The 56,284-nt window shown below is 43.1% G+C and carries 63 protein-coding genes and 2 pseudogenes; 25 read left to right on the top strand and 40 right to left on the bottom strand.

Annotated elements, in window-relative coordinates:
• Positions 1–90 precede the first annotated feature (90 nt).
• The 4 genes from BM122_RS02815 to coxB are packed head-to-tail and all read right to left on the bottom strand — an operon-like array spanning position 91 to position 4,537.
• Positions 91–897 carry a cytochrome c oxidase assembly protein gene (locus tag BM122_RS02815; protein WP_074903463.1) on the bottom strand — a complete coding sequence of 269 codons (807 nt, stop codon included), beginning with the start codon at positions 895–897 and terminating at the stop codon, positions 91–93.
• Positions 888–1,238, bottom strand: coding sequence for a hypothetical protein (locus BM122_RS02810; protein WP_074903461.1), 351 nt, complete (start codon positions 1,236–1,238; stop codon positions 888–890). The genes BM122_RS02815 and BM122_RS02810 overlap by 10 nt, the downstream gene beginning before the upstream one ends.
• 1 nt (position 1,239) lies before the next feature.
• Positions 1,240–3,756: a cytochrome c oxidase subunit I gene (gene ctaD, locus BM122_RS02805; protein ID WP_074903459.1), complete on the bottom strand. Its 2,517-nt coding sequence runs from the start codon at positions 3,754–3,756 to the stop codon at positions 1,240–1,242.
• A complete protein-coding gene (coxB, locus tag BM122_RS02800; protein ID WP_218151969.1) occupies positions 3,749–4,537 on the bottom strand; it encodes a cytochrome c oxidase subunit II in 789 nt (262 codons plus the stop codon). The genes ctaD and coxB overlap by 8 nt, the downstream gene beginning before the upstream one ends.
• Here coxB and BM122_RS02795 point away from each other — a divergent pair.
• Positions 4,493–4,945: a DUF2231 domain-containing protein gene (locus BM122_RS02795; protein WP_074903457.1), complete on the top strand. Its 453-nt coding sequence runs from the start codon at positions 4,493–4,495 to the stop codon at positions 4,943–4,945. The two genes, coxB and BM122_RS02795, sit on opposite strands and share 45 nt — an antisense overlap.
• Positions 4,946–4,990: 45 nt before the next feature.
• On the opposite strand, the gene BM122_RS02790 is transcribed toward BM122_RS02795, so the two are convergent.
• Entirely contained in the window at positions 4,991–5,404 is a 414-nt protein-coding gene (locus tag BM122_RS02790; RefSeq protein WP_074903455.1) for a CopD family protein, read from the bottom strand.
• A 658-nt stretch (positions 5,405–6,062) separates the two neighbouring features.
• Between BM122_RS02790 and BM122_RS22140 the strand changes: the two genes are divergently transcribed.
• From BM122_RS22140 to BM122_RS02770, 5 genes are all read left to right on the top strand, one after another.
• The gene (locus BM122_RS22140; protein ID WP_143083290.1) at positions 6,063–6,302 is read left to right on the top strand and encodes a hypothetical protein; all 240 of its coding nucleotides are present in this window, start codon (positions 6,063–6,065) and stop codon (positions 6,300–6,302) included.
• Between the two features lie 373 nt (positions 6,303–6,675).
• Positions 6,676–7,641: a TIGR03885 family FMN-dependent LLM class oxidoreductase gene (locus BM122_RS02785; RefSeq protein WP_074903454.1), complete on the top strand. Its 966-nt coding sequence runs from the start codon at positions 6,676–6,678 to the stop codon at positions 7,639–7,641.
• A 63-nt stretch (positions 7,642–7,704) separates the two neighbouring features.
• Complete coding sequence (locus tag BM122_RS02780; RefSeq protein WP_074903452.1) at positions 7,705–8,895, top strand: D-arabinono-1,4-lactone oxidase; 1,191 nt, start codon at positions 7,705–7,707, stop codon at positions 8,893–8,895.
• Complete coding sequence (locus BM122_RS02775) at positions 8,895–9,272, top strand: sensory rhodopsin transducer (protein ID WP_074903450.1); 378 nt, start codon at positions 8,895–8,897, stop codon at positions 9,270–9,272. Before BM122_RS02780 ends, BM122_RS02775 begins: the two co-directional genes overlap by 1 nt.
• 5 nt (positions 9,273–9,277) lie before the next feature.
• Positions 9,278–9,748 carry a DUF2721 domain-containing protein gene (locus BM122_RS02770; RefSeq protein WP_052752268.1) on the top strand — a complete coding sequence of 157 codons (471 nt, stop codon included), beginning with the start codon at positions 9,278–9,280 and terminating at the stop codon, positions 9,746–9,748.
• Between the two features lie 208 nt (positions 9,749–9,956).
• Here BM122_RS02770 and BM122_RS02765 read toward each other — a convergent pair whose 3' ends face one another.
• Positions 9,957–10,337 (bottom strand): sensory rhodopsin transducer, encoded by a 381-nt coding sequence (locus tag BM122_RS02765; RefSeq protein ID WP_074903448.1) that lies wholly within the window; start codon positions 10,335–10,337, stop codon positions 9,957–9,959.
• Between the two features lie 279 nt (positions 10,338–10,616).
• Here BM122_RS02765 and BM122_RS02760 point away from each other — a divergent pair, with 279 nt between their 5' ends.
• Positions 10,617–10,892, top strand: a complete 276-nt coding sequence (locus BM122_RS02760; protein WP_074903446.1) for a hypothetical protein — start codon at positions 10,617–10,619, stop codon at positions 10,890–10,892.
• 71 nt (positions 10,893–10,963) lie between these two features.
• Here the strand turns inward: BM122_RS02760 and eutC are convergent, their stop codons facing one another.
• Both eutC and BM122_RS02750 read right to left on the bottom strand, forming a co-directional pair.
• Positions 10,964–11,767: an ethanolamine ammonia-lyase subunit EutC gene (gene eutC / locus BM122_RS02755; protein ID WP_074903445.1), complete on the bottom strand. Its 804-nt coding sequence runs from the start codon at positions 11,765–11,767 to the stop codon at positions 10,964–10,966.
• Positions 11,754–13,223 carry an ethanolamine ammonia-lyase subunit EutB gene (locus BM122_RS02750; RefSeq protein ID WP_305728203.1) on the bottom strand — a complete coding sequence of 490 codons (1,470 nt, stop codon included), beginning with the start codon at positions 13,221–13,223 and terminating at the stop codon, positions 11,754–11,756. The genes eutC and BM122_RS02750 overlap by 14 nt, the downstream gene beginning before the upstream one ends.
• Positions 13,224–13,429: 206 nt before the next feature.
• Between BM122_RS02750 and BM122_RS02745 the strand changes: the two genes are divergently transcribed.
• On the top strand, positions 13,430–14,026 hold the full coding sequence (locus BM122_RS02745) for an HNH endonuclease family protein (RefSeq protein ID WP_074903443.1): 597 nt from the start codon (positions 13,430–13,432) through the stop codon (positions 14,024–14,026).
• 21 nt (positions 14,027–14,047) lie between these two features.
• Here BM122_RS02745 and BM122_RS02740 read toward each other — a convergent pair whose 3' ends face one another.
• Positions 14,048–14,302 (bottom strand): SPFH domain-containing protein, encoded by a 255-nt coding sequence (locus tag BM122_RS02740; protein WP_074903441.1) that lies wholly within the window; start codon positions 14,300–14,302, stop codon positions 14,048–14,050.
• A gap of 785 nt (positions 14,303–15,087) precedes the next feature.
• Here BM122_RS02740 and BM122_RS02735 point away from each other — a divergent pair.
• From BM122_RS02735 to BM122_RS25805, 4 genes are all read left to right on the top strand, one after another.
• Entirely contained in the window at positions 15,088–15,471 is a 384-nt protein-coding gene (locus BM122_RS02735; RefSeq protein WP_074903439.1) for a hypothetical protein, read from the top strand.
• A 2-nt stretch (positions 15,472–15,473) separates the two neighbouring features.
• Positions 15,474–15,731 (top strand): DUF5985 family protein, encoded by a 258-nt coding sequence (locus BM122_RS02730; RefSeq protein WP_074903437.1) that lies wholly within the window; start codon positions 15,474–15,476, stop codon positions 15,729–15,731.
• Positions 15,732–15,741: 10 nt separating this feature from the next.
• Complete coding sequence (locus tag BM122_RS02725) at positions 15,742–16,014, top strand: DUF5985 family protein (RefSeq protein WP_074903435.1); 273 nt, start codon at positions 15,742–15,744, stop codon at positions 16,012–16,014.
• Between the two features lie 86 nt (positions 16,015–16,100).
• Entirely contained in the window at positions 16,101–16,319 is a 219-nt protein-coding gene (locus tag BM122_RS25805; RefSeq protein WP_074903433.1) for a hypothetical protein, read from the top strand.
• A 77-nt stretch (positions 16,320–16,396) separates the two neighbouring features.
• Here the strand turns inward: BM122_RS25805 and hflC are convergent, their stop codons facing one another.
• The 3 genes from hflC to BM122_RS02705 form a co-directional block, all read right to left on the bottom strand.
• The gene (gene hflC / locus BM122_RS02715; RefSeq protein WP_074903432.1) at positions 16,397–17,362 is read right to left on the bottom strand and encodes a protease modulator HflC; all 966 of its coding nucleotides are present in this window, start codon (positions 17,360–17,362) and stop codon (positions 16,397–16,399) included.
• Complete coding sequence (hflK, locus tag BM122_RS02710) at positions 17,359–18,330, bottom strand: FtsH protease activity modulator HflK (protein WP_074903430.1); 972 nt, start codon at positions 18,328–18,330, stop codon at positions 17,359–17,361. The genes hflC and hflK overlap by 4 nt, the downstream gene beginning before the upstream one ends.
• A gap of 215 nt (positions 18,331–18,545) precedes the next feature.
• Complete coding sequence (locus BM122_RS02705) at positions 18,546–19,100, bottom strand: acyloxyacyl hydrolase (protein ID WP_074903428.1); 555 nt, start codon at positions 19,098–19,100, stop codon at positions 18,546–18,548.
• A 920-nt stretch (positions 19,101–20,020) separates the two neighbouring features.
• Between BM122_RS02705 and BM122_RS02700 the strand changes: the two genes are divergently transcribed.
• The 3 genes from BM122_RS02700 to BM122_RS02690 all read left to right on the top strand — a co-directional run bounded on the left by BM122_RS02700 (position 20,021) and on the right by BM122_RS02690 (position 22,418).
• Positions 20,021–20,413 (top strand): carboxymuconolactone decarboxylase family protein, encoded by a 393-nt coding sequence (locus BM122_RS02700; protein ID WP_074903426.1) that lies wholly within the window; start codon positions 20,021–20,023, stop codon positions 20,411–20,413.
• Between the two features lie 290 nt (positions 20,414–20,703).
• Positions 20,704–21,093, top strand: a complete 390-nt coding sequence (locus tag BM122_RS23085) for a hypothetical protein (RefSeq protein ID WP_177198028.1) — start codon at positions 20,704–20,706, stop codon at positions 21,091–21,093.
• A 1,070-nt stretch (positions 21,094–22,163) separates the two neighbouring features.
• On the top strand, positions 22,164–22,418 hold the full coding sequence (locus tag BM122_RS02690; RefSeq protein WP_046850705.1) for a hypothetical protein: 255 nt from the start codon (positions 22,164–22,166) through the stop codon (positions 22,416–22,418).
• Between the two features lie 86 nt (positions 22,419–22,504).
• Here the strand turns inward: BM122_RS02690 and BM122_RS02685 are convergent, their stop codons facing one another.
• Together BM122_RS02685 and BM122_RS24750 are read right to left on the bottom strand one after the other, a co-directional pair.
• On the bottom strand, positions 22,505–23,134 hold the full coding sequence (locus BM122_RS02685; protein ID WP_256211850.1) for a restriction endonuclease: 630 nt from the start codon (positions 23,132–23,134) through the stop codon (positions 22,505–22,507).
• A 54-nt stretch (positions 23,135–23,188) separates the two neighbouring features.
• Positions 23,189–23,377, bottom strand: coding sequence for a hypothetical protein (locus BM122_RS24750; RefSeq protein WP_256211849.1), 189 nt, complete (start codon positions 23,375–23,377; stop codon positions 23,189–23,191).
• Between the two features lie 483 nt (positions 23,378–23,860).
• On the opposite strand from BM122_RS24750, the gene BM122_RS02680 reads away from it, so the two are divergent.
• Positions 23,861–24,892: an HNH endonuclease gene (locus BM122_RS02680; protein ID WP_074903424.1), complete on the top strand. Its 1,032-nt coding sequence runs from the start codon at positions 23,861–23,863 to the stop codon at positions 24,890–24,892.
• Here the strand turns inward: BM122_RS02680 and BM122_RS02675 are convergent.
• From BM122_RS02675 to dbpA, 3 genes are all read right to left on the bottom strand, one after another.
• Positions 24,864–25,469: a class I SAM-dependent methyltransferase gene (locus tag BM122_RS02675; protein WP_074903422.1), complete on the bottom strand. Its 606-nt coding sequence runs from the start codon at positions 25,467–25,469 to the stop codon at positions 24,864–24,866. The two genes, BM122_RS02680 and BM122_RS02675, sit on opposite strands and share 29 nt — an antisense overlap.
• A gap of 317 nt (positions 25,470–25,786) precedes the next feature.
• Positions 25,787–25,900 carry a type II toxin-antitoxin system RelE/ParE family toxin gene (locus BM122_RS25800; protein WP_371264885.1) on the bottom strand — a complete coding sequence of 38 codons (114 nt, stop codon included), beginning with the start codon at positions 25,898–25,900 and terminating at the stop codon, positions 25,787–25,789.
• Positions 25,901–26,205: 305 nt separating this feature from the next.
• Positions 26,206–27,627, bottom strand: coding sequence for an ATP-dependent RNA helicase DbpA (dbpA, locus tag BM122_RS02670; protein ID WP_074903420.1), 1,422 nt, complete (start codon positions 27,625–27,627; stop codon positions 26,206–26,208).
• Positions 27,628–27,773: 146 nt separating this feature from the next.
• On the opposite strand from dbpA, the gene BM122_RS23080 reads away from it, so the two are divergent.
• Positions 27,774–27,950: a hypothetical protein gene (locus BM122_RS23080; RefSeq protein ID WP_177198027.1), complete on the top strand. Its 177-nt coding sequence runs from the start codon at positions 27,774–27,776 to the stop codon at positions 27,948–27,950.
• Positions 27,951–27,999: 49 nt separating this feature from the next.
• Here the strand turns inward: BM122_RS23080 and BM122_RS02665 are convergent, their stop codons facing one another.
• The 4 genes and pseudogenes from BM122_RS02665 to BM122_RS02650 all read right to left on the bottom strand — a co-directional run bounded on the left by BM122_RS02665 (position 28,000) and on the right by BM122_RS02650 (position 30,136).
• Positions 28,000–28,458 carry an RES family NAD+ phosphorylase gene (locus BM122_RS02665; protein ID WP_074903418.1) on the bottom strand — a complete coding sequence of 153 codons (459 nt, stop codon included), beginning with the start codon at positions 28,456–28,458 and terminating at the stop codon, positions 28,000–28,002.
• Positions 28,458–28,943, bottom strand: a complete 486-nt coding sequence (locus BM122_RS02660) for an antitoxin Xre/MbcA/ParS toxin-binding domain-containing protein (protein WP_083398308.1) — start codon at positions 28,941–28,943, stop codon at positions 28,458–28,460. Before BM122_RS02660 ends, BM122_RS02665 begins: the two co-directional genes overlap by 1 nt.
• A gap of 64 nt (positions 28,944–29,007) precedes the next feature.
• A pseudogene (locus BM122_RS02655) lies at positions 29,008–29,217 on the bottom strand (Wadjet anti-phage system protein JetD domain-containing protein); the annotation flags it as partial.
• 127 nt (positions 29,218–29,344) lie between these two features.
• On the bottom strand, positions 29,345–30,136 hold the full coding sequence (locus tag BM122_RS02650; protein WP_074903416.1) for a hypothetical protein: 792 nt from the start codon (positions 30,134–30,136) through the stop codon (positions 29,345–29,347).
• A gap of 230 nt (positions 30,137–30,366) precedes the next feature.
• On the opposite strand from BM122_RS02650, the gene BM122_RS02645 reads away from it, so the two are divergent.
• The 3 genes from BM122_RS02645 to BM122_RS02635 all read left to right on the top strand — a co-directional run bounded on the left by BM122_RS02645 (position 30,367) and on the right by BM122_RS02635 (position 32,771).
• Entirely contained in the window at positions 30,367–30,546 is a 180-nt protein-coding gene (locus BM122_RS02645; protein ID WP_074903414.1) for a hypothetical protein, read from the top strand.
• A 93-nt stretch (positions 30,547–30,639) separates the two neighbouring features.
• Entirely contained in the window at positions 30,640–31,137 is a 498-nt protein-coding gene (locus BM122_RS02640; protein ID WP_074903412.1) for a ribonuclease HI, read from the top strand.
• A gap of 152 nt (positions 31,138–31,289) precedes the next feature.
• Positions 31,290–32,771, top strand: a complete 1,482-nt coding sequence (locus tag BM122_RS02635) for a protein adenylyltransferase SelO (RefSeq protein WP_074903411.1) — start codon at positions 31,290–31,292, stop codon at positions 32,769–32,771.
• A 55-nt stretch (positions 32,772–32,826) separates the two neighbouring features.
• Here BM122_RS02635 and ppnP read toward each other — a convergent pair whose 3' ends face one another.
• The 7 genes from ppnP to BM122_RS02600 all read right to left on the bottom strand — a co-directional run bounded on the left by ppnP (position 32,827) and on the right by BM122_RS02600 (position 38,000).
• Positions 32,827–33,138, bottom strand: a complete 312-nt coding sequence (gene ppnP, locus BM122_RS02630; protein WP_074903409.1) for a pyrimidine/purine nucleoside phosphorylase — start codon at positions 33,136–33,138, stop codon at positions 32,827–32,829.
• A 40-nt stretch (positions 33,139–33,178) separates the two neighbouring features.
• Positions 33,179–33,757 (bottom strand): tRNA 5-(aminomethyl)-2-thiouridylate-methyltransferase MnmM, encoded by a 579-nt coding sequence (locus BM122_RS02625; protein WP_074903407.1) that lies wholly within the window; start codon positions 33,755–33,757, stop codon positions 33,179–33,181.
• The gene (locus tag BM122_RS02620) at positions 33,732–34,790 is read right to left on the bottom strand and encodes an NAD(P)/FAD-dependent oxidoreductase (RefSeq protein WP_074903405.1); all 1,059 of its coding nucleotides are present in this window, start codon (positions 34,788–34,790) and stop codon (positions 33,732–33,734) included. The genes BM122_RS02625 and BM122_RS02620 overlap by 26 nt, the downstream gene beginning before the upstream one ends.
• Positions 34,780–35,136: a HopJ type III effector protein gene (locus tag BM122_RS02615; protein ID WP_074903403.1), complete on the bottom strand. Its 357-nt coding sequence runs from the start codon at positions 35,134–35,136 to the stop codon at positions 34,780–34,782. Before BM122_RS02615 ends, BM122_RS02620 begins: the two co-directional genes overlap by 11 nt.
• Positions 35,137–35,207: 71 nt before the next feature.
• A complete protein-coding gene (locus BM122_RS02610; protein ID WP_074903401.1) occupies positions 35,208–35,639 on the bottom strand; it encodes a glycine zipper family protein in 432 nt (143 codons plus the stop codon).
• 508 nt (positions 35,640–36,147) lie between these two features.
• Entirely contained in the window at positions 36,148–36,558 is a 411-nt protein-coding gene (locus BM122_RS02605) for a universal stress protein (RefSeq protein WP_074903399.1), read from the bottom strand.
• Between the two features lie 116 nt (positions 36,559–36,674).
• Entirely contained in the window at positions 36,675–38,000 is a 1,326-nt protein-coding gene (locus tag BM122_RS02600) for a SulP family inorganic anion transporter (protein WP_074903397.1), read from the bottom strand.
• A 486-nt stretch (positions 38,001–38,486) separates the two neighbouring features.
• Here BM122_RS02600 and BM122_RS02595 point away from each other — a divergent pair, with 486 nt between their 5' ends.
• Entirely contained in the window at positions 38,487–39,218 is a 732-nt protein-coding gene (locus BM122_RS02595) for a hypothetical protein (RefSeq protein ID WP_074903395.1), read from the top strand.
• Positions 39,219–39,389: 171 nt separating this feature from the next.
• Here the strand turns inward: BM122_RS02595 and BM122_RS02590 are convergent, their stop codons facing one another.
• The 5 genes from BM122_RS02590 to BM122_RS02570 all read right to left on the bottom strand — a co-directional run bounded on the left by BM122_RS02590 (position 39,390) and on the right by BM122_RS02570 (position 46,449).
• Complete coding sequence (locus BM122_RS02590; protein ID WP_074903393.1) at positions 39,390–39,761, bottom strand: universal stress protein; 372 nt, start codon at positions 39,759–39,761, stop codon at positions 39,390–39,392.
• Between the two features lie 4 nt (positions 39,762–39,765).
• Positions 39,766–40,176, bottom strand: coding sequence for a universal stress protein (locus BM122_RS02585; RefSeq protein ID WP_074903391.1), 411 nt, complete (start codon positions 40,174–40,176; stop codon positions 39,766–39,768).
• 126 nt (positions 40,177–40,302) lie between these two features.
• The gene (locus tag BM122_RS02580) at positions 40,303–41,646 is read right to left on the bottom strand and encodes a SulP family inorganic anion transporter (RefSeq protein WP_074903390.1); all 1,344 of its coding nucleotides are present in this window, start codon (positions 41,644–41,646) and stop codon (positions 40,303–40,305) included.
• 2,029 nt (positions 41,647–43,675) lie between these two features.
• Positions 43,676–44,350, bottom strand: a complete 675-nt coding sequence (locus BM122_RS02575; protein WP_074903389.1) for a response regulator — start codon at positions 44,348–44,350, stop codon at positions 43,676–43,678.
• Positions 44,351–44,361: 11 nt separating this feature from the next.
• Positions 44,362–46,449, bottom strand: a complete 2,088-nt coding sequence (locus BM122_RS02570; protein WP_256211848.1) for a sensor histidine kinase — start codon at positions 46,447–46,449, stop codon at positions 44,362–44,364.
• Positions 46,450–46,755: 306 nt separating this feature from the next.
• On the opposite strand from BM122_RS02570, the gene BM122_RS02565 reads away from it, so the two are divergent.
• The gene (locus tag BM122_RS02565; RefSeq protein ID WP_074903387.1) at positions 46,756–47,382 is read left to right on the top strand and encodes a hypothetical protein; all 627 of its coding nucleotides are present in this window, start codon (positions 46,756–46,758) and stop codon (positions 47,380–47,382) included.
• Between the two features lie 339 nt (positions 47,383–47,721).
• On the opposite strand, the gene BM122_RS02560 is transcribed toward BM122_RS02565, so the two are convergent.
• Positions 47,722–47,916, bottom strand: coding sequence for a hypothetical protein (locus tag BM122_RS02560; RefSeq protein ID WP_074903386.1), 195 nt, complete (start codon positions 47,914–47,916; stop codon positions 47,722–47,724).
• Positions 47,917–47,930: 14 nt separating this feature from the next.
• Positions 47,931–48,353 carry a transposase gene (locus BM122_RS02555; protein WP_074903385.1) on the bottom strand — a complete coding sequence of 141 codons (423 nt, stop codon included), beginning with the start codon at positions 48,351–48,353 and terminating at the stop codon, positions 47,931–47,933.
• A 1,065-nt stretch (positions 48,354–49,418) separates the two neighbouring features.
• Between BM122_RS02555 and BM122_RS02550 the strand changes: the two genes are divergently transcribed.
• Positions 49,419–49,748 carry a hypothetical protein gene (locus BM122_RS02550; protein WP_256211855.1) on the top strand — a complete coding sequence of 110 codons (330 nt, stop codon included), beginning with the start codon at positions 49,419–49,421 and terminating at the stop codon, positions 49,746–49,748.
• A gap of 690 nt (positions 49,749–50,438) precedes the next feature.
• On the opposite strand, the gene BM122_RS02545 is transcribed toward BM122_RS02550, so the two are convergent.
• From BM122_RS02545 to BM122_RS02530, 4 genes are all read right to left on the bottom strand, one after another.
• On the bottom strand, positions 50,439–52,079 hold the full coding sequence (locus tag BM122_RS02545; protein WP_177198026.1) for a hypothetical protein: 1,641 nt from the start codon (positions 52,077–52,079) through the stop codon (positions 50,439–50,441).
• Positions 52,080–53,054: 975 nt separating this feature from the next.
• Entirely contained in the window at positions 53,055–53,240 is a 186-nt protein-coding gene (locus BM122_RS02540; RefSeq protein WP_074903383.1) for a hypothetical protein, read from the bottom strand.
• A 332-nt stretch (positions 53,241–53,572) separates the two neighbouring features.
• A complete protein-coding gene (locus BM122_RS02535; RefSeq protein WP_074903382.1) occupies positions 53,573–53,935 on the bottom strand; it encodes a hypothetical protein in 363 nt (120 codons plus the stop codon).
• 192 nt (positions 53,936–54,127) lie between these two features.
• The gene (locus tag BM122_RS02530; protein WP_074903381.1) at positions 54,128–54,421 is read right to left on the bottom strand and encodes a KGG domain-containing protein; all 294 of its coding nucleotides are present in this window, start codon (positions 54,419–54,421) and stop codon (positions 54,128–54,130) included.
• A 198-nt stretch (positions 54,422–54,619) separates the two neighbouring features.
• On the opposite strand from BM122_RS02530, the pseudogene BM122_RS02525 reads away from it, so the two are divergent.
• Positions 54,620–55,328 (top strand): annotated as a pseudogene (locus tag BM122_RS02525) (IS5 family transposase).
• Between the two features lie 43 nt (positions 55,329–55,371).
• Here BM122_RS02525 and BM122_RS02520 read toward each other — a convergent pair.
• Complete coding sequence (locus BM122_RS02520; RefSeq protein ID WP_074903380.1) at positions 55,372–55,635, bottom strand: hypothetical protein; 264 nt, start codon at positions 55,633–55,635, stop codon at positions 55,372–55,374.
• A gap of 263 nt (positions 55,636–55,898) precedes the next feature.
• Between BM122_RS02520 and BM122_RS02515 the strand changes: the two genes are divergently transcribed.
• A partial coding sequence (locus BM122_RS02515; RefSeq protein WP_143083287.1) for an IS5 family transposase occupies positions 55,899–56,284 on the top strand: 386 nt, incomplete at its 3' end.

The raw sequence follows: 56,284 nt of genomic DNA, 5'->3' as shown, positions 1-56,284 counted from the left end.
CAATCTTTCTGATAATCAGTTGTTTGTTTTTGCTCACTTAATAGATGTAGTCTCAGCCGATTCTTCTCATCCGCGTATAGAATTCAAAGACTACGAATCCCTCCAGAAGTTTATCGCACCATCAGTACTTCTGAACCAATACAAACTGCACCAGATAGCTGCAATAAGATAGGGTAAGCCTGCCGGTACCCACATGATCAGACCAGCTAGCTGTTGATCGTTAAAATCTCGCGAATCATTGTAAAGAGGGATTTGCGCAAAAGTAAGCAAAGCACCAAGCATGCCCGTGTGCATGAGGGTAAACAACAAGGCTAATAAAGTGACCGCCGTGCGCCTGTTTAATACCGACCACCAGAATACACACGCGCCTAGCACAAGGCAAATATGTTCGATCAGATGCCACCATGGGTTTGCCAATGCTAAATTATAAAATTTGGGCGTATGCCAGAACCAGATGATGACACCTTGCAAAAAAGCTGTATGCATTGGATAGCGGCTAAAATATAGTAGTGGCTTAAGTAACCAGACAACCGGCCATCCACCTACTGCCACCCATTGGGGTAATGGTCGTGCCAGCATATAAAGCGGCATGATCACAGCCATAATCAGCATGTGTTGAATCATATGCATGGCTGAGCTCTCTTCCACCCAGCCACCCAACGGAATGAGCATGGTCAAAACCGCGACCAGGCTAGCCACGTTGAATGCTAACCAACGCTCAATCGGAGATGGAATGCGTCGCGTTCCAATACCATACATACACCAGAAAACCATAAGCATTATCATGCTGATAGTAAATGGCAGCCACGCATCCCCTACACCTTTAATTCCATCATGCGCCTCTACAGAACTGGCCGGTAGGACCACAGCAACTAACAGGACAAATATTACAAACATGGCGGTAATAGCAACACCATCAAACCCAGACTCAGTGTGGCTATTGCACCCACCAAATTTATACTGGCTCCTAAATTGGCGATAAACGTGCGTGATGGATCCTTTGGCTTGTTTACTACATGCGCCGCGCGCCAGCATTGATGGGCCCAATAAAAAAGTAACCCAGTAATCGCTAACGTTGTCAACAATAATGCAACATTAATCCAGGTAAACGAGCCCTGTTCAATCGGTGGTGGCGCTACTTCACACGCGATTCCTAATGCACCGTACATCAATGCAAACCAGGTAATCCATATCGTTAATCCTAAAGCCAGTTGTAAAGGGTGATAAGGAGAAAGCATTTCAATTCCCTCCCCAAGCCATAGGTAACAGTAAGATAGCAGCAACACCCAACCAGAACACACTTGTTGTATATAGCCACCAGGGTTCCACCACTGCAACTTCATACGGGACAGTTTTTCCGACATAGCCATAAGCGACTCGCCTTGCTTGTAATACTGTCATGATGGCTGCAAGTGTGCTGTGAAATAGAAGATACATCAAGATGACAGTAATAACTGCATCATGCGCAGTTTGTGTTATTGTCAAAGTTGAATTTGTCCAAATTCCAATTAACTGAAAACAGTGCACAAAGCCAATTAAGGCGATACCCCATAGTTGACTTTGAAGGCGCCTCCCCTCTCCCTCACGCAATCTTTGCAACAGGCGTTTATACCAGATCGCAGCACCCGTCAGCACTCCGCCAGTTATTAATAACGGCAACCAGGGCAGTGGTGGTACCTCGGGTGCTCGCCAATGCGGTGCGATGATCATCAAAAAGAACCAGCCGAATAACAAGGATAAAAACAGTGCACCATCGGCCAGCAGCGTTACGATCATGCCCCATAAACCAGGGCTATCAAAGGTACGTGAATGTAAAGGTGGGTAACCAGGCACAACAGTGGCATCAGGCGCTGCGCCGGGATGTGCACCGTTTATCCAGGACCAGCGCAGCAATAATATCGAGCTAATCCCTACTGCGGCCAAAGCTAAATCATAAGTTCGAAGCAAAAGACTAATGCACAATACTGCCAAAACCAAAGCCGTAAAAAAAGGCAACCAGGAGTTCCCGGGCAAATGGATAATTTCACGTATTTTGCCAGTGATGGGATCCGACCCCCAGGTCTCACGTCGTCCATGATCGATCTCGGAAAGTGTGTGACAACCTTCTGCAATCGACGTTTGCAAATCAGGTTTGCGCCACATTGGGTGACGCGTTGGATTATCCGGCAAGCTGATAAAATTATAAGGCTGAGGTGGGGTACTGGTTGCCCATTCCAATGTATCAGCATGCCATGGGTTTGACCCAGCCTGGCGACCCATACGGAAATGCAATAGGATATCGAGCAGAATCATCGCGATCCCCATGGCAAATATAAATCCTCCCATTGACGATATACTATTTGGCAAATCCCAGCCTAGATTAGCATCATAGGTGTAATTACGTCGCGGCATACCAAGCAAACCGGTTAAATGCATTACTAAAAACGTCGTGTTGAAACCGATAAACGTTAGCCAGAAACCCCAGCGCGCCAACTTATCAGATGGCATGTTTCCCGAAAAATGGGGCAACCAATAATACAAACCAGCTATCAAGGGAAAAAGCACGCCGCCGACTATCACATAATGCAAATGAGCAACAACAAAATGCGTGTCATGTACCTGCCAATTGAATGGCACCACTGCTAACATGACACCCGTCAATCCCCCTGCCACGAAAATAACTAAAAAGCCAGTCAGCCAGAGCATAGGAATATGATAAACTGGTCGCCCGGTCCATAGTGTCGCTAACCAGGCAAAAAACTGAATCCCAGTGGGGATCGCGATCAACATGCTGGCCACCGAGAAAAAAGCCTGTGCCAGTTTTGGAATCCCAATGGCAAACATATGATGGACCCATAGGCCGAAACTGAGAAAACCGGTCGAGATAACCGCCAGCACAACCCATCGATAAGCTACGATAGGCCGACCCGCAAACACTGGCAATAACGTGGAGACAATTCCAGCGGCTGGAAGAAAGATAATATAAACTTCTGGGTGACCGAATAGCCAGAATAGATGCTGCCAAAGGATGGGGTCTCCCCCGCGTGCGATATCAAAAAAGGGCATACCTGCCGCACGTTCCAGTTCCAGCAGGATACTGCCAAGAATCAGTGGAGGAAAACCAAATACAATCATAAATGCCATGATTAGAATGTACCAGCAAAACAGCGGCATTTGCAGCAAACTCATGCCGGGACTACGGCTACGCAGAATTGATACGACCAACTCGACACCGGCTGACACTGCCGAAATTTCAACAAAAGTGATGCCGAGCAACCAAAAGTCGATATTGGGTCCAGGTGAGTAAACGGCATTACTTAAGGGTGTATAAGCGAACCAACCGGCATTAGGAGCGATTCCCAGTAACAAACTCGATAGCAGAATAATGCTGCCAAATAGATAACACCAATAACCAAAAGCGCTGAGCCGAGGAAACAATAAATCACGCGCTCCAATCATTTTGGGAATCAAATAAAGTGCCAACCCTTCGAGCATTGGCACTACAAATAAAAACATCATGATGGTGCCGTGCATCGTAAACAATTGATTGTACAATTCGGCACCGATGATTTCTTGCTGTGGCAATGCTAACTGGGTACGCATTAACATGGCTAACAAACCACCAATCAGAAAGAATACCCCGCCTGTGATCATAAAGCGGATACCGATCGTCGTGTGATTAACAATAGTCAATGCCCGCCAGCCATGCGGATTGCCCCACACCTTCATAAAATCGTCATGAAGAGCAGCCGGATCTTTTCTAATTGTCTCATTCATAGCTCTTTTCCTCCAGCCAGGCTTCAAATTCTTCGGGCGTATGCACCACAACTGACAATATCATGTGAGCATGACCACGACCGCAAAATTCCGAGCATTGTCCACGAAAACGCCCCGGCGCATCGGCTTGAAGTCTCAAAATATTTGTCCGCCCTGGAATAACATCAATCTTGCCACTCAATCTTGGCACCCAGAAGGAATGAATTACATCAGCGCTGTTCACGTGTACATCAATCGGCATGCCAGCTGGCAAATGCAGCTCATTCATTGTTATCACGCGCGTATCAGCATAACGAATCTGCCACAACCATTGGCGTGCAGTCACCTCTATGCGTAACGGTGTTTGTTCCTCCAGCGGCAACGGTAACATGCGAAAGCCCATCGGAATGCTAAAACTCAATAGCGTAATTATGCTAATAATGGGCAGCGCCACCCCTCCACCGATAATCCACCAACTGGACATTTTGCGCGCTTGTGCCTTAGTCATTGATATTGGCTTACGCCACATGGCATACAACCATAATGCCACTATAGTCAGCAGTACTAGTGCAAAAAAGCCTAGCATTCCCCACCATAAATTGGCTATAGCATGCGCTGAGGGTCCGGCAGGATTCAAGGCAGATTGGGGACCGCTACAGCCAACTAGAAAAAAAAGAATGATAATCGCCTCTAACAGCACTAAACTATGATTAATCGTTAACGTTTTTATTCTTAACTTTTGACGAGGAGCATAGCCATGGCACAACAACCGATTATCAGCCGTATGTCTATTGGTGGACACCCAATTCATCCCATGCTGATTCATTTTCCTGTTGCCTTCTTGCTTGGATTGGTAGGTGCCGATTTGGTTTATCTGTACACAGATGACCCTTTCTGGATACGTGTAGGCCTGTGGCTGGCTGGCTTGGGCAGTTTGGGTGGCTGGCTGGCAGGAATTGCCGGCTTGATTGACCTGATATTTGTACCGCGTATTCGTTCCCTGCTTATTGCCTGGATTCATGCATTGCTGGCCATCATGACGCTGGCACTCGCTTCGTTCAACTGGTTGCTGCGTTATAGCAGTGAAAGCAGCTTCGACCCTTGGGGTTTGCATATCTCGTTGCTGACAGCTGTGCTGATAACCATCACCAGCCTTCTGGGAGGACAAATGGTTTACCACCACGCCGTTGGCGTTAATATTAAATCCTGATTTGTTATCCCCTATAAATAGCTCCAGATATCGCATGATCAACTCCTAAAAAGGTTTAGTCAGCACAACCCAGATAATAGCTAATATCAGTGTCACGATCCCTATGCCTAGAAATAGGCAAGATAGAATTACTTTTTTGTAGGATGCCTGCTGATTATGCAAAATAATCCAACCGCTGAAGGCATGGCACAAAACCAAGAAAAAGACCAGCGTAAGCTTAAGTATCAGCCAGGAATCTGCTATTTCCTCTAGCAAAAAGATGGTTGTGCCAGAGATAATCGCAATCAACGCAGCGGGTGTCGTGAATAACTTGTAGATTATAACCACTACGTCCATAAGGCGCTGCTGAACGCTGGTAGATTGTTGAGATGCCGAACTGACTATTAATGCGGGCAGATACAGCAATGACGCGCACCAACATAACACGGCAACAATGTGTAATAGCAAAAGCCAGACCATAATTTCCCTTTTCCTTTCGATATTTGTGAATCGGGGAAGTAATACTTATCTGTGTTTGCTGCTTTACCGATGTAAAAAGCAATTGGCACTACAACATTTTGTACATCGGTGCTTTAAAGTGTCGACCAATAGACATTCATTGTCAATATAATTGGATTCTGGTCATGTGTTCGCTAGCGGTTCACCAACTTGCTTAATTTATAATCTGTTCACAACAGGCTTGCCGAAAGTTGAACAGGCTTGACTACCTCCAATTCAGACGGAACTGATATTAAATCTTTCAACCTGTGTTCTACAATTGGGCGAGGTAGAGTGTGCAGTTTTAGGGGTACAGGTCAAGGCACAACGATGCGGAATAGTCATTCTATTTCAAGGTGCTGCAACACAGTCATGTGCCCGTAAAATCATGCAATCCGCTCTAGAGCGGTAACACCCAAAAGATAAGAATAGAAATTGTTGTAAAAGTTAGAATATTGATAATGTTAACAACAAGAGTCAACGATTAACTGAGTAATTCAGGTTCAATACACTCAATCTCTTAGGTCAAAATTTACCCTCATGGTTTTTGCGCCCGCGATGTACTGACTGCACCCATGAAAAACTGACCGCCTTTTCCTGAAATCGACGGGCATTCTGTCCTTCGTGCGGTGGGCTGCGCATGGCGCAGACAGTTGTTTTGCCAATTTCGGATGACTTTCCGTTCAGTTGGCGATCAAACCGTTTCCCCTACATTCGGTTGTTATTAAACGGGGAAACAGAGCGTTTATTTTTCCTTGGAAATAGCGTAAGAACCCCTATGCAATGGTCTGATGAAGCCAATGCAAGCTTTTCAACCTGTTCCTATGAAAAATTTACCGCCCTGTTATTTCTGAGGGAGGACTCAGTTATAGAAAAGTAAATGTTCTTGATCAGCAAAATCATCCCGATTCTTTTCTAAATTTTTTCTGCCATCTAATAAAGATCAGAAAGCAAAATTCTATTATCAGCGAGAGAAATTCAGATGTAATGCAATCTGATAGCGAAAAGGTTACAGCATGGTTTTTCATATATAAAGAAGCCTTACCTTACTTGTGGTAGTCTATAATTTGCCCTCAGATAAGGTAAAAACCAGCTTTACAACAGATATTATCCCCTTTAGGATAATTCCAATATTTGAGGATGAGCAGTATGGGGATGAAATAAGCTTGAGTGAATTCAATCTAAACTCATATAGTTTTAGATAGATACAGATATTTCCAAGAAAAAACTAATACTCGTTTAATGCAAATAATATGCTAAACCTTGGCTATCACATATCCCATGAACAATTTTCACCTGGAGAATTACTTAAATTAGCCAAAAAAGCCGCTGAGGCTGGTTTTTCATTTGGGTTGTCTTCAGATCATTTTTCTCCATGGAATTTTGATCAGGGTCACAGTGGTTATGCCTGGTCATGGCTGGGAGCAGCTTTAAGCCAGACGGATCTTAATTTTGGAATAGTTACTTGTCCATTCTTCCGCTACCATCCGGCAATAATTGCTCAGGCCGCAGCCACCTTGGATGAAATGTTCCCACAACGATTCTGGATTGCAGTAGGAAGTGGTCAGGCACTTAACGAATCTATTTTAGGTGAGTACTGGCCAACCAAACCTGAAAGAAATGAGCGATTAAAAGCTTCTGTGGATATTATGAGAGCATTATGGAGGAGTGAAACAGTCACAACTAAAGAACCCATAAAGGTAGTGGAAGCTACCTTATATACCACTCCAAAATCAAAAATGCCGGTAACAGGTGCTGCCTTAACACCCGAGACCGCAAAATGGATGGCCTCATGGGCTGATAGCTTAATTACTATTTCTCAACCAGAGGAAAGACTGAAAGAAATAGTAGATGCATGGAAAGAAAATGGAGGAGAAAATAAACCCATCAAGCTAAAAGTACAGCTGTCGTATGACAAAAAATTTGATGATGCTTTGCAAGGGGCGCACCAACAATGGAGAACAAACATTTTTGCTAGTGATTTGCAGTCTCAGCTCCGAAATCCTCAACAATTTGAACAAGCGGCCCAGCATGTTAAGCCTGAAGAATTAAAAAAGATGGTAAATGTCTCAGATGAGCCAGATCAACATATTGAATGGCTCATAAGATATAGAAATATGGGGTTTTCTGATCTGATTCTTCATAATGTGAATAAAAAACAGGAGCAGTTCTTAGAAGTGTTTGCTGAAAAAGTTATCCCTGAACTCAAAAGCTTATGATTTCCATCATTATTAACTTTTAACCCAATCTTATAAAAAAGTCGGGCTAATATTTAAGATTACATGAATACATGGTCAAACTGGTCGGGAAGTCTAAAATTTAATCCAGGCAAAATTATTGAGCCTGCCAGTGAACAGGAGTTATTGGAAGTTGTTGAGACTATTTTAAAAAATAACCAAAAAATCAGGGTGCTGGGAGCAGGACATTCCTCCTCTCCTCTAGTGGCTACAGATGAAAATCTTCTTTCTCTTAAACATTTTAGATCAGTTGATAATATAGATAAGGAAAATTCAACTGCATGGATAGGAGCCGGGCTGACTGTAAAAGAGGGGGGAAGCAGATTACTTGACCATGGCTTATCATTTCATAATACCGGTGATGTAGACATTCAATATATTGCTGGCGCAATCAGTACCGGAACTCATGGCTCAGGAATAACATTGAAGAACCTTTCTTCAATGTTGGTTGGTTGTAGGATGATTTGTTCTGATGGGCAAATAAAAGAATTTACTGAAGATCAGCACGGGAAAGAGCTCTTTGATGCATTGCGCGTATCTCTGGGCACATTTGGGATCATCACCCAAATGAAACTCAAGCTTTTACCTGCTTTCCAACTCATAAGAAAAGAATGGTGTACGCATATTGAGGATTGTCTTGAACATCTTGTAGAGCTCATCAATGAAAATCGTAATTTTGATTTTTACTGGTATCCACGTAATGATCTGGCGAAATTACGTATTCTTAATGAGCCGGGCAAGGGATTACAAAAGCTGGCCTATGCAAAATGTGTAGAAGAGAAATCAGGTTGGGCTATTGATGTTCTTCCTAAGCAACGAGATTTAAGATTTGATGAAATAGAATATGCACTTCCCCTCGAAGCTGGTCCGGAATGCTTCAAAGAAATACGAAAAATAATCAAGGCTAAGTTCAGAAAAATCGTTGCCTGGCGAGTTCTTTACAGAACGATAAAAGCAGATGATTTTTATCTTAGTCCTTGCTTCGGACGAGATACAGCTACTATTTCTTTACATCAAAATGCCGGCGCTCCTTTTGAAGAATATTTCAGAACGATTGAAGCCGTTTTCAGAAGCTTTGATGGACGACCTCACTGGGGTAAAAAGCATAATTTAGAAAGCGAGGAAATCAGCCAGTGTTATCCGAGATGGAATGATTTTTTAGAGATAAGAAAAAAAATGGATCCGAGAGGGATATTTATAAACAGATACTTACAAAAGCAAATTTTTAATCTGTGATGCAAGCGATAGGCAAAAAGAAATGGGTAATCCCGGCAGGACATATTCCATTACAAACTACGGGGAAAGAACCTGACTTTTTAAGCCAGGATAGAATAGCCATATTGAATACAGGCATGAGTACAGTGAAATTAAAGTTAACTGTATACCATCCTGATCAGGAGCCGATAGAAAATTATATTCTAGAAATCAAAGGTCAGCGCTTAAGGAAAATTCGCATCAATGATCTGATCGATCCTTTTCCTGTTTTCCTTGCAACAGACTATGCACTGGTAATTGAAGCAGAGCATGAGGTTATTGTTCAATTTCTGCGAATGAATACAGGACATAGAAGTGTAGCAATTATGGGAACAATGACTTATGGAACCGATGGCTGATAAATATGGAAGAAGTTTCAGTTAGCGTAACTGTCCTTACCGCCATGATCACTCCCGCAGTATTAATTCTTGCCTGCGGGTCACTTTTATTGACTACTTCTCAAAGGCTCAATAGGAGCATTGACAGAACAAGGAAAATATCTTTTGAATTCAAAGAAATAAAACAAGGAAATAAATCAGCGCCGGAGCCGGAACAACGAATGCTGTTCCGGCAATTGGAGAAAGCAGCAAAGAGATCTATTTTATTGCAGCGTGCAATGACACTTCTCTATATCTCATTATTTTTTTTTATTGCCACCAGTTTGCTTATCGGTATATTTGAAATTTTGAACTGGATCAGATCTTGGATTTTAATTTCATTCTTTATAATAGGTATTATGATGCTGCTTTGTGCAAGTTTCTTCCTGGTTATGGAAACAAGGCTGGCTCTTAGCGCTGTCCATGATGAAATGAAATTCAGATTAACGATAGATTAAGCATCTGATCGCTAAATTATCTGTAACATACAGGATATGATAATTTCTACAGTCGCCTGTTATTAATGGTTATTCCATTCCCAATCAAAAATGACACGAAGACGAACCGTAGACAGTATAAATAATACGGCAAGGTAAAGCCGACAAAGTTAGTTTTGATTTGGAAATGGAACTAGATAGGACAATCCATAAAAATCATCTTAGTGATTCATTCATTCACTGAATAAGCAATAGTCGTTAATAATGCATTTTCTGCTTGTCGAGAATCCAAACGTGTATGTTGAACCACAATAGGAACATCCGATCTGATAACACTTGCATAATCAGTATCTCGCGGAATCTCTTGAGGATCTTTTAAATTATTGAACCTTAAATGCAGGGTGCGCCTTGCCGGCACTTTCAACTTGTAAGGACCAACCGGATCTTTATCAGTAAAGTATATGGTTATTTCGATATTCGCTTCACTATCTCCGGTATTCAAAATGCAAGCGGTCTCATGACTGGTAAATTCCGGGTCAGGTCCGGTACTTTGTGAAGGTATATATCCTTCCGGAATAGCCCAGATCTTATGTCCAATAGGTGAATTCATATTAAGCGTTTTCTATTTTTTCATAACATATTCTATGTTATCCCTTTGGCTGATGCCAAATAGTTTAAAAGCATGGTGCACGGTATCAATGGCAAAATTACTTCATGCTTCCATCTGAACTTAACAAAGATGAGTAATGATAGAAATAACTATCAATATTTAATGTGTGATAACGAACTGACTAAGTAATAGATATTCACTATCATGATTTACATAAAAACACTGTTCTCATGATAGTAGCTGTACTACAGATACAAGTAACTCCTTGAAGGAGCAAACATGCCTAAAAGAAATATCGACATCGGACCAGGTGATAATGCACCTTGTGTAGAATCAACTTTTCCCCCTATTCCTAAAGACAACCCGCCTCAAAAGGAACCTCCTCAAAAGGAACCTCCTCAACAGGATCTCCCGAGAAGAGATCCTGTTGAAAATCCTCCTGAGCGAGAACCTAATAAAGATATTCCTTTTGAACAAGCCATTCCAGAAAATTCACTGCCTCGCAAGAATATTCCTGAAGAGCCTACCATGAAAGATCGTGCCGGTAAAAAATAATGAGTAACTGTTTTCGAAATAAGCTTTTGTTAAGTTTTCCTTAAATAATAAATATTTTTAGATAGGGACAGTTAAAGCAGTTTTCTATGCTGGTCAATAACTGCGATTTCTTGCAAACCACCTTCATCTTTTAGCGCTACGCCGGACAGCTTTCGCCGTATAGCTTCTTTTGCCAACCAGAGTAGTTTCTTTGCGGCAGTGACATAAGATAACCCCTCGGAACAAATATTAGAAATACAGTTCCGGTCTGCATCACTACAACCAACCCTGGGCGCATAAGTTATATAAATGCTCAAGCTGTCAGGTGATCTCAATCCTGGACGTTCCCCAATCAGTATGGCAACGATATCAGCCGCCAGCAACTCCCCAATTTCATCAGCCAATGCGACACGTGCCTGTGAGGCAATCACAACAGGACCCAGTTTCCATTGCTCAGGAATATTCTTTTTTATTTCGATAAGCAATGGCTTGGCATGGCGCTCAATAGCCAATGAGGATAATCCATCGCCAACGACAATAACCAAATTAACTGCACCAGATGGAATGACAGGTTTGATGGCCTGTAACTGCCGTCTGCTTTGCTCATTTAGCTGCCGTCCATAATCTGGTCGTAATAAATAACTCATGCGATCAAATGCTTTGCTATGTACCAGCTGAGTAGAGAACCCCTGCTCTTCTAACTCCTGCGCAAGAGCTGTCTCATTCAAAGCCAGATGGACCGCATCTCTCGCCATGGCATGCGATAAAGTAAAATCCAGTAACTCTCTTGTTGGCAGACTGCTGCCAGCCCTTCCCAAGGCAATCCGTGCGCGAGTAAACCTCTTTAACTGTTGCCAGGGATCTCTGCTCAGGATGGGTTTATCAGGCTTTCTCATTGGGCGTTTTAAAAGTCAATAAATGCTCAGGTATCCCTTGTAATAGAGGATGTGCCGGTTCCACCGGCTGGATCTCACCTTGATCATTCATAATATTCACACGCTTCAGCCACTGTTCGAACTCTGGAGCCACACCCAGCCCCATCACCTTACGTAAATAAAGCGCATCATGGAAAGAGGTAGACTGATAATTAAGCATGATGTCATCCGCACCGGGAACGCCCATGATGAAAGTGACACCCGCCGCAGCAAGTAAAGTCATTAAGGTATCCACATCATCCTGATCAATTTCGGCATGATTCGTGTAGCAAACATCGCAGCCCAGTGGTACCCCCAACAATTTCCCACAAAGATGGTCCTCCAGCCCCGCACGAATGAGTTGCTTCCCATCGTATAAATACTCCGGTCCGATAAAGCCAACGACCGTATTGGTCAGCAAGGGAGAGAAATGACGCGCAACCGCATAAGCTCGTGCCTCACACGTCTGCTGATCTATTCCGAAATTGGCATCGGCCGATAGTGCTGATCCCTGCCCTGTCTCAAAATACATGACATTATTACCGACAGTACCACGGTTAAGAGAGAGTGCGGCCGATCTGGCTTCATGCAGCAACGAGAGATCAATGCCAAAATGCTTGTTCGCCTTTTCAGTCCCTGCAATCGACTGAAAGACCAGATCGACCGGTATATTTTTTTCAATTAACTGAATCTGATTGGTAACATGAGTAAGAATGCAGGATTGTGTGGGAATGTCGTAGCGTTGAATGATCTCATCTACCAAATAGTACAGATCCCTCATAGCCAACAAACTGTCCGATGACGGATTAATGCCAATGACGGCATCACCTGAACCGTATAACAAGCCATCAAGAATAGAAGCAGCAATGCCACGCACATCATCAGTGGGATGGTTAGGCTGCAAGCGTACAGAAAGACGGCCAGGCAGGCCAATCGTGTCGCGGAAGGCGGTAATCACCTGGCATTTCTTCGCCACTAAAATCAAATCCTGATTGCGCATCAGCTTACACACAGCAGCGGCCATTTCCGGGGTAATGCCTGCTGCCACACGCTTTAAAATGACGAAATCAGTACTGTCTATAAGCAGCCAGTCGCGAAAATCACCCACCGTCAGATGGCTGATCTCGCTAAACGCCTGCTTATCATGCGTATCAATGATTAAGCGCGTCACTTCATCCTCTTCATAAGGAATCAGCAATTCCTCCAGAAAGCGTGTTAAGGGTACTTCCGCTAAACACATTCGTGCCGCCACTCGCTCCGCATAAGTCTCAGCAGCAACTCCTGCCAGGCAATCACCCGAACGAGCGGGAGATGCCTTAGCGAGCAGATCTTTCAAACCATTAAATTGATAGCGAAATGCGCCTATGCTGAAGCGGTAGACCATAAATAGCTCAATGAGGTTTTTTTTCAGTGTAACACGAGCTGATAGCCTATCCAACCGCCGCCTCTTCCCCTTTACTTCCCCTTTACTCCATTTCCCAATCAAACTTGACGCGAAGGCGAGCCGCAGACAATCACAATCATCAGCAAGGTGAACCGACAAAGTCAGGGTTTGATTGTGAAATGTAATTAGCAGTTAAATTCTAGTCAAATCTCATCCAATCCCTCAAAATAGCTCCCCCTAAAATTAAGTCAATTTGATTCATGAGAAATGTTTTTCTATTCCTCCTGCTTATCGCTACTTTGGTTGTGCTTCATGGTTGCGCCACAGATAAACAGATCGGGCGTTACCCCCCAAAAGTGGATACTCCGCTCACTAGCAAACCCTATAACCGCAAAGATTGGCCGCACTGGATCGACGCAGATGGTGATTGCCAGAATACACGACAAGAATTACTGATTGCGACGAGTACAGCCCCTGTTAAATTCAAAGATTCCCGTCGCTGCACGGTTATAGCCGGGAAGTGGTTCGGTGTCTATACCGGCAAAATATTTACCCAAGCCTCAGAGGTCGATATCGATCATATTGTGCCCCTCGCGCATGCCCACCGGCATGGCGCCGATAGCTGGACAAAAAAGCAGCGTAGAGCATTTGCGAATGACTTCGACAATCTTGTTGTGGTAAGCGACAAAACTAATCATGCCAAATCAGATAAAGCGCCCCATGAATGGTTGCCCCCTCGCAAAGCCTATTGGTGTGAATATGGCAAGCGATGGAAGCATATTAAGCATAAATACCAATTGATCTCTACTCAACAAGAACAAGCTGCCTTGAACTCATTAGCCAAAACCTGCCATTAGCAGTCAGATTCACTCATTGATTTAATGCTCTTTCTTCTCTTTCTGCTCTTTCTGTTCGATTCGTTTAAGCAATGCAAACAGCTCACTATCGGTTGAAAGCACCAGGGTAGCATCGCCATTTTCAATCTTGCGGTAGGTTTCCATGCTCTTGATGAATTTATAAAATTCGGCTGCTTCAGGTTTTTGCGCATAAGCCTCGGCGTAGATTTCGGACGCTTTGGCATCCGCTTCACCACGAATTTCTTGAACACGCTTGTAAGCGGTCGATGCGATCAACTCATCTTCATTGATGAATTCCGGGCTCGGCTTGCTACTTGTTTAATTGCTGGCAGCGCTAGCGAAAAAGGGAAATAATCGCCTTTTTCGCCAGAGTTAATTAGCAGATCAAGGCCTGGCCCGAGAAGTCGATACCCTGAAAACGGACGCGTGACGTTAAAACAAAATCATCGCCGCCATCCTGGAGAAAGCTGCGATCACCAAAACTCTTGATCATCTCGGCTTGTCCTCTCGGGCACCACCCAGAGCACCTGTTCAGGTCTTTGATCCATTCGAGACTATCTAAATCGCAGCTCAGCTTTTACAGCTCTCTTCATGATTAAGCTGACCTACCCCCTGGGCGTCTTTCATGCAAATAGCAAAAAAGAGCCCCAATCCAACACTTTTTGTGACTGATCGAACACAAATTTTGCCAATTTCAGATGACTTTCCGTTCGGTTGACGATCAAACCGTTTCCCGCACATTCGGTTGTTATTAAAAAGAACGTCTATTTTTCCTATATATTCGAAAGGACAAAGCCGAATTTTTCTTCGGTGATTTGTTAAAATTCCTATTTTCGCAAAAAAAATGAATTATTGTTTAAGTTTATTATTTATAAATCTGCAATTATCAGGGATAACTTTGCCCGAAAATCGCTTCTTCTTTCGAGGACAGAACTGCAGATTATAAATTGTTTTAATCTTTGAAAATAATTAACTTTTTTTGTTTCAGTCATTAAAAATTTCCGAACGATTGTCCTTGTCGGAGAAAATATCTTATACATTAATTTAATCATGGAGATGACTTGATTCCTGAAGAGGTGCGGCAGTTCATCATTGATAAAATTGATTCCATCGCTGAATTGGAAGGACTGCTGCTCCTTCGCAATCAAGCGGAAATTGAATGGGACAGTGCGACATTAGCCCAAAGACTCTATACAAATACACAGCAAACCGAAGAAGTTTTAGCGCACCTTCATGCACAGGGATTTCTCGCAGTTAAGGAAAACAATTCAACCAGTTACTTTTATCAACCAAACTCGCCTGAGCTGGCAGAGATGGTAAATCGTGTTGCTGAAATTTATGCAAAATATTTAATCCCTGTCACAAATTTGATCCACAATAAACCGCAAACCAGGGTTCAGAAGTTTGCCGATGCCTTCAAATTCAGAAAAAAGGAGGATAATTAAGAATGGCCGGAGCGATTTATCTGTTATGCGCTTTAACCGCTTTGTTGTGCGCTTGGCTCCTGCTGAAAGCCTATTGCCGGAGCAGATATAAACTGCTGCTCTGGGGCGGGTTGTGTTTTATCGGCTTGACGTTGAACAATGCGCTTGTGTTTGCTGATAAGTTGCTGGTACCGCATTTTGACCTTTTAATAGTGCGTTTATTAGTGGCATTTGCGTCAGTTCTGGTGTTTTTGTATGGGCTGATCTGGGATTCGGAATAAGGATAAAATTATGAGTCAATTGTTGCTGGGGGCGATAGCCATGACGAATTTGACGATCGGATTGTTTTTCCTGCGTTTCTGGAAAAGAACGCACGACCGTTTCTTTCTTTTTTTCGCCGTGTCTTTTACTCTGGAGGGAATAAACAGAGTTTTGCTCGGGCTGAGCTCCAACGCCGACGAGAATGAGCCGGTTTTCTATTTAGTCAGACTTTTTTCCTTCGTTCTGATTCTAGTGGCGATTATTGATAAGAACCAGATAAATAAATCTCAGCGCGATAATTAATATTTGAAAACTATTTTTTTCAAATAGTTTGGCGTCTAAACCGGAAAAACATTACCCAAGCGTCAGATGTCGATATCGATCATATTGTGCCACTTGCGCATGCCCACCGGCATGGTGCCGGCAACTGGACAAAAAGGCAGCGCAGAGAATTTGCTAATGACTTCGACAATCTTGTAGTGGTAAGCGACAAAACTAATCATGGCAATCAGATAAAGCGCCCCATGAATAATGGCTGCCGCCTCGAAAAGCCTATTGGTGTGAGTATGGAAAGCGGTGGAAGCACATTAAGCATAAATACAAATTGATCTCTACTCAACAAGAACAAGCTGCCTTGAACTCATTAGCTAAAACCTGCCGTTAGAAGTCCAATTCATTCATTTATTTAATGCTCTTTCTGTTCGATTCGTTTAAGCCATGCAAACAGCTCACTGTCAGTTGAAAGCACCAGGGTAGCATCGCCATTAACAATCTTGCGGTAGGTTTCCATGCTTTTGAGGAATTTATAAAATTCGGCTGCTTCAGGTTTCTGCGCATAAGCCTTGGCGTAGATTTCCGACGCTTTGGCATCGGCCTCGCCGCGAATTTCCTGAGCACGCTTGTAAGCGGTCGATGCGATTTCGTTAATGTCGCGCTCCTTGTTACCATTGATACGTGCTGCCTCCCCCTCACCTTCCGAACGGAAACGCTGCGCAATCTGTAAACGCTCACTGATCATCCGTTGGTAGATACGTTCCAGCACCTGTTGATTGTAATGAATGCGCTTGAAACGAACATCGAGCAATTCAATGCCAAACTCTGCCAATTTGGGTGCGGCTGCTTCGAACACTTCTTTCTCGATCGCAGCACGGCCCACTTTGATCGGCCGTAATAGACCCAGTGTACCTGTGCCTGTTAAAGAACCGAAGCTTTCATCCTGCAGTGGTTGCCGGTCTTTATCGGAGCGTACCGCTTCGATGAGTTCGTGCCGCGCGATTGCTGTGCGGGTTTCACTACCGAGGATATCCTCCAAGCGTGACTGAGCGCTGCGTTCGTCCCTCAGTCGCAAGTAGTAACGCATCGGCTCTTTAATCCGCCAGCGGGCAAACGTATCCACCTGCACATAGGTTTTATCCTTGGTTGACATTTCTACCATGGGTCCGTCCCAAGCCAGATAGCGTTTATCAAAACTGTTCACCCGCTGGATAAAAGGCAGCTTGAAATGCAATCCGGGTGTTGTAATCGGATCCCCTACCGGTTTGCCAAACTGGGTAATGATGACCTGCTCAGTCTGATTGATCGTATAGGTGGACATGGCTACCAGAATCACTACCGCCAGGATGAATGCGATGCTTTTTATCGACTGTTTCATTGCAGCCTCTCCACTGATTTGGTTGGAAAAGGTAGCATAGGCAAGATCTGCTGCACCGTATCGTCCACGATAATTTGCTGCCTGGCTTGCGGTAATACTTCACCCAAGGTCTCCAGATAGATACGGGTGCGCGTGACCTCCGGTGCCTTGAGATATTGCTCCAGCAATTGATTGAAGGCAGCCACATCCCCCTCGGCTTCATTAATGCGCTTAAACCGATAGCCATCGGCTGCACGTATTTTCTGATCGGCTTCACCGCGTGCGCGCGGCACAGCTTTGTTGTACTCGCCATTTGCCAGGTTAATGGCATTTTCCCGATCCTGCTGCGCACGATTTACTTCATTAAAAGAAGGCTGCACCGGTTCTGGTGGATTGACATTTTTCAACTGCACCTGGTTAATGGTCATCCCCAACTGATAGTGTTCTGTCAGCAGGCGAATACGCGCTAAGGCAGTTTCCTCAATCTCTTGCCGACCGATAGTAATGATCTCATCGACCGTCCGATCGCCTACGACCTCGCGCATCACTGCCTCAGAAATATCCCGTAAAGTCAGGCCAGGGTCGCGCACATCGAACAGGTATTTTTCAGGATCAGTAATGCGATACTGTACGATCCATTCCACCAGGGCTGAATTCAGATCGCCGGTCACCATCGATTTCTCCAGCTCTGGCTCATCACCAGCCTGATCGGGGTTAGTATACCCAGGTGTGGCAAAACCGAATTCCAGTTTCTGCTGCCGCTGCGTCGGTACCGAAATCACGGTATCAATTTCAAACGGCAATTTGACATGTAAGCCCGATGGAACTTTTTCGATATATTTGCCAAAGCGAAGCACAATACCTTCCGACTCAGCCGGAATGGTATAAAACGAAGAAGTCAACGCCACGATCAGCAGCATGACACCCAGCAAGGGGTAAATTGGCCGCGTACTTAAGATACGTCCTAGAATTGACTTGAGATCGTTCATTTACCATCTCCAGTTAAAAAGAGTAATTCCATTTCTAAATCGAAAATGACGCGAAGGCGAACCGCAGACAGTATAAATAATACGGCAAGGTGAAGCCGACAAAGTCAGTTTTGATTTAGAAATGGAATAATAAGCTTGAACAGCGTTAAAGAACCTAACTTCACCTACTCCTTTTGATCAAAAAGGATTGAACGTACTGCGATGGAATGGGAAAGCTAGAATCGAAAACCGAAGCGCCCCCCCAACGTATCCATACCTTCATTCTTATCCGCGAGAAAGGCATTGGAAACGTGATCAAAATAAACCGACAACGAGGTTTTGGCGCCGAGGCGATAGCCTATCTCAATCGGAATATGAAATAGCACACGTGACCCGAGCGCCTTACGATCATCCTGCTCAAGATGAAGTTTACCGTTATGCACTGCCCCGCCTATGCCAATACCAAAAAAAATACCACTTGTATGCTCGTATTGCCAACGAATATCCGTATATAATTTGGAGGTATCCCCCGCCGTATTCGCCGACCCGCCAAAGGCGGGGCGAAAGCTCCCACCGAGAAATTTGACATGAGGCGAAAAGATGGCTTCCAGATTGAAATCAACCCCGCTCTCGCGATTGAAACCACTCCACAAACCGCCGGTATCATGGTGTAATATGCCGAACTTGACCTCATGCAACCAGGCAAGCGTCTTCTGCTCCTCTGCAAAGCCAGCAGACGAAACAATACAAGCCAGGCTGAAAACCAATCCCCCAATAATTTGAGTGCGCATAATCAAACGAATATTCCTCATATTTCTATGAAGGTAATTTAACAACAGATGAGATATTTGGTCTATCCATCTTTGATGAAAAAATTTTTATAAGCCTCACTGAATCCTTCAATTCATCTCAAATTCATCCGTCTCTAGATCAGCTTCACTAGATTTTCAGGTTATTCCATCTCTAAATCAAAAATGACGCGAAGGCGAGCCGCAGACAGTATAAATAATACGGCAAGGTGAAGCTGACAAAGTCATTTTTGATTTAGAAATGGAATTAGAGACAAAAAAACGCTGACAGAAATAGCAGTAGATATAGGGTACAAACTGCCAGCCTCATTTTGAGGCAGTTGAAATAATCATTATCCTACCTCAACATAAAGCAGTTACTCACAGCCTTATCCACGAAAATTGTGAATAAAGGATTTCAATTGGTAATATTCAAATTAACCTGCTCATAATTTCAAAACGCAAACGTACTTTATTTTCGGTAGATAGTTAGCAGAACGGATTAGTATCAAGATATTGCGTTTCCTTGTTTATGAGTATGGAAGATAAACAAAACCCTTATTCCATTTCCAAGTCAAACATGATGCGAAGGCGAGCTGCAGATAGTATAAATGAGACGGCAAGGGAAAGCCGACAAAGTCAGATTTGATTTAAAAGTGGCATAATGAAAATAAAGACAGACCATGTGCAAATGTTAGCTTCTTTTTAAAGCAGTCGAAATAACCATTACTCTCCCTCGGCATAAACCAGTTACCACAGCCTTATCCACGAAAATTGTGGATAATCACTTTTAGCTATCGGTACAAAGGCTCGAGCTTAGCATCCCTCTGATCTAAACCTTAAAGAAGCAGGTAGCCAGAGAGAATTCATCCCGAAAAAAGCATAAAATTGATGCGGTCTAATAACTTTCATAGGTAAATCTGATGGAATCAAATCGCTACACACGCGGTCAAGAAGCCCTTGCCAAAATTCATGGACATATCGGTGAGGGCGTCATGGATACCCTCAAGGATATTGCGCCTGACTTTGCCCGCTTCATTATCGAATTTCCATACGGTGATATTTATTCGCGCGGCGTTTTGTCACCGAAAGAACGGCAAATCGCCACCATTGCCTCCCTCACCACCCTCGGCAATGCGCCTACCGAATTGAAGGCCCATATCCAAGGGAGCTTAAACGTTGGCTGCACCCGACAGGAAATTGTGGAGGTGATCATTCAAATGGCCGTATATGCCGGCTTTCCGGCCGCGGTGAATGCGCTACTGGTAGCAAAAGAAGTTTTTGCAGAGCTTGATAAAAATAAGGGTTCTATGTGAAATACTGTGGGTAAATAAATCAAAGTTTTCCACATAAAAGATAAAAATTGTAAGTACCTGCATTATTGCTTTGTGATTTATTACTGCTTTATATTGTTAAATAATAAAATATGTTTGCCTTGATTAATTGTTTATTCATTGCTTCAAGGATTTATATGCTTTGTTATATTTCTTCCTTTTTCTTTGTGTTAATTTCTTGCTTATTGGTCGACGCAAAGAGAATTAACTAATGCAGTTTTCATGCATTAAGCTTATTTCTATGCATGAGCTATAAATTAAGGAGACAAGTTATGTATAAATTAACTTTAACATCCATAGGAACAACAATATTGGCTAGTACATTCATGTTTACCAGCATCGTATTTGCTCAGAGTATCACAAATGATCAGAGCCCTGCTGGTAGTACTAGCACTCCTGGAACTCCTCGTAGTTCTGGTACTACTCCTGTTAGTCCGGTTACTCCTAGTATTCCTGGTAGCTCTGTTAGTCCTGGTACCCCTTCTAGTCCTGACACCACGGGTACTCCTGCTAGTCCTGGCACCCCTGGTAGCTCTGTTATTCCAGGTACCCCTTCTAGTCCTGACACTACTGGTACCCCACGTAGTCCTGGTACTCCTAGTACTCCTAGTAGTTCTACTGCACCTGGTAGTCCTAGTACACCTGGTACCTCGCGTTATTAATAATCAGCTCGATTATTAACTACTTACTCGTTACCAGAGTGATAGATTGCGGATGAGCAATTCAATCTCAAACTACTGATTCTAAAAAGAAGAATAACGTCAATGTCATAAATCAGAGTCAGAAGCAAAATCTGAAAAAGTAATGCATAACTGTAACATACAGGAACTGTAAATTATCTAGTCTCACATTCTAATATTACAATCTACTAAGATGGTAGAGCTGAGTACCGCAAACTACTAGTGAATTTCTACCATTTTTTTGGTAAGAATGTATTAGATCGTAGTTTGAATGATAATTTACAGCCTTCGAGACAGATGTAGAAAAAGGCCGCGTATGCGGCCTTTTCCAGGTATCGTGTCTGTAAGTGTTAAATTACATCAGGCTCTGTCTTGACACGTTTCTATCCCTATTCTGATACGCTCTAACATACTTGTTACCCAAAGGGTTTATTAGCGCGGACAAACCTGGCCGCCATAAACAAGATAAGTAACATGGGCTTGTCGGAAAATTCAACCAAAGCGAATAGAAACAAAAAATCCAGCAATGTTAGGTCAAGAAAATCGCAAAATTAATGGAAACTTTGGCCTAGGAATCTTTTCCCTCTCAATTTGCCTGATTCCATTTCCAAATCAAAAATGACACGAAGGCGAGCCGCAGACAGTATAACTAATATGGCCAGGTAGAGCCGACAAAGTTTGTTTTGATTTAGAAATGGAATAAGCTGGCATATTGAGAGTGAATTGCCCTATGTATAACATCACGTTATTGGATCAAATTCAATGTCATAAGCTGCTTGAGGTTAAAAACCAGCGTGTGGACGCCTACCTGAAACTGCACTTTCACTAACCCACTCTATTTCACCTAGAATCAAAATAGGCAACTTGACTACTAGACTAAATGATCACCCTCAACTTAAAACTTTTAATATCAGCGAATTGTCACCAATGCCATTCATAAAAGCGGAGGTAGCTGTCCAGTATTCTCACCAGAAAATGATATGCTTCTTTCACGAAAATTTAATTCATATTTTCAAAATATCATTTTTAAAGATAACTAACAGGAAGATTCTATGTGGGGACTCAAACTCGCCGTATGCATACTCTTTGACTTAATCGATTTCACACTGGGGCGCACGCTTTTCATCATTCCCTTCGGAGGAGAACTGATCGGTTGTGCCCTTTGTGCAGCCATGTTCGGCCCAAGCGGACTCCTCTATGGGCTAGAAGCGCTCGATGTCACTGAACAGATTGATGGATTTATTCCTACTGCAACGATTATTGCGCTGATGAATAGGCCTAAATCTGATAGTAACGCTAACGCGTAACACAGAGGATAAGAAGGATTTTTAGTATGCAGAAAATGAAGAAAAACGCCTGATGCTCACAAGAAAGAGGATCTTACTTTACTACTTCAGTTGATAACTCGGATTCCTAGGCATTTGGGAAATTCAGCACACCCCCAAAATGGGACACCTGCCTTTTCCCCTCGCTTGGCTACCCGTTTCACCATTGAGCCGCCACATTTAGGGCAGTTGGGCGCATCGATTGGTATGCTAGACGTTGGTGAAGGTGCCTGAGAAATCTTCTTTCCAGTAGCAGAACAAATTGACACATTAGCACGCGCTTTCTCGATCATGATCGAAAGCGCAGAGCCGTCAATCAATTCAATATTTCGCCCTTTGGCGAATGGCTTTGCTTCCGCTGTAAAGACTCCAGAGGTTACCACGAATCCACCCGTTGCTCCTTTTGTTACCATCACGCCAAGTAGCTCACGCACAACGTTGACCGATACTTTATAAGCTCGCCATTGTTTGCATTGAACGAGAAAAACCTCTCCTTCTTTTTTAAGGACAAGATCGATGCCGCCATCAGCCCCTCCTCCACCTGTTTCAACGACTGAGAATCCATGCATGCGGAAGGCTTCTCCTACCAGCAATTCGAAATCTCTCCAGCTAATATCGCGCAAAGTATCACTGTGCTTTCCCTTGACAACAGTTTGGATAAGATTCTTACGTTTGCGCCGTTTGATAAAAGATCCCAATGCACCGAGTAAAAATAGCAGTGGCAGAATATATTGCCCATAGTAAGCGAAAATTCACCCCATTTGCTCAATGACCACATGGCTCATCTTCCCCGGAACAGCATTAGTTGGTAGTTCAAGTACAGCATAATGCTGCAAAATGCTATAGGCGATAACAGCAAGAATAACTCCCACCCACCACGGCAGTGCTGCTGTTATATCCATCAAATCTTCTGCAAGACTGGTTTTTCTTCTTCCCATCATTTACTTCAGTAGCTTGAAATTAGTTTATGCAAATTACATTACTTTATATTGTGACGTTTTACTGTCATGAGATACTTGACGGCTATCTTCCAAACTCATGTATGCCTTTAAACAACTGCAACAACCAAACCGGACTTAATTCAGATTTTGTGATTGTTTTTCAGCTACTTCAAAGGTAACAAGCGATGTAAGGTGACTGGATAATGTCGGTACCCATCAGAATATTTATGGTTTCTGTGTTAATGCCATTAGAATATAAGACTGAAAGGAAAATGAAATTCAAAAAAAGAATAAGAATAAATAGTCATATCAAATTTTTCAGTATTGAGCCAGCATGATGAGCAATTGCTGCGTCTTGGTATGCTTACTGAGAAGTATTTCGCAGATAATAAATAATGTATGTTTATGCAAGCAATTACATCGTATCTTTTACCGAATTAGAACTCTCCTGACACTAAGAAATTCTGGAAACTAAATCGAATAATGTCACGTTTTTATGAATTAGAACCTATTGCTGAAAATTATTGGCGTGCCATTATTCTTTTTGGGCGTAATTCGGCTTCATACAAATTTGCTCTTGCAAAAACCCTTTTTGACTTTTATTCATCGGGAAAAACACATATCACCCTTGAAGAGCTTGCAGTGCCTTATGCTACTCACCTTTGCGAGCACTTAAAAGAGCATCCAAAACAAGGTACAAGTGAGCAAAGTACATTTTTGGATAAGCTACGTGCGTTTAATAAAGGTGCAGTAGAAAAAGATGAAATGATCTCTAACACTGTACGCTATGGCTTTGTCAATGTGCTGGATGCTTTCCATAACGTACATGGTAAAGAAATTGATGTTCGTTTTTTTATTGATGAACGTAACAAGAAAAATGCAATTCAATTAACTGATGATTTTATGCTTCTCGGTGAACAACAGCAGTTTGCTAACTTCGCTCAAGAAACCGAGTCACGCTGGCGCTTGGTTGAGTCTGCTTGGGAAAATAATCTACCTCGTAATTTAATGCTAGTCGAATATGAAGAAGAAGGTAGTTTACTTATGGGTGTCAATGCCATACGGCGCACCTCTGTAACACCGGCGCGCCCTGCTTTGAATGGCTATCAGAAAGGTCGATGTTTTTATTGTTTTCGCGAGATTTCTGTAATCTTCGGCAACGAGAAAATGGCTGAAGTTGACCATTTTTTCCCACATAAACTGAAGCAGTGCGATAATCGTAAACCAATTGATGGGATAGCAAATTTGGTTTTAGCTTGTCAGGAATGCAATCGTGGTGAAAATGGCAAGTTTGATAGACTTCCATCCATTGAATTGCTGGAACGCCTTTTTAATCGGAATGAATATTTAATCACTTCACACCACCCACTGAGAGAAACACTTATTTCTCAGACAGGAAATACAACTGAAAAACGCCAAGCTTACTTACAAGAAGCATATAATTGCTCAATTGAGCATCTAGCAATAAGTGGCCGTAAATGGCAGCCTAAACAGCAAGGGGCGGCAATTTTTTAAGAACGATATTAGTCCATTCCAAATCCCTGTCTCCTTGGTAATCAATTTCACTGTGCAATAATCTAGTTCCTGCTTGAGTAAACAAAGAAACCAACTTATCAAGCTTGATAACACTGTAGAGTTTACCGTTCTCGCGGTGGTCTTTGCTATTCGTACCACGAAAAGAAATAATTAGCACACCATCTACAGCAGTAATGCGTACGAGATTTGTTACTGCACAAGCAATCTGATCATCTGCCAAATGCATGATAACTGCAGAACATAACACGTTGGTGAAGGAGGAATCAGCCTGTTTCTTCAATAGTGGCAGACTATCCTGGATAAAATAAGCATTTGGGTTAAGCTGCCTTGCCTGTTGCAACATTCCCTCGGAAGCATCAATACTTACAACCGCATATCCTTGTTTGGACAACCATGCACTATCACGTCCTATGCCGCAACCAATATCAGCACAAGCCTCTCCTTTAATAAAAAATTTATTAACAAGTTGATAAATACGAGTCGGTACTAGCACTTTGTGCTGCTCAGCAATTTGCTCAGCAGACCTGTCATAAACTGAGATAGTTTGTGGGTCCATAATTTACAATATGTAATAGCTCAAAATCGGCTCCAACTAATAAGCTTACATTATTAGTAAAAAAACAAATTATCAACCTCCCCGTATATGCTACTTCACCATCCGGTGCAATACGCTGCGCTTATTACATCCTACAAGCTGATCAGATTAAATGTCCCGATAGCCTTTAATTCAGCAACGGTTTTTGATGTAGCCGATTGGGAACCTGACGCGGAGTATGGCGAAAGGCAAACATTATTTAAAATGTTTTTGAATAATCCTGTGCAAAGATTTGATGACTCTTCACACTTAATATTTGGTAATTCTGATTCCAAATGTCAATCGATGTCCATGCTGGCATGCGGCACACCCAGAATTTTCACCATATCACCATCGATACGATAAAAAGTGAGATGTTTACCTTCTGGCAAACATCTGTACCCATCTGCCACATCCGGACGGCTGCACCCATATAAGGCGTTCTAACAGACCTAGAATTCTATGCTTTATTTGCACCAAATATAAATCGGCTTGTTGTTCACGCCAATAGCATCTAGCCAGAAAGACAAGCTTGATAAAATATTTAATTTGGTTGATCGGGTATCCAGGCGTGCATTTCGAGTAAATTTTTAGTGCTGGGAACGAGAAGTATATAAATTATTCAGGGTTAGAGATACTCGCCAATTTCGTGCTGGCTGTTAGTATTGCTCTTTTATAGCGTAGCACTCCAGGTATGGCGGTTTAATCCTGAATCAACCTATAATGCACGTACTTTTACCGACTTACCTTTGACCTTGCCCGCGGACAATCTGCGCACAGCTTCACGGGCGATGTTGCGTGCGACAGCGACATAGGTCGATTGATCTGTCACCGTGATTTTGCCGACTTGCTCACGCGTAAAACCTGCTTCGCCGGTGAGCGCACCCAGCACGTCGCCAGGGCGGATCTTCTCCTTGCGGCCACCGAGTATTTGCAGTGTCACCATGGGTGATGCCAGTGGGGTAGTGTTATCACTTGGCAACGTAGCCAGGTCGTGCCATTCTGGTTCGAAGCCCATCATCCTTGCAATCGCCTCGACCCGGAGCATTTCGGACGGGCTGCACAAGCTTAATGCCCAGCCGTTTTCATCGGCGCGGCCCGTGCGGCCAATGCGATGGATATGGATTTCCGGTTCGGGCGTTACATCAACATTAATGACCGCTTCGAGTCGTGAGATATCCAGGCCACGTGCGGCCACATCGGTTGCGACCAATACTGAGCAACTGCGATTGGCAAACTGGATCAGCACCTGATCACGCTCACGTTGTTCCAGATCGCCATTCAAGGTCAGCGCATGAATGCCTTGCGCCTGTAACACTGCCAACAGATCACGGCATTGCTGTCTGGTGTTACAAAACACGAGCGTACTGACTGGCCGATAATGCCTGAGCAGCTGACCGACAGCCTGCAAACGCCCCTCATGGTTTACCTCGTAAAAACGCTGGCGTATCTTGTTTTCCTCATGCTGCTCCAGCAGTTTCACTTCCTGTGGATTACGTAAGAATTGTCGCGCTAATCCCGCGATACCTGCGGGATAGGTGGCCGAGAACAGGAGGGTTTGGCGCTTGGGCGGGCAGCGTTTTACGACAAAAGCCATGTCATCGTAAAAGCCCATATCCAGCATGCGATCCGCTTCGTCAAGCACCAGGGTATTGAGTTGTACCAGATCCAGACTGCCACGCGCCAGATGATCCATAATGCGGCCGGGAGTACCGACGACGATGTGGGCACCATGCTCCAGGCTGGCCATCTGTGGACGCATGGTGCTGCCGCCGCACAAGGTAAGAATTTTGATATTGTCTACCGATCGTGCCAGCCGGCGAAGCTCCTGCGTGACCTGATCTGCCAGCTCGCGCGTTGGACACAGCACCATGGCTTGTACCGCAAAGCAGCGTGGATTTAGCCTGGTAAGCAGCGCCAGCGCATACGCTGCCGTCTTACCACTCCCCGTCTTTGCCTGCGCGATCAGGTCGTGCCCCGCGAGCGTAATCGGTAGACTGACCGCTTGAATCGGCGTCATCGTCAGGTATTCAAGCTGCTGTAATGTTGCCCGCAAGCCGGGCGACAGCGGCAATTCGTTAAAAAGGCGCCCAACAGAGTTCACTGCGGACGAAGAGGTTGTCTGTATAGTATTATTCATCCGCAATTATCCCAGATATCAGCGGAATACGCATAGAATTGTATGGTCTGGTAAAAGTAGTGATGCAAAACACGTTGCCTTAATCCGCGCAGCCTGCGTAAGGCGCAATAACCAGCGGGCATTGCGCCGTATGTGCTACCTTACTGGTGCCGCAAGATCCCAATGACGAACCTGCCAGCGTGTTGTTGGAACGTATCCGATTGAACCATGCAGAAAATGCAGCAAAATCACAACGTCCCCGCCGCAAGGCGCATGCCAAGGATGCCGTATTTGCGCCAGACCTGCCATCAGGGCAAGTTAGTGTGCCAGAGGAATCCTTATAAAATCGAGGTTGCATGCCAGCGGCTGCAGGCTACCGCACGGATGCGTTGCTCATGGTCTGAAGCGGGAGTCAAACTTGAATGGGCGTACGATGTTCATCGTGACGCTGGTAAAGTCCGGGTGGTGGGGATGGATCATGATATTGCTCGCTTCCGGTATGACTACTGACGGAATGATGAGGCCTAACTGCTTCCCCTTCATGAGAAAGCCGCTGCCCAGGCTGGCGGCAGCGACTGAGCTTGGTAATTCATTCCATCCAGCCGGTAAGGCCGCGAGGGCGGGTGTCTCGTATAGCGTGGCATCATCTGGCAATTCAATCAGCACCAACATCAGATCAGCCGGAAGAATATCGCCAGTATGGATCAGTTTTTCCAGCGCGGCGATCTCGGGCGTCAGGCCAGCATAGATGGCATGCATGCCAGTATTATTCCAGCGCCCGCCATGCCGATATGCGCCTGCTCCGCTTCGATCCAGAGCAAATTTGTGCTTGGCGATGCGCCAAGCCCGCATCAGACTGCGCCGCCATGGGCAATGGCTGACAGAATCCGCCGGACTTCAGCGGAACCGGCATCGGTATCCAGCAAGGACAAGGGAGATTCGCCCAGTACCAGATTGTTGCTTAGCATCCATTGTTTGGCCAGCTCCGCCGAGCCAAACACCTGTTCTGCTTCTGCCTCGATCAGCGCAATGCGCGTGAGCCGTTCCGATTCGGCTGACCCCAGCTTGTCGCCTGCTTTAATTTTGCGGTCTGCCGTGGCGCTCGATAAACCGATAATCCTGGCCAGTTTGGCGCGCGGTATTTCATAATATTCGCTGGCTTTGACCAATAGCATTGCATCGACGCCTGCCCGAATCAGGCGTATTCTTTCGCCAGCATTGCTTTTGAGAATTTTCTTGCTCCAGCGTAAAAATTCCTGGCTGGAGCTTGTACGTTCACTAGTTTCTGCGGCGACAGGAGTAGCCAATTTTTCTTTTTCTGCGCGTGTTGTTTCCATGAAGTCACCTTTACTCATATGAGTAATGATCATACCTCAATTGATAGATTGTATCTTGATAAGTTCACGCGAGCGCCGCAAGCGCTGCTTTTAGCCACTCGAAGCCTATGCATTCCTGTTCAAGCCGCAGATTCTTGTGCAAACGGTACTCGCGCAAATCATCGTACAACGCTTGCTCTGCCGGCGTCAGGCGCGGCAGGTCGCGCTGGGTTGGCTTGGTTTCCGTGCCCCAGTGTGCTGCGAACGCCAGCAAGGTCGTGTGATCCATCAGGAATGGCGCGCATGCGGAAACTTAACACAACCCGCGTAAGGCGCAATAACCATCGGGCATTGCGCCGTATGTGCCTCACTTCACCATCTGGTGCAATGTGCGTTGCACTTATTGCACCCTACCAGTTATATTATGAGTCAGACTGCTCGCCAGCAATTTCCGTTTGCGGAACGCTCGACTTCCCGCCAACAATTTCTATTTCTGAGACATATGACATAGAGCCCAGGCCACTCTGGCCAAAAGGATTGCTCATGGATAATCGTTCACTATAATGAATTTTTACCATTGCCGCCGCTTTCATGATTATGACAGCAAAATCATATAAATCATGATCATCTATAAGAAAATGACGAAAGCTGTTTCCGCTACTCCCCATCTGCACTGTCATGAAGTAAGTTCTATTTGAATTTTTATTTTCAAAGACATTGACTATTCTGCCAAACTCAACACCACGGGAAATTTCCTGATCACTCGTATTGATGTCACCAATAAAATGCATTTTATCCAATACTTGATTTTCATCAACCGGATAGATGGCTACTAATTCTTTAGTGGCAGAACAAGAAAGCAGTTCATTACTTTTAGGTGTTTTGAATTCAAGCACAACGTAATTGCCAATGAGATTTTCAATTTCTTCATAGCGGTCTTTTTCAAAACAGAACTCCCATGGATTAGAAACTAAATTAGCTGGTTGATTGCCAATACTGGTGAAAGTTGTACTGTCATGGCCCAGCAGGATGTCCCCGGCATAGGCGCTGCTATAAGTTTTTTCCAGATTCACATTACTTAATCTGCCGTAAATGTAGCCTTTATTATCAATAAATAATGTTACTGCAAAAGCGAGTTGAGAGATAAGGGTCAAAATCAAAACCCATAACAAAAGGAAAATACCTGAATGGGCAGAATAGTATTTTTTTATCATGATTTTTTCGCAAATTGCGTAGAATTTAGTAATAGGAAATTAACTAGTCGTAACTTTATACCAGAGATCTTAAACACAAGCTGAACAATCTGAAGCAGGATAAGCTGCATATCTTATAATAGTTGATTTATTTCATTTATTAACCCTCGGTAGACCGTAGGCGGCGCCGGAATTCGTGATGTAGCGCGTGGCTGGCAAGAGGTTATTCCCATGGCATCGCCAAGGAGGAAATGGAGCATTTCATTTCGGTGCAAATTATCCTGGGTTCGATTGGTGCGCAACTGCATCATGTTGCACCCTTTAACGCTGGCTGCAATGCTGAACTTACTCAGCAATCGATGAGTATTCAAAAAGTGCAGCACTTACTGGAGTGGCTGCAACAGCGTGGCTTGCTGGAAGCTAGCAACTAAATCACGCAGGTTCTGTTAGAATTTCAACTAAAATCAATATTATTCCCCTGCTATGAACTGAAGTGCTTTTTGCTTTAGCCAGACTATAATATTTTGAACTACCTACATATTTTTACCGACGGCAGTGTCAATACCCAATCAAAAATAGGATATGGCGCTTACTTTGCAATTGCTGACTTGGTTACGCCGATAGAAACACTAAAAGATTCAGTGAAAATGAAGCGCTTTGAACAGACCAGCTCGACCAGATTGGAATTGCAGACGTTATTATGGGCGCTAAATGAAGCGTATGAAACCATGGCTTTGACCGATGCCCGTGATATAGCATTGATAGTTTATACCGATTCACAAAATATTATTGGTCTGCCGGGGAGGCGCGCCCGTCTTGAACAAAATAATTTTTTCTCAGGTAAAAACAAGCAACTGACTAATTACGAGCTCTACCAGGAATTTTACCGCTTGCATGCCAGGCTCAATTGCAGGTTTGTAAAGGTGGCAGGCCACCAAGCCTCTCACCAAAAAGATGAGATCGGTAAACTGTTCAGTTTAGTTGACCGTGCATCCAGGCGTGCGTTGCGGGAAAATCGTTAACTCACAGCGTAGAGAGTAGATAAAGTATTTGAAAAGAGCGCGCTCTCATTGGAACATAAAGTCGCCCTAACTGTCTTATTCGCTTAACGCTTGGCACTTCCCGTTTTGCCCGATACCAATATTATCGAATCGAATAAATATAATCAGATCACATGAACCCAGATAGAAAATATGCGAATGACAGCGTCGGCTGGCAGTTTGATAACAGCTATGCCCGTTTGCCGGAATTTTTTTATGCGCGGCTTGACCCGGTGCCAGTGCGCGATCCACAGCTAGCGATGTTGAATCATACGCTAGCAGAATCGCTCGGGCTGGATTTTCGCATGCTATCCGAGCAAGAGGCTGCCTTGCTGTTTGCTGGTAATGTGTTGCCTGAGGGATCACAGCCTATTGCGCAAGCCTATGCTGGCCATCAGTACGGCCATTTCACCATGCTGGGCGATGGGCGCGCGATATTGCTCGGTGAGCATCTTACTCCCGCAGGGGACAGATTTGACATCCAGTTAAAAGGTTCCGGTCAAACCCGATTCTCACGGCGTGGCGATGGCCGCGCAGCATTGGCGCCCATGCTGCGTGAGTATCTCATCAGTGAGGCGATGCATGCTTTAAATATTCCCACTACGCGCAGCCTTGCCGTGGTCACCACCGGCGAGTCAGTGATACGTGAAACCCTGCTACCCGGTGCGATACTCACACGGGTGGCAGCCAGCCACATTCGTGTGGGTACGTTTGAATATGTTGCGCGGCTGGGGAATAGTGAAGCGATCAAAATTCTGGCCGATTATACTATCGACCGGCACTATCCCGATGCTGCCACGGCTGAGAATGCCCATCTTGCGCTATTGCACAACGTAATACAACGCCAGGCCTCGCTGGTCGCAAAGTGGATGCTGGTTGGTTTCATTCACGGCGTGATGAATACGGATAATATGACCATCAGTGGTGAAACGATTGACTATGGTCCCTGTGCCTTTATGGATGCCTACGATCCGAATACCGTATTCAGCTCAATTGATCAGCATGGCCGCTACCGCTATAGCAACCAGCCACTAATAGCACAGTGGAACCTCGCACGTTTTGCAGAAACAATATTACCTCTATTACACCCGGATCAGGAACAAGCAGTCGCGTTGGCGGAAGAAGCGATCCACACTTTTTCCGCTATCTTCCAGCGCCACTGGTTGACGGGGATGCGCAAAAAACTGGGACTATTTAATGAAGAAGCAGAGGATATTGAATTGATCGAGACTGTGCTGGCCTGCATGCAGCAGCACCAAGCCGATTACACCAATACCTTCCGTGCACTGGCTGCGGACACTATGCCGCAAGATGTCCTTTTTCAGAATGCCGAGTTTATCACGTGGCATGCGCGCTGGCAGGCGAGATTATTGCGCCAGGACAAGTCCAAACAGGCTTCGTTGAGCTTGATGCGGGCGCATAATCCTGCGATCCATCCGCGCAACCACCAGGTTGAAGCGGCGCTGGCAGCAGCTACAGAACGGGATGATTACGCTCTGCTGCAACGGCTGCTGGCAGCAGTGACAGATCCCTACTCCGAAGCACCGGAGTATCAGGATTACCGCACCCCCCCGTTACCATCAGAATGTGTTCATCAAACATTCTGTGGGACGTAATTTTATTTCCAGGCTGGATAGACCGCTATAGAAAAAATTTTATTTTGCCTGTGCGCTATTTCAGGAAGGAACAACAATAATCAGTGGGAATTTTTATCTTCATGGTAAATTGACTATTGGCGGGCACGTTAAAAGCTTCCCCACCTTTGACGGTTTGCCAATCAGAGGCCGGCAGGCAAACCTCCAGTTCACCAGCCAGTATTTCCATCCATTCAGGATCAGCGGTATGGAAGGTATATTCACCCGGCTGCATGAAGCCCAAGGTTTTTTTGCTGCCGTCGGCTAAAATAATGGTGCGACTGTTGACTTTACCATCGAAATAAACATTGGCTTGCTTGACGACAGTGACATTTTTGAATTCTGACATGAAGATGCTTTATGGTTAAAAAGTTGTGCATGATAGCAGATCAATCCATTTTCCGGATCACAAAAAGCCGTGGCGCATGAGGTTTTGGATAATGACTCAGCACAGTGTCGACCTGAAAATGACTCTGATCAAGTTGTTGACACCATCCACTAAGACGCAGGGTTTCTTCATCGCCGCCAATATGACCTGGATAAGCCAGCACGGTCAGAATCCCTTGTGCGGTGAGCAGCCGACAAGCTATCTCAATAGCTGTCAAAGTCGAGTCGGCTCGGGTAATAATGCTTTTATTTCCCCCTGGCAAATAGCCCAGATTAAACATAATCACCTGTATCTGACCGTGGAATCTTTGTGGAATATACTCATCCATCAATGAATGACTGGCGTGAATCAGCGTGATTCTATGCAGCAAACCCCGCTGCCGCAGCAATTGTGTTGTGGCGCGTATGGCTTGCAGTTGCACATCAAAACCAAAAACAGAACCACTGTCACCGACCAACTGAGCTAGAAAATCGGTGTCATACCCGTTTCCGACAGTGGCATCGACCGCGATACCTCCCTGTGGTAAATGCTGGCGAATGATGTGATGCGCTGTTTCAGGCAGAGGGAAAATACGAGTCATAATAACGGCGCACATGCACGGCGTCGGGGATCGATGCACCCTGATTCAAAGCTGCGGCAAATTGCTGCGCATACCAGGGAATAGCCAAGCTGCCTTTGGCGCCAAAGCCGTTGAAAATATGCAACTGGTGATATACCGGATGGGAACCGATAAAAGGCTGCTTATCCAGCGTGGCCGGGCGAATACCTGCCTGATGTTCAACAATCTCAACGGGCTGTAAGCCGGGATAAACCTCAGTCAAAGCCTGTATCAACTGGTTACTTGCATGCTCAGTGGGCTGCGTATCAAGATTGTTATAATCGAAAGTTGCCCCTAACCTGAATTGATGCGGCTCGGTAGGAATCATCCAATAACCAAAATTGAGAATCCGGGCCGGAGATACTGCATGGGTTTTACAGCGGAGAATCTCCCCTTTCACGGGCTGGAACGGTAATCCACCAAACCAGGGGTTGATTGTAGCCTGATGACCTTCACAAAATACGATGTGCCGCGGTTGCAAATCTTGCCATTGCAAACGTGGCTGGAACACAATCTCATGGTAATTCATCCTGATTTGCTGGTAGCAGTCATTCGCCACAAAAAAATCCCGCAAGCGCTTCAGTAACTGGCGAGTTTTTAAATAGCCGGTCTGCATCTGTTGCAGCATGCCAAATGCAGAGATAATGTCGGGGGCAGAAGATGGCCCATCCGTTAAAAATGCTTGATATTCAGCTTGAGCTAGTCTTTGCTTAGCAATATGCCGTTCCTGCTCACTTTTTAATAGGCGTAGCATGGGGATCGGCACAAAAAACTGCTGGTTAAATGCTAACGCCAGTTGTTGGTAGCAATCCATGGCAGCTGGCAATAATCGCTCGATTTCAGCAGTTCTGACCAGTCGTTTACCGGTTATCGGATTGATCAGTCCTGCGGCGACCTGCGACGCATTGGTCTCACCGCTATCGATCACCATGACGCGAACTTGCTGACGGATCAACTCCCAGGCCAGCAAGCTGCCGGCCAGGCCCTGACCAACAATCAGCACATCAACCGGCATGCTTGGCAGTTAACACCTCGCCATTAAAAACAATACCGTCCCAACCATCGCGCATAAAAATGCGGATATTCTGGTGATCATGACCAGTAGGATTTCCCAGCACATCTTTGCGATAATAATCACCAAACAAGGCCAAGGTCTGGTTCTGATCTAATCCATGCAGTTTGGCAAAGGCAAAAACCTTGCAAGAACCTTCATTATACCCGGCTTCATTCATTAATGGCTGTTGAAGACCATTGCTGAATGTTGTCGGTCGGTAATCATACGCTTCTGCGATCACTGCCATCGTTTCTTTAAAATCAACCACTTGCCCGGATTTAACACGATCGATAAAATCATTCAACATTAAACCATTACCCTCAAAGTGCGTTACTATTAAGGTATTCTGGATGATAGAACCTGACCTGCAAGAAGCAATTATTGCCAGCCAGTCACCTCGTAGCCTTTCTCTTGCAAACAGCGGTTCACGAAATTAGCATAAGCCCGATCAGGCTGCGAGGGTTTCGAATAAAGCAACCCTCTCATCAAACCCCACACAGCGCCGCTGACCGCTCCCACCATGGAACCTGTGCCCGCTGCACCGGTCACAGCTCCGCCAGCAGCACCGCTCGCAGCCCCAACACCTGCTCCCATCACAGTACTTGAAGCAACATCGCTACTCTTGCCATAGCTTTTTTCCTTAGCCCCAGCTGATTTGGCGAGTTGTTCACACGCCTCTACATCTTGCTCCGCAACCTCCTTGCCTACCGATAGAAAATGCGTGTTGGGATACAAGATAGGCTGCATGCTTGAGCAAGCTGAAAGTAATAGCAAGATCAATCCGTTACTCAACATCATTACTAATTTCATTGCGCCTCCCCTTATTTCATTTCCAAATCAGAAGTGACGCGAAGGCGAGCCGTAGACAATATAAATAATACGGCAAAGTGAAGCCGACAAAGTCAGTTTTGATTTAGAAATGGAATGACGACAAATATCTCTGATTGAACGAGTATAACTTGAACTATACAGGGTAACGGATTAATTCCCACCCCGCTTCTATTCTGTTTTCTAACCATAATAATCCATAAATATAAGGCAGAACTAGACGATGCCTGCTGCTAGAGTTAAAAAATGGCTTAATCGGAGGAAGAGGAGATATTTTAATTTTCTTGAGTAAAAACTGTTTGATTGCGCCATTTTTTTCTGGCTGCTACTGATGCGACCATTATACAGAGATTTTTCACCGATTATTGGTATGTACTATCACTCCATTCTGAACTGCTGTTATGAGGCTAAGGCGAGCTGCTGACAGTATATATGATACGGTCAGGAGAAGCCGACAAAATCAGGCTTGATTGAGAAACGAAATTGCGCTCTATCCTTTTTTAGGGCGAACTAGTAGCACAGAAGCATTAACTTTATTAACTAGCTGCTCGGCAACCGAACCAATATAAAAACGTTCCAATCCCTGGCGGTGACTAGTTCCCACTGCCAGCAAGTCTGCTCCCCATTCAGAAGCAGCAGCGTCAATCGCCTCAACAATTCCAGTCAAACCATACTCAGCTTCAGCCTTCAAAAGACGGGTCTCTATGCTCACAGCATCAAAATTTGATTTGGCCCGCTCCAATATCTGTAAACCTGCCCCTCTATCAACTTCAGTATCACCACTTACGCAATGGACAATACGCAATGTAGCATTATAAGTATTGGCAATATTAACTGCCTCTTCCAATGCCTGCTGAGCAGCATCACTGCCATCAATAGCGACCATTATTTTTTTGTACATAAGTTCTCTACCCTTCTTATAAAAATTTATCCTGTGCGCGGATGAAATTTTGGCATTTCCGCCCGTTAATCAATGGATAGTTTATTATTCAATATTTAAAAATATTTTTGAGATAGTTACTGTAAATGACTGCTGCTGTCTTTCTTTAAATTTTCAAAGTATCGTTTGATAACTTCTTTCCCTGGAATATGATCATGGTTGGTGTAAATGAGGAAATGTATGGCACCGTGTATCGCCATGGCAATCAACAGACCTTCAAAAATACCCACCTTGTAGACCAGGCCACCGGTTAAAATGGCCAATATTAGGGCATAAGGACCATGGTGCGTGATGTGTACCAGTCCTGCAATCATTTTATAGCCAGTAAACATCATGATCGCCGCCAGCGCAAATTTCGGTAAATAATTTAGATAATGCGGATTGAATGTAAAAAAGCCTACTACCGCACCAATAACCAAAACTGAAAACTTGGTCATGGCACCAGCCAGCTTATTGGTTGTACTCTTAGCCAGACCATCCAGATTGGTCATACCATGGAAGAAACTTGAGCCCAAATTCGCAATCCAGATAGCAAGCAAGCTATTATTGCTGTTTGTCTTACGTTTTAGCGGATCTATTTTCTCAATGGCAGCGTTACTCATAACTTGCTCGATGACATCGACGATAGCCAGCATGGCACAGAAAAGTACCATATAACCCAGCATGATAAGTGTGACATCAGCTTGAGGTAACGGCAGCTTAAAATGTAGATCAACATCTTCCACATTTATCATAGGCACATTAATAAATTGCGCCAGCAATGCTCCCCCAATAATCAGCACGAAATAAGGAATAGCAGGTTGAGTATCTTTAAACTTGGAAAACAAGAATAAAAATAATCCGAGACCAGCCGCGGAAATTGCAGCCATCTGGATACGTGCAGCATTCCAGAATGTTTCAGTAATCAGCTCTGCTGGTATTTCGTAAGTAAACTCTGAGAATTTCAACAATATCTTTAGTCCTACACCCGCTAATAAGCCTTCAACCAGATAAACCGGAACCGCGACGAGTAAAAATCGTTGCCAGTTAAATTTCCAGATGATCGCTTGTATCACAGCAGTCAGGAAAATACAGAATGCCATATTTTCCCAACCAAAAGTGGCTATACCCATAGCCAGCACCGGAGCCAACCCTGCCGCAATTCCAGGTGCTCCAACAAAATTGCCCGGTCTAAGCCAGGCATTAATCCAGCCGATTAGGCAGGCGAAAGCCACAGTTGCCAAGCCTACCTTAATCGGATAATCTGACATAATTGCAATCCCAATCGTAAGTGGAATTGCCATGGCACCCGTTATCACACCCGCAGCCGTATCACGCAGAAAATATTGTGACTGAAAAGCGGCAGAACCTGGCAAAGTAACAAGCTCCTTGTCTTTGGGCTTGTTCTCCGTTAGTTTGGACATAAACTCCTTTTCTCCTACAAAACTGTAAGTAATTAATTACAAAAAATTATTTTCGCCAGAGCTTTAATAAAGACTGACTTTTTATTTCTATATTTGACAGCTACCCTTAATAAAGATTCTTTGTAACTCACGGTTTTCTTTGAAGAGTTGGTTCATCAACTCAGTTACCACACGACGAACTTAGACTGTTCCATGGATCACGCTAACGCCTTGCCTATGATTCAATGGTAAATAATCCGTGATTATTACTCGTAACAACTGTTGGACGCTTGGATTGGAATAGCTGGCTATGCTTACTATCGGATATTGAAGAGCACTGTTGAGTCTTGCCCCCTTAATCATTTCCTCCCATCATTTCCCCTCTAAAATAAATAATTAGTATCTAAGAGAAGCTTTCTTAACATAAACTTTATAAAGCTTATGTTAATAATATTGCAACAAAGTAAATCTTTGTCGCGTTATTATTAACTTGGAGGTTACCTGATCATGAAAATAATTGGTATCGTAGCCCTTATAATTGCCATGTTAGATAACATTGTAGTGATAAATGCACAGCATAACCTCTTATTAGTTTTTGTTGTTGCCTGTGCTGGCGTAATGTTATTAAAACTTGGTACCAAAAATACTTCAGCAACAACTTATCAGAGCAATCTTACATTAAACAGGAGAAATCAACTTACTCGTATAAGTTCTTTTGGGTTAGAGCAAATTAAAATTAAAGTTGCTGAAGTGCAACATAAGATAAGTTCAAGCGTAGATGAAAGAATTGAAACTAATATTTCGGTTGAGAACGCACTATCTATTTGCAAGAAAATAGTTGAAGAAAATGATTGGCGTATTTTAAATACGAGTCAGAACCATATTCAATGTAAAGAATTTTTCCATATTTTCTCCTTTTACTGGCCAATCAAAGTTGAAATTATTGTATCGGGTGATGGTTTGTCTCATACCACAATTTCTCTCCATGGCTCTGTAATTGGAGGCGGTTTGATACAAAACCGGCATCTTGAGAAACAGATAAGTAAGCTTAAGAGTAGAATAGAAATAATGGCTATGCGGGAAACGCCTGTTTCTTTTTTTGTTGTGTCTTCAGATGATAATCAGAATACCGTTAAAAAAGGGGTGGAAAAGCTGCTAGCACTTCGGCCAGAAAGAGGTACGCTTACTGATAAAGAGTTTACCGAAGCAGTAAATGATCGATTATTAAAAGGAGATTAAAACCAAAAATCTCCAATAAAGCCATTAGCTTGATAATACGAACTACCAGGACTATGACTTTACATTACTATACTTTCAATTGAATTACCTCTGGAAAGTCCAGAGGTAATTCAACTTATTATTACGTACGTACTCATTAAACTACTACTACTACTTATATTAATAATTAAATTATCCTTTTTGGGGGCGAACCAATAGAATCAAAGATCCCACTTTAGCGATCAGTTGCTCGGCAACTGACCCAACATAAAAATGCTCCAATCCTCTACCGTTAGCTGTTCCAACTACCAGTGCGTCTGCCCCCCACTCAGAAGTAGCAGCAGCAATCGCCTTAATAATTCCATTCACACCTTCTTCTTTTTTAGCATCCAAAAGTAGTGTTTCGACATTCAATTCGTTAAGATAAGTTTTGGCTTTTTCCAGTATCGTAATATCAGTCTTTTTATCAGCTTCGATATCACTACTATCCTCTGAGCGGACGATACATAATGCTGCATTATGATTACTGGCAATATTTACAGCATCTAATAATGCGAATATCATATTTTTAGCCTTTCTGTGGACGAACCAATAACACTGAAGCATCAACTTTGGAAACGAGTTGCTCGGCAACCGATCCGATATATAAACGCTCCAACCCCTTACGATTACTAGTTCCTACTGCCAGCAAGTCTGCTCCCCAATCAGAGGCAGCAGCAGCAATCGAATCAGCAATACCAGTCAAGCCATACTCGGCATCTGCCTGCAAGAGACCGGTTTCTATGCTTACTGCGTCAAGATATGATTTAGCTTGTTCCAGTATCTGCGTCCCTGCCTTTTTATCGGCTTCAGTATCACCACTTACGCAATGAACAATACGCAATGCTGCGTTGTAAGTATTGGCAATGTTTACAGCTTCCTTTAATGCCTGCTGAGCAGTATCGCTACCATCAATAGCGATCATTATCTTCTTGTACATAAGACTAATCCTCTTATGAGCATTTATTCTATTTATTCTGTTTGAGGACGAAGTTGTTGCATTTTCTTCGCCCTCAAATCACTGAATAGCCTATTTATTCGATACGTATAAATTATGTAAAGACAGTTACTGTAGATTACTGCTACTATCTCTTTTCAAGTTATCAAAATATCGTTTAACAACTTCTTTTCCCGGCATATTCTCGTGCTTGGTGTAGACCAGAAAATGAATGATTCCGTGTACCGCCATCGCAATCAACAAGCCCTCAAATATACCCACCTTGTAAACCAGACCACCAGTCAGAAGCGCTAACATCAAGGCATAGGGGCCATAATGCGTCACATGCACCAAGCCAGCAATCATCTTATAGCCGGTAAACATCATGATCGCCGCCAATGCAAATTTTGGTAAGTAATCCAAAAATTGGGGATTGAACGTAAAAAAGCATACGACTGAACCGATGATCAAAACGGAAAACTTGGTCATGGCACCAGCCAATTTATTGGTTGTGCTTTTAGCCAGACCATCCAAGTTGGTCATACCGCCAAAGAAACTTGAACCTAAATTAGCAATCCAGATGGCAAGCAAGCTATTATTGCTGTTTGTTTTACGTTTAAGCGGATCTATCTTTTCAATAGCCGCGTTACTCATGACCTGCTCGATGACGTCAACAATAGCCAGCATGGCACAGAAAAATATCATATAAGCCAGTATCAATATCGTTGTGTCTTCACTTGGCAATGGCAGTCTCAGTTCAAGAGGAACATCTTCTACTGTTATCATTGGCACAGAAACAAACTGCGCCAAAATAACGCCCCCAATGATCAACGCGAAATAGGGAATAGCAGGTTGGGTATCTTTGAACTTGGAAAACAAGAACAAGAATAATCCAAGACCAGCTGCAGAAATTGCCACCATTTGAATTCGAGCGGCATTCCAGAAAGTTTCAGTAACAAGTTCTACTGGTATTTCGTAGGTAAACTCTGAAAACTTTAAAAATATCTTTAGCCCTACGCCAGCTAACAAGCCTTCAACCAGGTAAACCGGAACAGCAACGAGTAGGTATCGTTGCCAATTGAACTTCCAGATGACCGCCTGCATCACTGCGGTCATACAAATACAAAATGCCATGTTCTGTACGCCAAACATAGAGACGCCCAAAGCCAATACGGGAGCCAATCCAGCTGCAATACCAGGTGAACCAATATAATTACCTGGTCTGAACCAGGCATTAATCCAACCGATTAGAGAAGCAAACGCTACAGTTGCCAAGCCTACCTTGATCGGATAATCGGACATGATCGCAATGCCAATGGTTAATGGAATAGCCATGGCGCCAGTTATTACACCCGCAGCGGTATCACGCAAAAAATATTGCGATTGAAAAGCAGCAGAACCTACTGGGGCAGCGCTTTCCGCCACGCTTTGCTGTTCGTCTTCCAACGGTTTGTTTTCTATTTGTGTAGCCATAAATTAGTTTTCTCCTATACTGTATAAGTAATAGATAGACTATAAAAAATCCTTTTTGCCCGTAGATTACGGAGGCTGCCGTTAGGTTTGTCCTTTGCGAGCAAGCAGTTAGTCCGAATGTTTTATATGATATTTCTTCTCTTTTTTTTTATGATCTTTAAAGAAGATTCTTATTACTTACTTACGCTTACTTTTATAAGCGATGGTCAATCGTATCTCAATCAAAACCCTGATGTATATTAGGGAAACCATTGTTTTGTTATAATGGTTACCCTCTAATATAAATAAGTAAAACCCTTATAATTATGAGGAAATCTATTACCCGTTAATAATGGGAACCATTAGTTAGTGTAGGCTTAGAAGATTTAATTGAGATAAATCACTGGCTACTGGTCCGGTGGCATTTCGTAATGCTCACAAAAACTGATCCAGTTTGGATGAGAATGAATCTCAGATACATGTAAGTAAAACCCTTATAGTTATGAGGTAATCTATTACCTACTAATAATTGAATCCATTAGCCAATTCCCATTTCTAAATTAAAAATGACGCGAAGGCGAACCGCAGACAGTATAAATAATACGGCAAGGTGAAGCTGACAAAGTCAGGTTTGATTTAGAAATGGAATAATGTAGGCTTGGAAGATTTAATGAAGGTATATATAGCGTAACCAGTTAAGAATGATTCAGAATATATAGGTTTTGAAAAGAGCATCTCAACGGTTTAGTTTTGTTGTTTACGCAGTGCTTTGGTGTATGCCCTTTTATGCTAGATGAGACAATGAGAATACTCTTTGAATCATTTCTAGCTGGTTTTGCTATATTAACCACTTAGTCTGGTGGCATTTCGTAAGAATCATTAATACTGGTCAATTTTGGATGGGAATGAATCTCAGAGCGAAACTGACCGGCTAAATGATGAGTAATGCATACTGAAATTGCACAAATCGGTAATGCTGCCCTTCGAATCAAAGCAGAAAATGCAAACTTATTTTGCAGGGTTACTCCCCCCCCAAAAGAGAGAGCGCATAATCCGGGCACTTCAAGCTCGAGGTCATGAGTAGGTTATCTAGGCGACGGAATCAATGATGCCGCATCGCTTTACTCAGTAGACGTGGGCCGATCGGTTGGTGCTACTCTGTTGATGTCTCCAAGGAGACAGCTGATTTGACTCTTCTGAACTGGGACTTAAGTGTCATACATACCGATGTGATACCGGTGTGCTGGGATGAAGGCGCACCTTCGGCAATATAATCACGTACATCATGATGGGCATCAGCACCAATTTTGGCAATATATTTAGCATGACCAGCGCAGCTCTATTCCTGCCTATGCTACCCATTCAAATATTGCTCAATAATATTTTATATGATGTGCCGAAATGCCAACTCCTCTGAACAAAGTAGATCCTGAAGAGCTCCGCAAACCAAGAGAATTCGATATAAACTTTATACAAAATTACAACATGCTGATGATCGGTTCTGTCAGCTCAATGCATTATTTCCGGACCCTCTACGTCATGCTCGCAGTACTAAAAGCTGACAAAATATAGCTCCAGACTAGCTGGTTTATTGAATCCCTATGCGCTCAAGTATTAGTGACCTTCATGATAAATGGAATTAATCGTAATATTCCTTTTGGCCGTCGCATTTACTGCCATCGTTCCATTTACACTTTTAGGATCGCACCTCGGTTTTGTTTCACCGCTAACTCAGTTCTATTCACTTTTAGCAGCGGTGGACAGGATCCACCTTGTAATAGTTGAAGTTACCAAGAGAAATTTTTATCAAATGGGATTACTCATGCGTCCATTGCTGAATCATAAAAGGGATTCAATTACAGAAACTTAATTCCAAATTTGATAAAGCGCTTAAATGCATAAAAATCGAGAATTTTCCTTGATATGATTTGTGGCATACTAATGCAAAGCTACCTACCCCAAAATGGTGTGCCGGCCAATGTCATCCAATAAATGGGAGTTGGGAACTCTGCTGAAATCCCCATTTCCTTATTCATTAGGTCACCTAAAGCTATCTATAAACCTGATCAATAGGTTCTTCTGAAAACCAGCGAGTGGCGTAGCGTATTAAATCGGCGCCATTTTTCAAATTCAACTTCGTGCGAATATTGAAGCGATGTGTTTCAATCGTTTTAATGCTACGATTAAGTAGCGTGGCAATTTCTTTACTACTATGTCCAGATCCAATCAAATGTAACACCTCAAACTCGCTCGGCGTTAGGCTATTAATCAACTGCTCATGCTCTGGATGCCCTGCCACCATGCGATTCAGCAGTTTTGCATTCATTTCCTTGCTCAGATATACATTCCCTTTCAAGACTTCGCGGATAGCCGTAAGCAAAACTTCACCCGGCTCCTGCTTCATTACATAGCCTGAAGCACCTGCCCGTAAGGCACGCTCGGCATAAACTGTCTCATCATGCATCGACACAAATAATACTGGCAATGCAGGTTGCAACGCATGCATATATTTTATTACTTCAAAGCCAGAACTTGTTTTGAGCGTAACATCCAATAAAACAATATCAACCTTATCAGTTCCTTTAAGTAACGCCAGGGCTTCATTCCCATCGCCAACCTCAGCGCAAACCTCCAAATCTGGCTCCATATTTATGAGCATCGCCATACCATGGCGTAACATGGCATGATCATCCACTAACATTACCTGTGCTTTTGAATTCATCATATTAAATCAGTTTAAATCAGTTGCATTTCCAAACGCACTTCCGTACCCCCTTCTGGGCGCGTTAATATTTCTAACTTGGCACCTAGCTGCTTTGCACGATATTGCATAATTTTAATACCCATTCCCTGGGTTACGTCGTGCTTTTTATCCACCTCGACAATACCGCTTCCGTCATCACATATGGAAAGGGTAAGCATTCCTTCTTCAAGATTCAAAAATATTCTCAGAGATCGTGCACTACCATGACGTATTGCATTATTAGCAGCTTCCTGTGCAATTCGATAAAGATTGAGTGCAAGATTATTATCGTTAATAATCGCTTCATTTTCACATACAAATTCACAATCAATCTTATAAGTCGAAGCTATTCTCGACGCAAGAGCTCGTAATGCTGCTACTAAACCATTTGCTTCCAGTTCAAATGGTAGCAGTCCCTGAGCCAGCTGTTTGATTTGTACTACAGAAGCTTGGGCTTGCGATGCAATGGAAGCCGCTACGCCTGCCAAATTATCTTTTCCTAAAGCAAAGATTTTTTTCTCCAATGCTCTGGCCTGATAACCAATTGCAGCAACCCGTTGCCCTAGATTGTCATGCAATTCTTGCCCGATGGTATGGGCCTGCTCTTCCGCAACAAAAACCAATGCTTGTTCTAATCGCTTGCGCTCAAGCCAGCCCGCAAGATCACTTGCAATGGCATTGATAAGCTTTTGCTCCTCAACTACTGGAAATGTTTTGTCTTCAGAATAGAACAAACGTAATTGGCCACAGATTTCATCGTTGACGATAATTTCAGATAAATAGGTACAAAAAGAATTTTGACTCTTATGCCAGCGATAGCCACCAATCTTATCGGTGATTTTAGTCTTTGATCGGAAAGGACGCATAAAACCTTGCTCATAATTACCGGAAACATATCGCCAGCCATAAAGTTCAATGATGGCAGTCGCTATTTTCGGGAATTGCATGGCTGGGATCAAATGCTCAAAAATATTCTGGCAAACATTATCAATTGATACATCTAATCCCATACCACGACGAATTTCATAAAGACAGGTTATTTCCTTTAGACGTTTACGTAACTCTAATTCCTTATGACTCAATTCTATAGAAAATAGCTCGGCTTTTTCTTTAGCTGCTTGCGCTTCCCGTCTGGATTTAATAAGTTTACTTACAAACCAGTTTAATAGCAGTATTTCTGCAGCGATCAATCCGGCAAGATATAAAATAACAAATTTTAATTGTTCAGCTACTGGTTTGAGCAATTCTTCCTCATCCAACTTCAATACCATGCCTAAACCAATCTTATCTAATGGAGCATATGCCGCAATTACTTGCATATGGCGATAATCTTTTACAGCCATAACACCACTTTTTCCTGCTAATGCATTATTTATTGGCAACAGCTCGTCTCTTGTTGCATGATATAAGTACTTGAATATCACACCATCACTCTGACTCATAAGACAAGCCATTTCCTGCGCACTATCTCCTGAAGCTGGAGGTGCGCATAAGATGAATTCCCCGGTTTCACCAATCGATCTTATTCCGCTAAATCGACGGGTCAAGTGGGGTAAAAAACTCTCTGTGGTAATACTGCCAATGCGATGCCCATCTTGATCTAACACATCTTCGCTGGTGCGCAAAATGAATTGATCATCCCATAAGAGAGAAGTATTATTTTGTATAGTCAGTGGTAACGATTGAGTTTGCTTATCAGAAAAATGGCCTACCTGTGACAATACTTTCCCGTGCACATCATAAACGATGGCTGCCGAAAAACCGATCTGTGTCAATGAATTAACGTTGCGATCAAGGTCGTGTAGTGCATTGAAGTTGTCCGGTTGAATATTAAGCTGTTGGATTGGCTGAATCATGAAAGGCCGCATGGCTAGCGCACGTGTATCCGCGAGGCCTTTTTCAATTTGAATCTCGAATAAATACGTTTTGCCTTCTAATACTACATCAAGTCCTCTACCGAGTGCAGATTCAATCTGCTGATGCATTACATCATAAACTGCAATGCCTGTCGTCAGGGTCAATCCTAGCAGCAATAAGCCGCCAATAATACTGATTCTTCGGTGTTCGCGAGTTATAACCAAATCACCCACCTCGTTTTTTCATGTTTATTTGGCTCATATGTTCACGTGCTTATTGCAAGGCCAGTACGTATAGGGTGTATAGCTATCATGGTCAGAATTATAGGTACAATTACCTTACAACTCCAGAGAGGAAAGTCAGCTTTAATATTACTAAGAAACTAAAAATTAATGACTAAAGATTCTTCTTTGAAGCATTTGTTCCCATAAATATTTGGTATAAGATTTATCGCGAAAATCAGGCTGTGAATGTTTATTGCCTAGGTTAGATTAAAAAGCACACCTCGTCTATAAAGAAAAACAATCAATATGAAAAAAGCTGTACTCACTATTCTAATAACCACCCTAGTACTACCTGGCTGCAGCACAATTTATTATCTTGAAGGGGCAGAATACAAGGATAAGGAAAAATATATCGCAGCGAGAGCTGCAATGCATACCCGATGTATCGAAAGCACCGAACCACTCCCCACGCCGCTTATAGAGCGGAAGCTGATCGCTTTGATTCCTTCCCAGGAATTGATCTATACAACTATTCTGACGAACCTTAAAGCGATATCCCCGGATTATCCTATCACCAGGGAAGATCTACGTAAGCAACCATTATATTCAGGTACCAATGAAAATTTCAAAATGATAATTGAACTGATAAAAAGGAAGAATCTGTATCAAACAGTTGAAATGATAGAGTACGAAAGTTTATCACTCCCCGAAGCTAGCGTAGATACCGATATATTTCATATTGTGCTAGCTACTGCTACTAACCGGAATGATAGATATTACCTAACCAGAGAGAAGAGAGGAAAGCTGAGAATCGATTATGGTGCGATAAATCCGCCCTGTGTGAATGAGCGCGTTAGCTTCATGTACATGACTCAATGTGAAACATTCAGTGATAATTTTCTATCTTCTCTTCAGACGCTTGCCTTGCAGTAACGCATTAATATATAGCCGAACTTGATTGCTTTTAGGTTAATTAAAATAACATGGGTGCCACAGCTTAGGATGAAACAATCGACCAACTGATGAGTGACAAGCTATGCCACCAGCCAAGCAGTGTCTGGGCAAGACCGGCGAGATAAATGGAGATTAACTTAGAGAGTCTCTGATTTTGAAGCTGTAAGTAATTCTCCAAATGGAAAAAGCTATGTCCAGAATATGACTTGCTTGCATTGCGGTATCCGTAGTGATAAACAATGCCCAATCATGTTTACTAGGTGTCTTTGCATTACCTGCCGTGGTTCCTTTAACAAAGAGCAGCCGATAAGGAACCCACTATGGTGCTTCATTGAGAGATAAGGCGAGATTAAGCTCAACATCCAGCAATTTGTAGCGATAACGTGTTCCCTGAATGCTTTGCCACTGCTTGCGAACATGATGGCCATATAGTCTCTTGGCATCTGCCATGGTGGTGCATCGCGCTTCATTACTGCAATAGCTATAGCGATACTGGGTTTTATCCTTCTTCATGCGCAAGATAGCGGTTAGTAGCGTTTTGCCATATGGCTGCGACCATCACGAAAGGGTTGCTTAAGCTCAGCAGCATTCTTCTGACTGATATAAAGCTCATTATCCAGCGGGAGATATACTTCTTCAGTGGCATAGCCTAGCGTTAGAACCTGTTGATCCTTGACAGTATGCCCGGTCAAATGATCAAAATGACTGTAAATCCCAGCCACCTTTTTACCGCGCCTTGCTTTGACTGAATCATCCAACACAAAAGCTTTCATCTCATGGCCTACCAACTTATGTTCTATCACGACTTGTCGTGCAATCTGGTAGTGTAGGCGTCGCCAATTGACATCTTCCTGCTTGAGATAATCATACATAACATCTTTTCGGGCATCGGTGAAACTTTGCATGGATTTGCGGGAAAACATGCCAATCGAATCAATCTTTAACCACACCCACAGTACAGCAAATAAACAACTTGCGTAACCGCCACCCCCAAGCGCTTATGCAAACCAGCGCGATGCAGCAAGGTGGCTATATGCGATTTTTTTCACAATGATGCGAAAACATTATCAATCTGCAGTTCCGACTGATTAAATAAATCACCAATTAAATTTGGCAAGCCTAATGGTTTTGTGTCACGATTCATCAAAGCCTCCTTGTGGTTAGTAAAGTTCGTCAAGCAAACTAAATTTTACCACTTAGGAGGCTTTTACTACCTATTAGTCAATTGGTTATAATAGTTTCTTTACCAAAAATGAATTCCAAAACTTGAGTAAGAGATAATGACGAAGCATAAACTCGTCTTGTATGTTTTGGGGTGCCTAGGAGCATAAGGTATCGTAAGTGCCAAACTTATCTTAAATTGATTCCAGTCGATTACGCGATTCTGTTCTACAAGCGGATCTTTTAGTTTGGTTAACTGAGCATATCGAGATTGTCAAGGTCAAAAAATTCTAGTTGCATGGTGAGCTCTCATATCGAGTAGCATAATATTTATATCATATACTTAAAACAATGGGTTATCCTAACTCAACTAAACAAAGTAATATGTTTCTCTGATCTGCCTCATTTTATAAATTGAATTTTTAGAGGTGCCCCCTATACGCTATACATTTTAATCATTCTTAGCTGATTAAGCTATACATGATGCTTTCATGTCGGATTCTCCTCATTTCTGGATAAGATAAGTTCGGCATTTACAATACCCTATGCTCTAGACACCCCAAAACATATAAGACGAGTTTACGCTTCGTCATTATCTCTTATTTGACATTAAATTGACATGCAATTATACTTGCACTTCTTTTGCCAAGAAGTATCAGCACATATAACATTACAAATCAATGTGTTGTAATTATTTTTTAGTATTATAAAAGGTGGTTTTAAGGAGAAACACAAATTCACCTTGTCCAAAACATAATTCGAATTTGTTATGACAAGGGTATTAGTAGTGATACATTACAAATATGCGAAAACAATTATTCATTAATTCTGTCATCCTGATATTTTTCGTGAGCATGCTTACGAATACATTTGGGTGGTCTTTTAATGACAAGGTTTTTGCTCATGAATTAGATCATCACTACCGTGCTTCTTTGTTTTCTGCTGATCCACAGAAGCATATCGATTTGCATGTTGCTCTTGGCGACGACGATGGAGTGTTGGATGCAGCAACTCATTTATGTCTTCATGCAGCCGGGCAATTCATTCCCTTATTCTTTAATGCACCCTTATTTATAATATCTACTTCCGCTGATAAAGAAGCTTTAGCTTCATTTATTTCCGTTACCGCTCCAGAATTTATTCTGGATTCCTTATTCCGCCCCCCAAAAAACTTCGCAAGCTAGACTTCAAGCCAAGCTAAATGTAGTCCTTGATGTTGCCATAGCGAACCATAATCGCACAAAGTAACGCTGAGCACTAAATCACGCTGACTTTTAGAGAGTATTTAACAATAATTTGGTTGTTTGCCATATAGTTTGAAATTATGATTTCAGCTATTGTATGAGGTTAATGTACCAAAGCGATTTACCAGACAAAGAATGGGCGCTAGTCAGCCACTATTTGGTTCGTAAAGAACCTCGTGGGAAAAAGCCGATTCATAGCAAATGTGCTATCGCCCATCCGGTTCGCTATATCAGCAAAACTGGTGAAACTTAAAATTAATATTTTAGGAAGGTAGTTTTAATGAAGAAGTTTTCTATGAAGAAGCTAGCTCAGGTAATTCCTATAGCAGCCTATATGTATGCTCACGTTATCAGCTAGCTCAGTTAGTGCGGCAAATAATAACGCGTCGTTGCCAACTTTTCCAAATACTTATAATAAGTATATTCAGCCGATAGTAACGGCTATCGATTATTTCAGCGGCAATATTTAACTTTTTAATTACGAGAATATAAACTAATAATATAAGTGAATGCCAAGATATGCTTATCAAAACCAAAGCTCAACACAAAACCATGGTTAATTTTACAAAAAGCCAAGTATGAACGCCCTCCCTTGCGGGAAGGCGTTCATTGCCAATAAATGCAAAGGTTTTATAGTGTTGCTAAGAAAGCAACAAGATCTGCCTTCTCTTTTTTGGTAAGACCGATATTAAAACGATTATTGTAAAAATCAACTACTGCAGGCAAATCAGCAGCCGAACCATCATGGAAGTATGGTGGTCGTGATGCCACAGAGCGCAGAATAGGTCCTTTGAAACGACCAATATCTTTCCATTTACCCGTAATCAAAGCACGGCCCGGATCGGTTGTCTGGATTTCTTCGCCGGTTGTTTTGTTTCTCAGTGTATAGAGCGGCATATCCGGTGTACGGCGTGAGGCATCAGAAATACCAATATCCAGCGGCATTGGTGTTGAGTGATTGCCTGAATTAGGGGTGTTATGGCATGTCGTGCATGTACCTGGCAACACTTCTACGTCTAAATCATCATTAAGCCCTCTAACACCAGTGATATTGATAGGTTTTGTGTTAAATAGCGTTTGACCGCGCGCAACAGCAGCCCGCGCAATCTCAATACTGGTGGATGATTTGGTCGGTTTATAACGATACCAGGAATCGTAAAGCGACATGACATTAGGGTTAAAGGCCGCGCCAGTTTGATAATCACCAACGAGGGTATCATTTATACCAAAGTAATAATTTTGTTCTAAAAGCGCTCTAGGCCCCCCGCTTGCTTTCTCCGCGGTTAGCTCACCTGCTTCATTATCGAGAATCTGCGCGCTGAACAACCCTGATTCAAAATCCACGATCGCTTTTTGCTCCTCTTCACTCAAATCATGCAATGCTTCAGCATGCCCTAATGTAGCGTGATTGGATTGAGTGGCTAAATCTTTAGATACAGGAGAAAAACAATTTGTAGTTCCAACAATACAATCCGTAGAAGTGGGATCCTGCGTAGTTTCGCGACCATCCCACATGACAGTACTTAAAAATTTAAAATTGGCACTTGGCATTGGACGGCGGAACAAAGACAGCTCGGTTTCGCTTGCAAAACCGTAAGGATCATCAACATCTGCTAATTCAAATTCTGCGTCAGCAGGTATACCGATGCCCACACGTATATTTCCTTTATTCAGCAGCATGCTGTAAACCTCTCTGCGCTCTTCAAGCGTTAATTGATCCGGATGAGGAGACTCAGGATTATTAGCACCATCTACCGGCCTAAAGAGTGGATCTAACCCTTCTGTTTTTTCGAAGAGCTCTTGCACCCCTTTGGCTGTAATCGTCCATCCTTGGGAAGGTATATGACAGGAAGCACAGCTACGACCATTCGTTCCTATACTTTTAAAAAATGGATTATCAAGATCTATAAAACCGGCGGTACTATATGATGCATCTGTACCATGACTATTCGTCGAACGAAGCATATTTGGCATGCGATTTGCGCTGCCATTACTATTTGAATTGCTATTGCTATTTGAGCTGTCATTACTATTTAAGCTGTCATTGCTGTTTGAGCTGTCATTGCTGTTTGAGCTGTCATTACTGTTTGAGCTGTCATTGCTGTTTGAGCTGTCATTACTGTTTGAGTTGCCATTATTATTTGAGCTGCCATTTCTTTCCTCATATGTTGTTCTTTCCGCAGATGCTGTCTTATCTGCAATTAATGGCGCTGCTAGCAACAAAAGTAAAACGGATACTGTTTTCAATTTAATTTTGTATTTACTGCTCACTACATACTCCTCTATTCTATGTTTAGAATAATTAGATTCACAAAAAACTTGACGAGCCTGAATTGTCATCAAGCACCAAAATCAAGCCGGAAAATTGCCTAATGGCCTAGCAACCTCATTGACGGCAAGGATTTTGATTAATGTTAATCTAAGCACTATTCATGCCATAATATTTTTATTATTTTAATTCAATGGATTACGTAGAATTAATAAAAAATTCCATAAATAAATTGTCATCATCATACAACAATAAAATTATATTTTTATGTAACCACTTATTTTTAAATGATAAAATATGTCTCAAATTAGAGACATATTATTATAGGGATGCATAACCTGTTTTTTTAGAGATTTTCTCCTTGACCCAAAACTTATAGCGATTGGGAATGTTTGCGAACCTTGAGCGATTCAGTAGATAGTTCTCTAAATCGAATAAGCAGGGTATTTGAGCATGGTACAGCCAAAATTTTGGAAAATTGCTTAAATATGCTGATATCAAAAGCAGTTATCACTCTAATTTACCTGTCCAATACTGAGAGAATAGAAATCAAACATCTGAATTTCTATGTCTATAACAATAGAAGAAGCAGGCCTTGGCAGTACAGTAACCTAAAGAATCAGTTAGATAATAAGAATGTTTTTTTCTACCCGACAATACCTTGGGCGCGCTGCTGGAACAAAACAGTATCAATGTTTTTCTTCGCTTTTACAATAACGAGAAAACGCACCAGCTTCAGGTGAGCCGTAAATAGCGAGACAACAGATTTATCTGAGCCAGAATTAGCGAGTTTATTTCTTAAGGGATAAATAACTCAACAAGACGGCAAATACTTGACTAAATTACGGATTCGGACTCGTCAAGTTTTTGTTGTCACGAACTCGAGCTTCTGACTGTTTTCCAGAAAAAGAAGAGGTTTGTATGAATTATCGCGATTGCCGCACCAGCAACCGAAGCAATATTTTGTCGGTTGCCGATTAAACTATAGGTAGAAAAGAGTTGAATATTGTGCCTAATTCCATTCCTATTTCATAAGTAAATTTATAATAATCCATGGCCATGCTTGATTCTTCTATTTTTCTTGTATTAACAAGCAAATCCCTGGCCTGCTCCAACACATCTTTGCCACCTGCTACTCGCGCCATCACAATGCTTCCTTTCATAAATTCCTTTATTATTTAATTTATGAAATAGAAATGGAATAAGATATCCAAGAAAAAATCATTCGGCTCATTCTAAAAGAAATCCAAATCGTGGGGGTGGCTGATGGAGGTCCAACCCACGACAACCGGAATCACAAAATTGGATAAACCAAAAAAACAGCGCAGTCCATAATAAATAGGAGTAATTCCATCAATACATCATTTATTTTGGCATTGCTGGCGGATTGGTTGCGTATGGGTTTATTCGGTGAATTATCGGAATATTTGCTCCCCTATCGCCGTATGAGCAGCGGAAAGCTCCGAAATAGGGCTTTCCGCAAGACCACAGCTGTTTAATACCTGCTACCCCCCGAGGTTCCTGATCCTCCCGATCTCGGTGTACCTGATGGTGATCCAGAGCTACCTCCGCCTGATCCACCACCCGAGGTTCCTGAAGCTCCTGAGCCCGGTGAAGTGGAGCCTGACGAGCCCGATCCTTGTCTTTGAGTAGAGGTTGACGATGAATCCATTGATCCTGACGTGCTGCCGCTACCGCTCATACTGCTGCCACCCTGGCTAGCTCCTTGGCCGGACATTGAGCCACCTGATTGCCCAGATCCACTAGTTTGCGCTTGGGCAAAACCAACTAAGCCCACAATCAAGCCTGCCATTAGAACGGACGAAGCAGAATTTTTAAGAATTGAAGTAATTTTCATGATTAATTCCTCCATATCATTACAGCAAAATTGCTGTCCTTATACTCTACTCCGGCGTTTGGCAAAATACTGTTCGCTAACCCACAGAGCGAGAAAATATTTCAGCACGCCAACTGATTGATACAAGAATAAGAATAAAAGAAAATTGTTTAAATGAAATGAAGGAATTCTGCTCGTTGTTATTCTTGTTGCTTAGCGATTTTTATGGCTTTGCCTGCCTGCTTCAGCATGCTGCTCAGATGTGCCGCCACGAGTAGAGGAAGATGATTTATCTTCATCCTCGGAACCGCCTTTGGCACGTGAGTGTGCACCTTTACGGCCTGCTTCACGCGCTTCTTCCGAGCTAAATTCATGGGCCGTACCTTTTTCATGAGCAGCATGGCCGCCCTTGCTCGCAATTTCACGCTGCTTTTCTTCTTCCATGGAAGCAAAACCACGCTGGCTGGTGCTCTTGTTATCCTCATCCTTTCCTTTATTCGAAGGCATAATTGCTCTCCTATTCGTTAAATTCTAAAAACACCTATGATGTGTTTGGATTCTTTATCTTCGGTTTGATAAAATAAAGATCAACTTCAGCCTACTCTTCGAAGCAGGCTTTCTCTGTGCGTAAGCGCACATAAACCCAAAATTAAAGCTTGAATACAGGACGAGTTAGTAGCAAAGAAGCAAAAAAAACTTATTGCCATGATGATAACGACTGGCCCAATTCTCGATTGGAGTATTCTATTGGAACCAGCATACGCATGACGGTAGAAGGCATGCTATACCGAATGTAGGCTGGTTGTCCCTGACGTGACTTACCTGTGGTTTTTTGCTTTTGGAATTTTATCTACAAAAGATTTTATGTTTGGTCATTAAGTTGTAAGTAGACCAGGATTTTCAAGGCGCAGACTATTGATCCCGATTGAGAGTGGAAATTTATTGATGGCAGCTACGTTAAGGCACACCAGCATAATACGGGAGCAGTAGATCAAGAAACTGCAGGCCATCCGGTAAAAGCTATGCAGGAAATACCACAAAGATTCATTTAGTGGTTTGTGGTTATGGTTTGCCAGTTGAGTTTGAAGTTACCGGTGGAAATGTGAATGATTGCTCTGTACCGCCGGAGTTGATTGCCAAATCACCTGATGCGCAGGCAATTGTGGCGGACAAGGGTTATAACAACGAATGCATACAGGAGCAAATCGTGAAGAAGGAAGCTAGAGCGGTAATACCGAAAAAGTGTAACTTCGTTAAAGGTAGTACACACATATGGATTGGGATTTATATAGGGTCCTTATTCTGTGGAAAACGCCTTTGTTCAATTAAAGCAGTATCGAGCAGTGGCAACACGATATGACAAGCCAAGAGAAATTATGAAAGCATGATCACCATGGCTTGTAGATATCTGTAGTCACCTATGTGAAATGCCAACAGGCCCTAATGAAATATCTGATTTAATAACCTAACATAAAGCTGGCATTGCCAGTATTAATCCCCATGAATAAATAACCCGGTGCTACGCCATATGCGGGTGCGGGCGGATAATAGACAGGCGCAGGTGGATAATAGGATGGGTTGTAATAAATATTCGGCGGCTTGCAATGATGACGGTGACGATGATGACCATGATGGTGGTGATGGCCTCTTCCAGCTTCAACCACCACGGGAGCAGCTAAAACAACACTCAACAACATTCCAGATAATACTTTTATTGGCATGTCTATTTTATTCCATTTCTAAATCAAAACTGACTTTTTCGGCTTCACCTTGCCGTATTATTTCTACTGTCTGCGGCTCCCCTTCGCGTCATTTTGATTTAGAAATGGAATTAGTTCTCGTTTTCATGTTAATCCTCGTCCATTATTATTTTGTTTACCAGAATTTCTTCTAGGGTCTGTTGACGTTTTAAGATAAGTATTTCATAGATAGAAACAAACTCGTAATATTGGGGTTCCTACACCACCAACAAAACGAGTTTGCGATGCCCCGAATGATGCTCAATGATGAGTACTGGTCGAAGCTGGAGAAGATTCTGCTTCAAGAAGCGATTTATAACAAGCGCAATCTGCGCATGACGGTAGAAGGCATACTGTATCGAATGCGGGTTGGCTGTCCGTGGCGCGACCTGCCCAAGGTGTTCGGCTGCTGGAATTCCATCTATAAAAGATTCAATGCCTGGTCATTGAGCAGGAAAGGGCTCAATATTTTCAAAGCATTGGCTATTGATCCGGATTGGGAGTGGAAATTTATGGATGGCAGCTATGTTAAAGCACATCAACATAGTGCGGGAGCAGCGAGTCAAGAATCGCAGGCTATCGGGAAAAGCCGTGCAGGCAATACCACCAAGATCCATTTAGCGGTCGATGG

It is taken from the genome of Nitrosomonas communis, from assembly GCF_900114745.1.
Taxonomy (GTDB): domain Bacteria; phylum Pseudomonadota; class Gammaproteobacteria; order Burkholderiales; family Nitrosomonadaceae; genus Nitrosomonas; species Nitrosomonas communis_A.
Note: the sequence above shows the minus strand (reverse complement) of the source record. Positions and strands in the feature narration are given on the sequence as shown.

Excerpts from the sequence above, each read along its gene's own strand:
- BM122_RS02815 (WP_074903463.1), bottom strand. The coding sequence starts at position 897 with ATGTTTGTAATATTTGTCCTGTTAGTTGCTGTGGTCCTACCGGCCAGT.
- BM122_RS02810 (WP_074903461.1), bottom strand. The coding sequence starts at position 1,238 with ATGCTTTCTCCTTATCACCCTTTACAACTGGCTTTAGGATTAACGATA.
- ctaD (WP_074903459.1), bottom strand. The coding sequence starts at position 3,756 with ATGAATGAGACAATTAGAAAAGATCCGGCTGCTCTTCATGACGATTTT.
- BM122_RS02795 (WP_074903457.1), top strand. The coding sequence starts at position 4,493 with ATGGCACAACAACCGATTATCAGCCGTATGTCTATTGGTGGACACCCA.
- BM122_RS02790 (WP_074903455.1), bottom strand. The coding sequence starts at position 5,404 with ATGGTCTGGCTTTTGCTATTACACATTGTTGCCGTGTTATGTTGGTGC.
- BM122_RS22140 (WP_143083290.1), top strand. The coding sequence starts at position 6,063 with ATGGCGCAGACAGTTGTTTTGCCAATTTCGGATGACTTTCCGTTCAGT.
- BM122_RS02785 (WP_074903454.1), top strand. The coding sequence starts at position 6,676 with ATGCTAAACCTTGGCTATCACATATCCCATGAACAATTTTCACCTGGA.
- BM122_RS02780 (WP_074903452.1), top strand. The coding sequence starts at position 7,705 with ATGAATACATGGTCAAACTGGTCGGGAAGTCTAAAATTTAATCCAGGC.
- BM122_RS02775 (WP_074903450.1), top strand. The coding sequence starts at position 8,895 with ATGCAAGCGATAGGCAAAAAGAAATGGGTAATCCCGGCAGGACATATT.
- BM122_RS02770 (WP_052752268.1), top strand. The coding sequence starts at position 9,278 with ATGGAAGAAGTTTCAGTTAGCGTAACTGTCCTTACCGCCATGATCACT.
- BM122_RS02765 (WP_074903448.1), bottom strand. The coding sequence starts at position 10,337 with ATGAATTCACCTATTGGACATAAGATCTGGGCTATTCCGGAAGGATAT.
- BM122_RS02760 (WP_074903446.1), top strand. The coding sequence starts at position 10,617 with ATGCCTAAAAGAAATATCGACATCGGACCAGGTGATAATGCACCTTGT.
- eutC (WP_074903445.1), bottom strand. The coding sequence starts at position 11,767 with ATGAGAAAGCCTGATAAACCCATCCTGAGCAGAGATCCCTGGCAACAG.
- BM122_RS02745 (WP_074903443.1), top strand. The coding sequence starts at position 13,430 with ATGAGAAATGTTTTTCTATTCCTCCTGCTTATCGCTACTTTGGTTGTG.
- BM122_RS02730 (WP_074903437.1), top strand. The coding sequence starts at position 15,474 with ATGGCCGGAGCGATTTATCTGTTATGCGCTTTAACCGCTTTGTTGTGC.
- BM122_RS02725 (WP_074903435.1), top strand. The coding sequence starts at position 15,742 with ATGAGTCAATTGTTGCTGGGGGCGATAGCCATGACGAATTTGACGATC.
- hflC (WP_074903432.1), bottom strand. The coding sequence starts at position 17,362 with ATGAAACAGTCGATAAAAAGCATCGCATTCATCCTGGCGGTAGTGATT.
- hflK (WP_074903430.1), bottom strand. The coding sequence starts at position 18,330 with ATGAACGATCTCAAGTCAATTCTAGGACGTATCTTAAGTACGCGGCCA.
- BM122_RS02705 (WP_074903428.1), bottom strand. The coding sequence starts at position 19,100 with ATGCGCACTCAAATTATTGGGGGATTGGTTTTCAGCCTGGCTTGTATT.
- BM122_RS02700 (WP_074903426.1), top strand. The coding sequence starts at position 20,021 with ATGGAATCAAATCGCTACACACGCGGTCAAGAAGCCCTTGCCAAAATT.
- BM122_RS23085 (WP_177198028.1), top strand. The coding sequence starts at position 20,704 with ATGTATAAATTAACTTTAACATCCATAGGAACAACAATATTGGCTAGT.
- BM122_RS02690 (WP_046850705.1), top strand. The coding sequence starts at position 22,164 with ATGTGGGGACTCAAACTCGCCGTATGCATACTCTTTGACTTAATCGAT.
- BM122_RS24750 (WP_256211849.1), bottom strand. The coding sequence starts at position 23,377 with ATGATGGGAAGAAGAAAAACCAGTCTTGCAGAAGATTTGATGGATATA.
- BM122_RS02680 (WP_074903424.1), top strand. The coding sequence starts at position 23,861 with ATGTCACGTTTTTATGAATTAGAACCTATTGCTGAAAATTATTGGCGT.
- BM122_RS02675 (WP_074903422.1), bottom strand. The coding sequence starts at position 25,469 with ATGGACCCACAAACTATCTCAGTTTATGACAGGTCTGCTGAGCAAATT.
- dbpA (WP_074903420.1), bottom strand. The coding sequence starts at position 27,627 with ATGAATAATACTATACAGACAACCTCTTCGTCCGCAGTGAACTCTGTT.
- BM122_RS02665 (WP_074903418.1), bottom strand. The coding sequence starts at position 28,458 with ATGCGGGCTTGGCGCATCGCCAAGCACAAATTTGCTCTGGATCGAAGC.
- BM122_RS02660 (WP_083398308.1), bottom strand. The coding sequence starts at position 28,943 with ATGGAAACAACACGCGCAGAAAAAGAAAAATTGGCTACTCCTGTCGCC.
- BM122_RS02650 (WP_074903416.1), bottom strand. The coding sequence starts at position 30,136 with ATGATAAAAAAATACTATTCTGCCCATTCAGGTATTTTCCTTTTGTTA.
- BM122_RS02645 (WP_074903414.1), top strand. The coding sequence starts at position 30,367 with ATGGAGCATTTCATTTCGGTGCAAATTATCCTGGGTTCGATTGGTGCG.
- BM122_RS02635 (WP_074903411.1), top strand. The coding sequence starts at position 31,290 with ATGAACCCAGATAGAAAATATGCGAATGACAGCGTCGGCTGGCAGTTT.
- ppnP (WP_074903409.1), bottom strand. The coding sequence starts at position 33,138 with ATGTCAGAATTCAAAAATGTCACTGTCGTCAAGCAAGCCAATGTTTAT.
- BM122_RS02625 (WP_074903407.1), bottom strand. The coding sequence starts at position 33,757 with ATGACTCGTATTTTCCCTCTGCCTGAAACAGCGCATCACATCATTCGC.
- BM122_RS02620 (WP_074903405.1), bottom strand. The coding sequence starts at position 34,790 with ATGCCGGTTGATGTGCTGATTGTTGGTCAGGGCCTGGCCGGCAGCTTG.
- BM122_RS02615 (WP_074903403.1), bottom strand. The coding sequence starts at position 35,136 with ATGTTGAATGATTTTATCGATCGTGTTAAATCCGGGCAAGTGGTTGAT.
- BM122_RS02610 (WP_074903401.1), bottom strand. The coding sequence starts at position 35,639 with ATGAAATTAGTAATGATGTTGAGTAACGGATTGATCTTGCTATTACTT.
- BM122_RS02605 (WP_074903399.1), bottom strand. The coding sequence starts at position 36,558 with ATGTACAAAAAAATAATGGTCGCTATTGATGGCAGTGATGCTGCTCAG.
- BM122_RS02600 (WP_074903397.1), bottom strand. The coding sequence starts at position 38,000 with ATGTCCAAACTAACGGAGAACAAGCCCAAAGACAAGGAGCTTGTTACT.
- BM122_RS02595 (WP_074903395.1), top strand. The coding sequence starts at position 38,487 with ATGAAAATAATTGGTATCGTAGCCCTTATAATTGCCATGTTAGATAAC.
- BM122_RS02590 (WP_074903393.1), bottom strand. The coding sequence starts at position 39,761 with ATGATATTCGCATTATTAGATGCTGTAAATATTGCCAGTAATCATAAT.
- BM122_RS02585 (WP_074903391.1), bottom strand. The coding sequence starts at position 40,176 with ATGTACAAGAAGATAATGATCGCTATTGATGGTAGCGATACTGCTCAG.
- BM122_RS02580 (WP_074903390.1), bottom strand. The coding sequence starts at position 41,646 with ATGGCTACACAAATAGAAAACAAACCGTTGGAAGACGAACAGCAAAGC.
- BM122_RS02575 (WP_074903389.1), bottom strand. The coding sequence starts at position 44,350 with ATGATGAATTCAAAAGCACAGGTAATGTTAGTGGATGATCATGCCATG.
- BM122_RS02565 (WP_074903387.1), top strand. The coding sequence starts at position 46,756 with ATGAAAAAAGCTGTACTCACTATTCTAATAACCACCCTAGTACTACCT.
- BM122_RS02560 (WP_074903386.1), bottom strand. The coding sequence starts at position 47,916 with ATGAAGAAGGATAAAACCCAGTATCGCTATAGCTATTGCAGTAATGAA.
- BM122_RS02550 (WP_256211855.1), top strand. The coding sequence starts at position 49,419 with ATGCTTACGAATACATTTGGGTGGTCTTTTAATGACAAGGTTTTTGCT.
- BM122_RS02540 (WP_074903383.1), bottom strand. The coding sequence starts at position 53,240 with ATGAAAGGAAGCATTGTGATGGCGCGAGTAGCAGGTGGCAAAGATGTG.
- BM122_RS02535 (WP_074903382.1), bottom strand. The coding sequence starts at position 53,935 with ATGAAAATTACTTCAATTCTTAAAAATTCTGCTTCGTCCGTTCTAATG.
- BM122_RS02530 (WP_074903381.1), bottom strand. The coding sequence starts at position 54,421 with ATGCCTTCGAATAAAGGAAAGGATGAGGATAACAAGAGCACCAGCCAG.
- BM122_RS02520 (WP_074903380.1), bottom strand. The coding sequence starts at position 55,635 with ATGCCAATAAAAGTATTATCTGGAATGTTGTTGAGTGTTGTTTTAGCT.